The sequence below is a fragment of the Anabaena sp. UHCC 0187 genome (assembly GCF_009712035.1).
In the GTDB taxonomy this organism is placed as follows: domain Bacteria; phylum Cyanobacteriota; class Cyanobacteriia; order Cyanobacteriales; family Nostocaceae; genus Dolichospermum.
On sequence record NZ_VILB01000012.1, the window covers coordinates 1 to 46142 of the forward strand.

General features: G+C 38.3%; 38 protein-coding genes. 9 read left to right on the top strand and 29 right to left on the bottom strand.

Going from position 1 to position 46142, the window contains the following annotated elements:
* Positions 1–154: 154 nt before the first annotated feature.
* Positions 155–859 carry a bifunctional 2-polyprenyl-6-hydroxyphenol methylase/3-demethylubiquinol 3-O-methyltransferase UbiG gene (locus FJR11_RS12765; protein ID WP_168504229.1) on the top strand — a complete coding sequence of 235 codons (705 nt, stop codon included), beginning with the start codon at positions 155–157 and terminating at the stop codon, positions 857–859.
* Here the strand turns inward: FJR11_RS12765 and FJR11_RS12770 are convergent.
* The 8 genes from FJR11_RS12770 to FJR11_RS12805 all read right to left on the bottom strand — a co-directional run bounded on the left by FJR11_RS12770 (position 856) and on the right by FJR11_RS12805 (position 9392).
* On the bottom strand, positions 856–2175 hold the full coding sequence (locus FJR11_RS12770) for an ABC transporter substrate-binding protein (RefSeq protein ID WP_168504231.1): 1320 nt from the start codon (positions 2173–2175) through the stop codon (positions 856–858). The genes FJR11_RS12765 and FJR11_RS12770 overlap by 4 nt on opposite strands.
* Before the next feature lie 9 nt (positions 2176–2184).
* Complete coding sequence (locus FJR11_RS12775) at positions 2185–2847, bottom strand: glycosyltransferase family A protein (RefSeq protein WP_168504233.1); 663 nt, start codon at positions 2845–2847, stop codon at positions 2185–2187.
* Between the two features lie 46 nt (positions 2848–2893).
* A complete protein-coding gene (locus tag FJR11_RS12780; protein ID WP_168504235.1) occupies positions 2894–4000 on the bottom strand; it encodes a methyltransferase domain-containing protein in 1107 nt (368 codons plus the stop codon).
* Positions 4001–4038: 38 nt separating this feature from the next.
* On the bottom strand, positions 4039–5316 hold the full coding sequence (locus tag FJR11_RS12785; RefSeq protein WP_168504237.1) for a glycosyltransferase: 1278 nt from the start codon (positions 5314–5316) through the stop codon (positions 4039–4041).
* A 52-nt stretch (positions 5317–5368) separates the two neighbouring features.
* Entirely contained in the window at positions 5369–6169 is an 801-nt protein-coding gene (locus tag FJR11_RS12790; RefSeq protein WP_168504239.1) for an FkbM family methyltransferase, read from the bottom strand.
* 130 nt (positions 6170–6299) lie between these two features.
* A complete protein-coding gene (locus tag FJR11_RS12795) occupies positions 6300–7199 on the bottom strand; it encodes an LD-carboxypeptidase (protein ID WP_168504241.1) in 900 nt (299 codons plus the stop codon).
* 36 nt (positions 7200–7235) lie between these two features.
* Positions 7236–8318: a peptidoglycan-binding protein gene (locus FJR11_RS12800; RefSeq protein WP_168504243.1), complete on the bottom strand. Its 1083-nt coding sequence runs from the start codon at positions 8316–8318 to the stop codon at positions 7236–7238.
* 33 nt (positions 8319–8351) lie between these two features.
* The gene (locus tag FJR11_RS12805) at positions 8352–9392 is read right to left on the bottom strand and encodes a DMT family transporter (protein WP_168504245.1); all 1041 of its coding nucleotides are present in this window, start codon (positions 9390–9392) and stop codon (positions 8352–8354) included.
* Positions 9393–9582: 190 nt separating this feature from the next.
* Here FJR11_RS12805 and FJR11_RS12810 point away from each other — a divergent pair, with 190 nt between their 5' ends.
* A complete protein-coding gene (locus FJR11_RS12810) occupies positions 9583–10062 on the top strand; it encodes a molybdenum cofactor biosynthesis protein MoaE (protein WP_168504247.1) in 480 nt (159 codons plus the stop codon).
* Positions 10063–10156: 94 nt separating this feature from the next.
* Here the strand turns inward: FJR11_RS12810 and FJR11_RS12815 are convergent, their stop codons facing one another.
* From FJR11_RS12815 to FJR11_RS12860, 10 genes are all read right to left on the bottom strand, one after another.
* A complete protein-coding gene (locus FJR11_RS12815) occupies positions 10157–12952 on the bottom strand; it encodes a glucosidase (RefSeq protein WP_168504249.1) in 2796 nt (931 codons plus the stop codon).
* 63 nt (positions 12953–13015) lie between these two features.
* Positions 13016–14449, bottom strand: coding sequence for a Dyp-type peroxidase (locus FJR11_RS12820; protein ID WP_168504251.1), 1434 nt, complete (start codon positions 14447–14449; stop codon positions 13016–13018).
* Positions 14450–14477: 28 nt separating this feature from the next.
* Positions 14478–16424, bottom strand: coding sequence for a galactose oxidase early set domain-containing protein (locus FJR11_RS12825; RefSeq protein WP_168504252.1), 1947 nt, complete (start codon positions 16422–16424; stop codon positions 14478–14480).
* A gap of 59 nt (positions 16425–16483) precedes the next feature.
* The gene (locus FJR11_RS12830) at positions 16484–17509 is read right to left on the bottom strand and encodes a sugar phosphate isomerase/epimerase family protein (protein WP_168504254.1); all 1026 of its coding nucleotides are present in this window, start codon (positions 17507–17509) and stop codon (positions 16484–16486) included.
* Positions 17510–17583: 74 nt separating this feature from the next.
* Positions 17584–17976 (bottom strand): SgcJ/EcaC family oxidoreductase, encoded by a 393-nt coding sequence (locus tag FJR11_RS12835; protein WP_168504256.1) that lies wholly within the window; start codon positions 17974–17976, stop codon positions 17584–17586.
* Between the two features lie 123 nt (positions 17977–18099).
* On the bottom strand, positions 18100–19215 hold the full coding sequence (gene iolE / locus FJR11_RS12840) for a myo-inosose-2 dehydratase (protein ID WP_217358231.1): 1116 nt from the start codon (positions 19213–19215) through the stop codon (positions 18100–18102).
* Between the two features lie 266 nt (positions 19216–19481).
* Positions 19482–20162: a pentapeptide repeat-containing protein gene (locus FJR11_RS12845; protein WP_168504258.1), complete on the bottom strand. Its 681-nt coding sequence runs from the start codon at positions 20160–20162 to the stop codon at positions 19482–19484.
* A 44-nt stretch (positions 20163–20206) separates the two neighbouring features.
* Positions 20207–20695, bottom strand: coding sequence for a hypothetical protein (locus FJR11_RS12850; RefSeq protein WP_371417525.1), 489 nt, complete (start codon positions 20693–20695; stop codon positions 20207–20209).
* Positions 20696–20762: 67 nt separating this feature from the next.
* Entirely contained in the window at positions 20763–21875 is a 1113-nt protein-coding gene (locus FJR11_RS12855) for a ferritin-like protein (RefSeq protein WP_168504260.1), read from the bottom strand.
* A 66-nt stretch (positions 21876–21941) separates the two neighbouring features.
* The gene (locus FJR11_RS12860) at positions 21942–23798 is read right to left on the bottom strand and encodes a GMC family oxidoreductase (RefSeq protein ID WP_168504261.1); all 1857 of its coding nucleotides are present in this window, start codon (positions 23796–23798) and stop codon (positions 21942–21944) included.
* 342 nt (positions 23799–24140) lie between these two features.
* Here FJR11_RS12860 and FJR11_RS12865 point away from each other — a divergent pair, with 342 nt between their 5' ends.
* Positions 24141–24461: a hypothetical protein gene (locus FJR11_RS12865; RefSeq protein WP_168504263.1), complete on the top strand. Its 321-nt coding sequence runs from the start codon at positions 24141–24143 to the stop codon at positions 24459–24461.
* A 59-nt stretch (positions 24462–24520) separates the two neighbouring features.
* Here FJR11_RS12865 and FJR11_RS12870 read toward each other — a convergent pair whose 3' ends face one another.
* The 3 genes from FJR11_RS12870 to FJR11_RS12880 all read right to left on the bottom strand — a co-directional run bounded on the left by FJR11_RS12870 (position 24521) and on the right by FJR11_RS12880 (position 27378).
* On the bottom strand, positions 24521–24838 hold the full coding sequence (locus tag FJR11_RS12870; RefSeq protein ID WP_168504265.1) for a DUF2103 domain-containing protein: 318 nt from the start codon (positions 24836–24838) through the stop codon (positions 24521–24523).
* Positions 24839–24843: 5 nt separating this feature from the next.
* On the bottom strand, positions 24844–25167 hold the full coding sequence (gene clpS / locus FJR11_RS12875) for an ATP-dependent Clp protease adapter ClpS (RefSeq protein ID WP_168504267.1): 324 nt from the start codon (positions 25165–25167) through the stop codon (positions 24844–24846).
* A 186-nt stretch (positions 25168–25353) separates the two neighbouring features.
* Positions 25354–27378 (bottom strand): FAD-dependent oxidoreductase, encoded by a 2025-nt coding sequence (locus FJR11_RS12880; RefSeq protein WP_168504269.1) that lies wholly within the window; start codon positions 27376–27378, stop codon positions 25354–25356.
* Between the two features lie 134 nt (positions 27379–27512).
* On the opposite strand from FJR11_RS12880, the gene FJR11_RS12885 reads away from it, so the two are divergent.
* Complete coding sequence (locus FJR11_RS12885; RefSeq protein WP_168504271.1) at positions 27513–27737, top strand: helix-turn-helix domain-containing protein; 225 nt, start codon at positions 27513–27515, stop codon at positions 27735–27737.
* Positions 27730–28611, top strand: a complete 882-nt coding sequence (locus FJR11_RS12890; protein WP_168504272.1) for a hypothetical protein — start codon at positions 27730–27732, stop codon at positions 28609–28611. Before FJR11_RS12885 ends, FJR11_RS12890 begins: the two co-directional genes overlap by 8 nt.
* Here FJR11_RS12890 and FJR11_RS12895 read toward each other — a convergent pair whose 3' ends face one another.
* Positions 28612–29550, bottom strand: coding sequence for a site-specific DNA-methyltransferase (locus FJR11_RS12895; protein WP_168504274.1), 939 nt, complete (start codon positions 29548–29550; stop codon positions 28612–28614).
* Positions 29551–29622: 72 nt separating this feature from the next.
* Positions 29623–29772, bottom strand: a complete 150-nt coding sequence (locus FJR11_RS12900; RefSeq protein WP_174763037.1) for a hypothetical protein — start codon at positions 29770–29772, stop codon at positions 29623–29625.
* Between the two features lie 135 nt (positions 29773–29907).
* Between FJR11_RS12900 and FJR11_RS12905 the strand changes: the two genes are divergently transcribed.
* Positions 29908–32241, top strand: a complete 2334-nt coding sequence (locus FJR11_RS12905) for a tetratricopeptide repeat protein (protein ID WP_168504276.1) — start codon at positions 29908–29910, stop codon at positions 32239–32241.
* Positions 32242–32312: 71 nt separating this feature from the next.
* Here FJR11_RS12905 and FJR11_RS12910 read toward each other — a convergent pair whose 3' ends face one another.
* Positions 32313–32735, bottom strand: a complete 423-nt coding sequence (locus FJR11_RS12910; protein WP_168504278.1) for a KTSC domain-containing protein — start codon at positions 32733–32735, stop codon at positions 32313–32315.
* Between the two features lie 269 nt (positions 32736–33004).
* Here FJR11_RS12910 and FJR11_RS12915 point away from each other — a divergent pair, with 269 nt between their 5' ends.
* A complete protein-coding gene (locus tag FJR11_RS12915) occupies positions 33005–33199 on the top strand; it encodes a heavy-metal-associated domain-containing protein (RefSeq protein ID WP_168504280.1) in 195 nt (64 codons plus the stop codon).
* A 73-nt stretch (positions 33200–33272) separates the two neighbouring features.
* Here FJR11_RS12915 and FJR11_RS12920 read toward each other — a convergent pair whose 3' ends face one another.
* A complete protein-coding gene (locus tag FJR11_RS12920) occupies positions 33273–34070 on the bottom strand; it encodes an Rpn family recombination-promoting nuclease/putative transposase (RefSeq protein ID WP_168504282.1) in 798 nt (265 codons plus the stop codon).
* Between the two features lie 243 nt (positions 34071–34313).
* Here FJR11_RS12920 and gyrA point away from each other — a divergent pair, with 243 nt between their 5' ends.
* Both gyrA and lnt read left to right on the top strand, forming a co-directional pair.
* The gene (gene gyrA / locus FJR11_RS12925; protein WP_168504285.1) at positions 34314–36947 is read left to right on the top strand and encodes a DNA topoisomerase (ATP-hydrolyzing) subunit A; all 2634 of its coding nucleotides are present in this window, start codon (positions 34314–34316) and stop codon (positions 36945–36947) included.
* Positions 36948–37047: 100 nt separating this feature from the next.
* Complete coding sequence (lnt, locus tag FJR11_RS12930; RefSeq protein WP_168504287.1) at positions 37048–38631, top strand: apolipoprotein N-acyltransferase; 1584 nt, start codon at positions 37048–37050, stop codon at positions 38629–38631.
* Positions 38632–38650: 19 nt separating this feature from the next.
* Here the strand turns inward: lnt and FJR11_RS12935 are convergent, their stop codons facing one another.
* The 4 genes from FJR11_RS12935 to FJR11_RS12950 all read right to left on the bottom strand — a co-directional run.
* On the bottom strand, positions 38651–39454 hold the full coding sequence (locus tag FJR11_RS12935; protein WP_168504290.1) for a tryptophan-rich sensory protein: 804 nt from the start codon (positions 39452–39454) through the stop codon (positions 38651–38653).
* A gap of 6 nt (positions 39455–39460) precedes the next feature.
* On the bottom strand, positions 39461–39694 hold the full coding sequence (locus tag FJR11_RS12940; RefSeq protein ID WP_174763038.1) for a 2Fe-2S iron-sulfur cluster binding domain-containing protein: 234 nt from the start codon (positions 39692–39694) through the stop codon (positions 39461–39463).
* Between the two features lie 63 nt (positions 39695–39757).
* The gene (locus tag FJR11_RS12945; protein ID WP_168504292.1) at positions 39758–44836 is read right to left on the bottom strand and encodes a WD40 repeat domain-containing protein; all 5079 of its coding nucleotides are present in this window, start codon (positions 44834–44836) and stop codon (positions 39758–39760) included.
* The coding region (locus FJR11_RS12950; protein ID WP_168504294.1) for an ATP-binding protein at positions 44806–46142 on the bottom strand (1337 nt) is incomplete at its 5' end. The genes FJR11_RS12950 and FJR11_RS12945, both read right to left, overlap by 31 nt.

The following is a 46142-nucleotide window of genomic DNA, read 5'->3' on the forward strand; positions in this document are numbered from 1 at the left end:
TGGGGGTTTTGTTGTTTGGGGTTTTTATAAAAACTTTAGTGCAGCAGCAGAAATAACTAACCAGTCGGAGCCGTATTATTGAGTGCTACCAGACTTACTCTTAATATATCAATTTTTCGGTTATTGTATCAGTAGACAAGTAGGATAAAAACAAATGACTAATGACATGATTGCTTACACTTCAGATTATTTCCAGAGCATAATTTTTGATACAGATTACCAGGCTCTAGCTTTGCATATTGTGGAGATTTATCATCCGAAAACAGTAGTAGAATTTGGTTGTGGTCCTGGTCATCTTAGTAGAGAACTAGCAAAGTTAGGCGTACAAATGACATCTGTTGATGGTTATTCTCAACCAGATTTTACGGGACTATCAGTAGAATTTTATCCTCTCAATTTGAATGATGCTACAGCGATCGCTAACCTTTTTCAAGATAAACATTTTGATCTAGCTATATCCTTAGAAGTAGCCGAACACTTACAACCAGAAAGTTCACCGACTGTGATCAATTGGCTAACTAAAGTTGCCCCAGTGGTCGTATTTTCCGCAGCCGTTCCCAGCCAAGGTGGACACGGACATATTAATTTACACCCCCGTGATTATTGGCACAGATTATTTACTGAATGTAACTTTGTAATTAGCGATCGCATTCGTGAGAAATTACGCAATCATCCCACTGTTGCACCTTGGTATCGCTACAATGTTTTAGATTATGTTCATGCTAACCACCCCCAAGTTCCCCAACTAAACGAAGTGATTACTCGCCTAATTGCCTCAGAATCAGCAGCAGCTACCGGTTATTACGAAGAATCAACAAAGCTTTATCAGCTAGAACAAAAAACTGGAATTTGTAACTAATTACTTTTCCAAATCAATTCCAAACGCTCTTGAGCTGCTTTGAGAGCTTGTTGGGCAGAAGATTTACCTAATAATGTGGACTCAATTGCTCGACCAAGACTATCAGATAAACGATTATATCCGGCAATAATTGGTCGAGGATGAGACACAGGTATTTGCTCCACAAAAACTTTTAACCAAGGTTTAGAATTGAGTAATTTTTGATAAGCTGGACTTTGAGCAGACTTGAGATTAACAGGTAAAAAACCAGTATCTACAGCCCATTCTGTTTGAAATTCTTCACTTAAAACAAATTCTAAAAACTTCATTGCTGCCTTCTCTCTTTCTGGCTTAGTCTTCATTACATAAAGATTTCCATTACCAATGACCGTCGCCTTCTCAGCACCAGTAGGGATGGGAAATAACTTATAATCAACTTTAGATTTAGTAATATATGTCCAAGGTCCAGTTATTTGCATTGCTACACGGCCAGCAAGAAAATTATCTTCTTCATAACCCCGTTCTGGAGCAGAAAGAATAGCTGAACCATCTTTAATTAAATCTTCCCAGAATTTTAAAGCAGTAATAGCTCCAGCATTAGTTAAATTTGGATGTCCATTAGTTACTACTTCACCTCCAGCACTTAATAAAAAGGGAAACCAACTAAAAACAGTCCATTCTCCCTTTCCTAAAGGCAACATTATACCATGCTGTTCTGGTCGCCCGTCCCCGTTCTTATCTATAGTCAATTTCCTAGCAACTTGGCGCAATTCTTCCCAAGTTTTCGGCGGTTCTTTGATTCCCGCAGCTTCAAAAAGTGTAGGGCGATAAAAAATAGCCATATTACTCGTATATAGCGGGATTGACCACAAATGACCATCCAATCTTAATTCTTCCAAAGTGTTAGGAATAACTTCAGTTTTAAATGGTAATTGGTCAAACCATGATTCTAAGGGAACAATTGCACTCAGTTCTACAAACTGACCCGTGAGTTGAGGATAAAATGACAGAATATCTGGAGAAGAATTACCAACAACAGCCGTTAATATTTTTGGTAATCCTTCTGCGTAAACAGACTCTACTTGAATATCACTATGTTTGTGATTAAATTTTTCTACCAGTTTTTCAAAAACATCCCGGTTTACGGGAGGATTAATTGATTGCCATAGTGTCAGATGAATTACTCCATTGCCTTTATGTGTAGCTTCTTGACAACTAAACAAAAATATAATGCAAAAACTCAGGACAATGCCTAAAAGTGTCAGTCTCCAAGCAGAATCAAATAACTGACGCAAATAATTTTTGAAATGTAATAAAGACAACAGGATATTATTCATGTCAAAAAGTTAGCTAGATGAAGAAACATTATTAGTAAAATTCTTACTAACGCTAGTTTCTGCTCTTGTATAAACATAAGTTTCCGGCTCTTTTATTTTTTGAATTTTGAAGATTTTTTCTGCCCTTTCCCATAAATCTGTATCTTCTCCATAAGTCATGTGATTAAATCCCTGTAATTCAAAAAATACCTTTCTTTTGCCAAAAAATGTAGGACCCAAAACACATTTTTTTAAATTAATTAATTTACCTGGTTGATAATAATCTGCCACTAAAATTTCTTCTTCGCTGAAAAATCCTCCTTGAATCAAGTCAATTTCTGGATTAGCTTTCATATATTCTAATCGTGACTCTAAATGATTTGGTTTATATGAGTCGTCACTATCAAGCAATGTGATATATCTACCAAATGATGCCTGTATTCCTGCATTTTTGGCATAACATTGTTTTTTATTTTGATGCTTTAAATAACGGATATTATTGTATTTTCCAAGATAGGAATTGACAATTTCAAAAGTATGATCACTACTACCATCATCTACTATTAAAAGTTCCCAATTTGTAAAAGTTTGATTAAGGACACTATCAATGCCTTTATTTAAGTAATGAGCGCGGTTATATGTACAGACAATAATGCTAATTTCTGGACTGATATCAAAAGTGATAGGACTCATAAGACATTCCGCAATTGTAACTGATTTAAGTGATTATTTGAAGTGATTATTTTTGAGCAGCAATACAGGTAGCTACTGGATAATCTGGATGAAAAGCATCTAATTCTTCAGTAGTTAATTCTTCGGTAGCTATGCCATGATAACTAGCAATCACACTAATAGGATTACCATAGACATATAATTTTTTCTGGGAGAAATTTCTAAACATCCAAGCCAGAGCATCGGGTAAAGGCCGCCAATAGTCCATTGGTGTAGCATGGAGTCTGACGGCACTAGGAACCATTGCAAAACATTTTCCCCCTGGTTTTAACCAAGTGTAAATATTTTCTACTACTTGCCAAGGTGCATAACAATGTTCTAGGACATTAAAAGTAATAATAGAATCAAATGATTCTGGTTTAATCATAGATACATCGTGAGCATCACCGACTATATCTATTCCTAGACCTGGTTCTAGATTCATAATTTGATATGATGAACCAGGGTTAACTTGATAAAAATCTTTATCTTTTGGTATACCCCCAATTTCTAAGATATTACCAGTAATTTGCGGATAAATTTCTGCTATAAATTTATTTAAATAATATCTATCAATTGGTTTTCCCCTAGTTAAACCAAATGCTTGACAGATAGGAACAGTTTTTTTCAAATCTCCCCAATTTAGAGTATGGGTAGCAACTGATAATAAACCAATTTTTTCTAGATAGATAACTAATTGGCAAAAACTGTCAATACTGTTAATTTGTTCTAAGTCGTTTTTAAGGTTATTTTCTGCAAAAAATTGTGTCAATACTTGGTAATTATTTTGGCTTAGTGGTGCAAGTTCATATTCGTCTTCTTTTTCAATAAAGCTGCGAAAGCCTTTACCAAAAAGCGTGAGGCTTTTGTCTGATAAAAAGATGATGGCGTTATTGGTTAAATGTTGATATTTTTCTATTTCTGTAGTAACTTGCTCGTTAATTGCGGCAGATTTGACTTGCTGAAATATTTGATAAGCTGATTCAATGTCATGCTCATGAACAAATATTTCTAAAATGGTTAACCAAGATTGATAAGGGATAATTTCTGGTGAGCGTTGACTCCAAGCAAAGATAGCATTTACTTGGGAATTTTCAATTTTCAAGAAGGCGTTGGGTATATATTGTTTAGTCATTTTGTTTGTGATTAGTAGATATTAATTTTGATAACTTGTCAATTTTTGGATTTTAAATTATTTGAGATTACCTCCTCAATAATATCCACAGCACGAGGAACACCTCCTGCCTTTTGAATAGCCGTTTTTAGTCTGAGTGCATTTTCTTGATAAGATGGTTGCGTTAAGACTTCTTGAATAGCTTGACGTAATCTCCTAGTTGTTAACCGGGAAGTAGTAATAAATTGTCCTACACCACTCCAAGCAATACGAGAAGCAACTCCTGGGTGGTCATTAGTAATAGGAATAGTCACCATAGGTACACCATAAAAAAGAGATTCTAACACTGTATTTGTCCCAGCATGGCAAATAGTCAGACTAGCTTTTTGCAATAATTCTAATTGTGGTGCATATTTGACAACAATAGGATTTCCCGGTAAATTTGGCAATGCTTGAGTTTCTAATCCACCTCCCAAGGCAATTACTAATTGTGCATCTAAACCTACACAAGCTTCAGCAATTTTATAGAAAATATGGGTGAGACGATTTTGTAATGTCCCCATTGAAGCATAAATTAAGGGTTGTCCATTCAATTTTTCAAATGGAAAATCAATTGGTTTTCTAACTGTTGCATCAAAGTGGGGACCAGTAAAATGGAGTATCCCTTCTAAATTAGTTCTTGGGTACTCAAACTCTGCTGGTTGTTGACTAATAATTGCTAATTTAGAAACAGAATAGAAATCGTTAATATTCACACAAGGAGGCATATTACACTCCCGGCGATATGCTGAAATCACCTTGTAAATAGGTTGAGCAAAAGTACAAATTAGCCCATAACCAACACGATTACGTAATCTTGCCCACAAAACTGGTTTATATTGCCAAGTGGTGAAAGCTGGCGGAATAGTATCATTAAAACCGTTGACTAAAGCGGAAGAAGCCGTAACAAAGGGAATATTTAGTAAGTCGGCAACAGTGCTTCCTCCGAATATACATTCATCAATTATCAGTGCTTCTATTCCCGCATCTTTAATCACTTGTGGGGCATCACGCAAAAATAAATCTGTTGTTTTTTCAGATAAAGAAATTGTGTAACGCAATGCTGCCAAACCTGTTAGTTTGCCTAGTTGTTCATAAAATTTTGCTGTTGTGCCTAGGGGAAAATCAACTGGTGAAATAGGTTGAAATTCTAAGCCAGCAGCTTTGGCATTTGCTTCTGCATCAGACATACCTAATACTGTAACACGATGCCCTCGCCTTTGGAGTTCACGTCCTAAAGCAGTCATTGTGTTTAAATGTCCAGTAGCAGCTGGGCAGATAGTACCGAAGTGTGTCATACTTTTTCCATTGATTTAATTATTTAAAACTATTCTTTTACTTGTACTATCTTCACAGACTGGCATGGGTATCATACCACGGTTCTATCACATTGAGTGCTTCTAAGAGCTTTTTACCTAGAGGAATATCATAAATAAACCCATTCAATCTAAATATTTTATAGTACCAAAAAATGCGTTTATAGAGATTGATTGCTTCACTTTCCGAAAGCCAAGTTCCTGCTGTTTCTTCTCCAAAAAGTCCGCTAGAACCAAATTCAAATTGATGTTCAATGTATTGGCCTTCTCGTGCTGGAAAGGGACACATTTGTTGTGATATTTTCTCTTGGTTAATAACTTTAAATTTCTGATAACCAAGTTCTGCCAATAGCTTGAATTCTTCCAGTAAGCTACTCCAAGAAGTTTTATCTGATTCTATGGATATAAACTGTGGTTTACTGTCAAAGTGCCGTAATGCTTCTACGCACAACATATCTGCACCTTCTATATCTATTTTCAGATAGTAGGGAATACCAAATTCTTGCAAAATGGTTTCAAATTTAGAACCTTTTACAGTGATTCCTAGGGATTTTGTCCCAAATACCTCGTTTCTCTTCACCCAATCTTGAGAAATTGTCCCCCAAACACTTATGTCTAAATTAGTATAAAAGGTAATGTCGCCATCTTGTGGGGCTATGGCCAGATTAAGAAGTTGCAGTTGACCATCATTTATATAAGATTGTAGTCGCTTTTTTGTAGTTTCATAAAGCTGAGGATCAGCTTCTATACCCACTACTCGAAAACCTTTTTTTAAATAGTATTCAGTGTCTTCACCCAAATGAACACCAACATCAATTATTAAATTTTTATCCATAGATAATCATTTTTTACGAGCATAAACAAAAATTCCATCTGGAGTTATTATTGCATGATTTAGAAACCATTATGGCTGATGTTTTGTTATTTTTGATTTCTAACAGTCATGCCAATTTTTCTATATAAATTTATGTTTTGATCTCTAATATCCCTGCTTGTGCGTCTAAAGTTGCTATAATCCCTACAGGTAAAGCAGCATTAGGGCTATCATGACCAAAGGGGAGATCAGAAACTATGGGAATACCTAAATCTGATAAGCGATCGCGCAAAACTTCCTCTACAGTAAAACTTGGTACACTAGGTGGGGCTTCACACTTGGTAAACCCTCCCAAAGCAATGCCACAAACTTTAGATAAAGCCCCGCTAGAACGCCACTGAGTTAACATCCTATCTATCCGATAAGGTGTTTCTGTGACATCTTCCAATGCCAATATTACACCATCAAGGTCGGGTAAAATCGGTGTTCCTAACAGATGGGTTGCCACCGTCAGATTACCAGGAAGTAAAATTCCTGTAGTTGTACCACCACCCCAACCGCAACCCTTTAAAGGTGCAAGGGGACGACCTTCTACGATGTCAAATAGCCTCTCGATTGACCATTCTGGCTCACTGGAGAGGGTGGTGATCACGGGACCATGAACACCGGAAATACCGACGTTGTAGAGACTCCAAAGCAGGGCTGTGATGTCAGAAAAACCGATTAACCATTTTGGTGTAATTGTATTTTCTTGCCAACTCCAATCTTCTAAAATCCGGGTACTACCAAAACCACCTCTCGCGCAGAGAATACCCTGACATTCAGGATCTTGCCATGCTGTGGCTAATTGTTGACGACGGTGGGCATCTGTACCAGCCAGATAACCATGTCTATTATCTATATTATCGCTGATTTCGATGCGGTAGCCGTGCGATCGCCAAATTTCCACACCTTGATTAAACGCCTCAAATTCTCGTAATGCACCACTAGGGGCAATGACGCGGAGTAAATCACCAGGTTTGAGGGGTAGGGGTAAGAGAGGGAGTGACATCAGCAGAAAGTGTAAGTAATGGTCATCATTTTACGGTTAATTTTCCGTTAATCTCTGTTGGTCTGGAACAACCCGCAAGCGGTTGATTTGATTTAAAGCATACCTAGCGGTGGCTTGTACTTCCGGGTCTGTATCTTCTAAAGCATGGCGTAAAATTTGACTCATCTGTGCCATCATGTCATAAAGCCGGACTAAATCACGAATAGCATTTTGACGAACCTGGGGATTTTCACTTTGGATAGATATAGCCAAAGCCCGGTTCATCGGTTTGAGTGTGCGAATGCCGATTTCTGCCAAAGCTGACAAAATTAACCCATTTTGTTGAGAATCTGCATTCATCAACAATTCTACTAGGGGTTGAACTGCCCGCGAGTCACCTTTTTGACCTATATTCCAAATGGCTTTCCGTCGTTTTGTCGTATCATCACTCTGTAATTCTTCCATGAATTTATCAAAGAGAGTGATTGTAGGCAGGACAGAGTTTTGTTGATGTAATAATAATTCTGGAGAATTTAGGGACTGTAATGGGGGAAGTGTTTGTGCAGGGTTTAAAAAGAATTTTGGATTATTTTGACTAGATGCACTTAAAAGTGGTTTTTCCAAATTTTCAGATTCTAGAACTGGTTTTGTATCCCCTAACTTCTGGATAAAATAATAAAATAGACAGAGACTTCCTAAAATTCCTAAACTGATGAGTCTTAACCATAAGGTATACTCTGCTTGAGGTTGTGACTGGATGTTTTTTGTGTCACTAGTAGTAGGAGAACTGTTGCAGTTAATTTTCTCTATTAAAACATCTTTGAGATCCTGTCTCGTAGCCCAATCAGCAATGCCATCTACTCTTCTCAACCCTTTTTCTTGCTGAAACCGAGTTACAGCTTTTTGGGTGCTGCCGTTGTATTCTCCATCTATTAAACCATTGTAGTAACCTAATGCTTTCAGTTGCACTTGGATAACTTGAACTTCTGGATGTTTAATACCCGGAGTGAGAATGGTTGGTGGTATAGGTGCTGGGTTAGTTGTTGCCGCAATGGTGCGACTAGGGTATGAACTCAGACAAATACAAGATGTTAATATTAGGATGGAATGGGTAATGGGTAATTTGTAGTTATCCCTCATTTTCCTCATCTCTAGGTGACTTTTTTTTAGGCGTTATTTGTGAATTTCTGGTTTCTTGAAAGCGGCAGATACTTCTAAAACTAATGGTTGTTCTGTGGTATTTGTTTCAGTAATCGTAGTTGTCTGATTTGTGCCTCCAATGTGTTCCCGCTGGTTAATTAAATAAATACTGATTAAAGTCAGAAAAACTCCTAACCATTGGATAGTTGTGAGGACTTCTGAGAGAAAAATATAACCAAATATTAAGGCGAAAATGGGTGTAAGAAAAGTCAGAGAACTTAAACTGGTAAGATTTCCACTAGAAGCAAAGTAGAAAAATAATCCATAGGCGATCGCACTGCCAAAAACAGTAGCATAACTTAAGGCTATCCAATCTGATAGTACAAGATTTTGCCACTGTTGGGATTCTAATACTGAAGAAATTCCCCACAAAGGTAAGCCACCAATAATCATGTGCCATCCTGTAGCCATGACTGGATCTACGTATCGGCAGACAAACCGAATCATCACAGTCCCTACAGCCATTGATAAAGCTGCCAGTAACATTAACCACTCACCACTATTAAATAACTGTTGCCAATTATCTGTAGAGATTGTCATTCCTGATTCAAAAATATGGAAAATCCACTGTTGGGGTAAACCAATCAGACTAATCCCTGTGATTCCCAAACCTAACCCCAACCATCCCCATAATCCAATATGTTCTTGAAATAGCCAGAGGGAAAGTAAAGCTACTGCTAAAGGTTGGGAGTCTATCATTACCGAACCTAAGCCGGCATTGGTTCTGACTAAACCTTCTGCTAAAAACCCTTGAAATAACGTGCCATCAACTAAGGCAAATATCACAATCCACAACCATGCTAACCAACTTTTAGGTTGGGGTTTACCCATAAATGCAGCCACCATGAGAATTAACACCCCCGCAGGTATTAATCTGAATCCAGCCATAAATAGGGGTGTGGTGTGGGGAATTACACCTTTCATGGCTACCATTGCTGTACCCCAAAGGAAAAAAGGAGCAATTAATAGTAGATACGCGAGGGGATTTTTAGATCCACTGAGTTGCACTTGCATGGGATGATTGTGGTTTTTAGTGAATAGATGGAAAAGTTATTTTACCTGATTTTACAGTCCTGGTGAATGGAATTTACGGTTATACAAGATATTTGGAGTAATCAAACGCAGATGAACGCGGATAAACGCAGATAAAAATGGATGATTCTGCACGGATTCACATAAAATAGGTGTTAGGAGGATATAGTGAATGATTACAACTAAACCAAGAATTGAAGATAGTTTTGGGATTACATTAGCACCATTATCTGTGGAAGAAATCTACAGTAAAGCAGATAATCCTGCTAATGGTGCGGTGGTGGTAATGAGTGGTATGGTTCGTAATCAAACCGATGGTAAGCCTGTGGTAGCGTTAGAGTATCAAGCTTATGAACCGATGGCTTTACAGGTATTTTATCAAATTGCCCATGATATTCGACATCAATGGACTGATGTGAGTCGGGTAGTGATATATCACCGAGTTGGGAGATTGTCGGTTGGGGAAATTAGTGTGGTTGTGGCTGTAGGTTGTCCCCATCGTGGTGAGGCTTTTGCCGCTTGTGAGTATGCTATTGATACACTCAAACATAACGCACCTATTTGGAAAAAGGAACACTATAGCTTGCTAGGTGAAGATGGTTCTCAAATAGCAGAGTCTAGTTGGGTATCTATTAAAAACTGTAACCATTAAATAGGGGCAGAAGTTTGAGAACCTCCACCCCATTTTTTAGCAACCTCTATCTATGTGGTTTGAGTCAAAGCTGAAGCAGTTACGCTGTTCGTTCCTACTCAGGGCTTTTTCCTTGGGCAGTATAAGCTCCATGTTGTTGGATTAGTTTTGCTACTACTCCTGTCCAACCTGTTTGATGACTAGCTCCAATTCCCGCACCGTTATCCCCATGAAAATATTCATAGAAGAGAATGTAATTATTCCAGTTGGGGTCATCTTGAAACTTTTTAGTTCCTCCATAAACAGGTCGCTCACATTGACCTTCTGTTTTTGGCAAGAAAATATTAATCAATCTTTGAGAAAGTTCTGTAGACACTTCCCAGAGATTCATCATCTTTCCTGAACCAGTAGGATATTCTACTTTGAAATCATCTCCTAAATAACGATGAAATTTTTGGAGTGATTCAATAATCAAGAAATTCACAGGCATCCAAACCGGACCACGCCAATTGGAATTGCCACCAAATAGACCAAATCTCGATTCTCCTGGCTCGTATTCTACTAAAGGTTGCTCGAAACTACCATCTTCCATTCTGATTTTAAAAGGCAAGAGATAAGGATGGGGTGGCTCGTGGGATTTAGATAAAGCTCGAATGCCATAAGGTCCTAAAAATTCAGATTCATCGAGCATTCTTTTGAGAATTAATTTGAGTCTTTCAGGGTTGACTAGGGATAAAGCTAACCCTCCTCCCATCAAATTACTATCTGTTTTATCAAAGTAAATGTTCTCGTTTTTTGTCAAGTCCTGACGATGCTTTAAAAACCAATCAGCCCTTTTTCTGAAGTCAGAAGACAAATATTTGTCTAATGTTTCTTGATCGATTGCTTCCACTGCAAATAGAGGAATAAGTCCTACCATAGAACGGACTTTCATCGAGAAAGAAAAGGGATCATTTCCTCCGTCTATGACATTAGCAGGAAGTTTCAAAATGTCATAGAAAAAGCCATCTTTATCATCCCAAACATCAACTTCATTTCCTCCCAGTTTGTTCAGAGCTTCGGCAATCAACAAAAAATGCTGGAAGTATTTGGAGGCCATATCGTCATAAACTGTTGAATTTGTATGGCTTTTAGCTAACTCTGTTGCCATCTTCAACAAGTTAAGACAAAACATTCCCATCCAACTAGTACCATCTGATTGCTCAATACTAGCACCAGCAATTTTCAAATTACTGCGATCAAAAACCCCAATATTATCTAGACCCAGGAAACCGCCTCCAAACAGATTGTTTCCATCTACATCTTTACGATTTATCCACCAAGTAAAGTAGAGAGACAATTTCTGAAATAGTTGTTCGAGGAATCCTGCATCTGCATTGCCATACATTTTCTCTTCTATTTTATAAACCCGCCAAGCTGCCCAGGCATGAACTGGAGGATTTACGTCACTAAAGTTCCACTCATAGGCTGGTATTTGACCGTTAGGGTGCATAAACCATTCTCTGGTGAAGAGATATAATTGCTTTTTCGCAAATTCTGGGTCAATTAAGGCTAGAGGGATGGTGTGAAATGCCAAGTCCCAAGCAGCAAACCAAGGATATTCCCATTTGTCAGGCATGGAGATGATATCTTCGTTAAACAGGTGAGTCCACTCACTGTTTCTACCAGAGTTTTTGCGTTGCGCTGGTGGTGGTGCGCCTGGGTCTCCATTGATCCAATCTTGCACAACATAGTGGAAAAATTGCTTACTCCATAACATCCCTGCAAAGGCTTGTCGTTGGACGTTACGCATTTCAACTGGTAATTCTTCGCTGGGGGTGACTGCTTGATAGAATTGATCCGCCTCATTTTTGCGTTGTTCAAATACTGACCCAAATTCATTACCAAAGGGTGTTGCTAAATCGTCAATATCACTGAGGCGGAGTCGGACGATTTTGGTTTCCCCTGGGGCAAAATTTAAGCGATAATGGGGTGAAACTTTGGTTCCTTGTTGATGAGGATTTACTGCACCAGTTTGACCATTAACAATATAATCGTTAATGCCATCTTTGACGTAAGAGGTATTTTTTCCCCATCCAAACTTTTCTTTATTGGTTTCGTTTTCCGTATACAGCATGGCATTGGGGGTTTGGCAATAAAGCCATTTCTTGACCTCCGGTTGCGCTGATTTCAAGTCGGTAAATTCAGCTTTAACTACCTTAAAATCTCCACTAGAGTTAACGCTTTCCAGGGAGGGTTTACCTTCCTCTGTGGCTCCCCAAGACCAAGTGTTACGAAACCAAAGAGTCGGTGCTAGATGCAACTCTTTAGCTTCTGGACCATGATTAACAACCGTGATTTGAATCAAGATATCTTCGGGAGAATTTTTGGCATATTCGACGAAAACATCAAAATAGCGGTTATCGTCAAATATCCCTGTATCCATCAACTCAAATTCAAATGCGCGAGCATCTTGGGCTTTGCGGCGACCATTTTCTTTGATCAATTGTTCATAGGGAAAGGCATTATGGGGATATTTGTACAGCCCTTTCATGTAAGAGTGGGTGGGGGTACTATCCAAATAAAAGTAATACTCTTTGACATCTTCCCCGTGATTTCCCTCACTATTGGTTAATCCAAATAGCCTTTCTTTGAGGATGGCATCTTTTCCATTCCAGAGAGCGATCGCAAAACAAAGACGTTGGTGATTATCAGAAATCCCCATAATCCCATCCTCACCCCAGCGATAGGTACGGGAACGAGATTGATCATGGGAAAAATAGTCCCAAGCGTTACCATCAGCACTATAATCTTCTCGCACTGTTCCCCATTGGCGATCGCTTAAATAAGGACCCCACTGTTTCCAGTGTTTCTCCCGGTTGCTATCTTCAACCAGTCTTTTTCTTTCGGCTGTGTCTTGAATTTTGATCATGGCTTTTTACGATTTCATAAATGAACTGTTGGCAATCATGGTCTTAATTCGCTAGAGAAATCTCTAATCTAAACTCGTCAGAAAACTAATACTAGGAGCGAAGAAATATTCTCCACCTTTCATTTTCACCCATAGCTCAAAATGATACTCCTTAGTTTCCTTTTCACCCCATTTTGTTGGCCATTTTGATATGACGTTTCTTGGATCATCTTTTGGTCTTCCGGGCTGACCAATTACCGGATCAAGTCCTACTCCAACGTCAACAAAACGATCAGGATTTGCCCATCTCGATTGCATAAAATTGAATTGGTTTTCAATATCTGCTTGGAAACAAAGAAACAATAATCCTGAACCCTCTGTCGGTTTTGCAGTGGGATCATGTTCTCCATAACTAACTGCCCGTCGGGCAATTCGATGATTTCTCTCTATCCTTAAAGCTTCATCAAATTCAGGAGCAGATTCAACTCGTCCTGTATCACCACGTGGGTTTGTTTTGCGAATATGGGCATGAAATGGACATTTTGTAGCTGCTACATCCTCATCATAATTAAAGTTATTAGTTGGGGTGACAGCATAGGTAGGAATATCTGACTTAGTAACGGGAGTTCCATCCGCAAAACGACCCATAACTAAAGCCCCTGCCAAATCATTTTTGATGTTTAAAGTTTTAGCAAGTTGTTGTTGATCTTCATGAAATGCTTTAACATTTTGTTCGAGCTTTCGGTAAACTAAATAGCTACCATAACTATCCTCAGTTTTCCCATTATAATCTTTAACGAGAATGATATCTAAAGAAGCTCTGGGATCCCATTGACTGAAATTGCAATCGTTGGTTTGCGCTCCCACAATATCTCGTTTGATAAATAAAGGCTGACTTACCCCATCAACAAACCCAAAATGTTCAATTATTTGTCCGGCTTTATTTCTAAGAATAAAGCCATCTTCTCGATGAATAATTACAGCAACTTGACGCAGACTTTGAGAAACCTGATTGACGGTTTGCAATAAATTGATCAAGTTATCGTCAGCAATTAATAGTAAAGCATGGATCTCTTTTTGAAATCCGGCTTCCCAGTCTTTAACCTCCGGATCTTTTAAAAAATCTTGTCTGATTTGCTCATTTTTCATCCCCATGGTAAAGGGCTGATCTTTCGGAACTTGAAAAGGCTTAAATCCTAAAGCTTCATAACCATGACGAGTTAGTAAAAAGTTAGCAAAAACCTTCCCAGTAATGCCTTCTTGCCGGTAGCGTAAAGCCTCATCTGCTTGTTGTTTAGCTGATGTTACATAACAGTTAGCAAAGGTTTGTATCCAGTTCTTAGCTTCCGCAACTTTTTCCGATTTCCATTCTAAAAAGAGATGCACACTGTAATCTCGTCCATGTCCTTTTAAAATATTTCCTTGTAAGTCTTCCAGGAGTCCTTGATACTTGCCCGCATTTTCTGGATCAATTCCAGTTTCTGGAACATTTTTTAAGTCTTCTTCTGTTAATGCCACAAAATTCTACCTTTTTGATGACTGTTTTTTATCCAGCTTGAAGTTTGATAATTTTGGCTTTGGCAGGTTTGCCTACGTCATTAAGATAAAACATCATGTAGTATCCAGGAGGATAGAGATTTGCGTTATTAGGTGCTGTAAATTCCACTAATGAACTATCATCTGAAACTTCGATGGGCAACTCTACTAACCGTTGTCCATAATCAAAGGAATGGGTAACGGACCCCAGCTTGGCAAGTACCAGCGATGGGTTTTTAGTGCCATTTTCTACCCTAATTGTGCCTGGTTGTCCATATTCAAGAGTGTCAGGAGCTTGATTGATTTGAGGGCGATCGCCTGATTTAAAGAGATAGGGAGGACTGAAAATTTCTCCTTGCCAAATTTCCGCCGGCACAAAGGGTTCAGAATCTCCTTCGGCGTAATAATGTTGCGGATCTTTGTAAAAGGTGTCAATATCAAATTCTTCAGGTTTTCCTGATTGATTTTGCAGCTTGGCAAAGGTAAAAAATGTTTGCGGATCGCCAAGAACATCCACACGCACTGTACCGTCTTTTTTGAGTGCGGCTCGATTGGCATTTCCACCCACAACTAATACACGGGCATCCGGTAGTAAAACAGCCCCATTATGGTACAGTCTGGGGAATTTGCCACGGTTTAAGGACTTGGTTCTATAACCTGCTGTTGCTTTTTCATCTGGGGTCATGAGCAAGGGTTCGTAAACTGGCTGATATTCGGGATATCGTCCCCCATTAATCACTAAAATTTCTTTGGTGGGCAAAATGACGGCTTGGAGGTTAGCTCTGGGTTTATCCAGGAAATGGTCAAATATTTCCCATTTACCAATCTTGTTACCAATTTTTTCTGGTGGAATCCAATGTTGTAAACTGCTGGCTATCCTGACCTCTTTGGGAAATCCTGCTGTACTACCACCCCGGCCAAAACTGATACTGTTCGTACCAATAATACCACCTAATAAAATGACATCTTCGGAATTAGGGACTTGTAGAGCGGTTCCGTAGGCTTTGTTGGTTTCTAAGCGATCTGGTCCTACTTCAAAACTAATGGAAATATTGCCATTATCTACTTCCTGAATGCTCATTAAATAGCTTTTTTTACTGAAATGGGGAACTGAAACTCCGGCAATACCGGCTTCGTCTCCTGTAATCAGTAATCTGCCATCTTTTAAAGGAAAAACACGGGGATAAAGGTCAATGCTATCGTAAACGTCCTCACCTTCTACTTTGGTGTTGAAGGGACTGTTTTCGATTAGTCTGGGGTCAAAGTATTGAAGTTTCTCCGTTTTGGGATCATAAATTTCAATACTGGGGTTAATTTGGTTGGGTTTATCCCATTTTAAACCCGAAAAAATCACCACTTTCCCACTAGCTAGGGGAATTAAACTTGGATACCAACGTCCATCTTTTGTCTCTCCAATAGCCTTCCATTCTCCTGTTTGCCATTTATACAGGTTAATCTGCTTGCTGCCGGTAAAAGCTCCACCTGGGTAATAACGTCCTGTTCCCCCGATGAATAGGACATTACCATCGGCTAACTGGACATGACCCAGACAAAAGAGATCGTTTGTTGTCCCATTTTGTGAAGCTGGAGGTGAGGGAATACGTTCAAATTTTCCTGTTGCGGGGTCAAGTAAACCTGTATTATTGATGGCATTGTAGTTTTTCGGATCTACACCTTCTTTAAACTTATATTGTCCATCTTCTTCAATGAGGGTGCTACGAAAACTACTACCATTGACCATTAAAACTTTGCCATTCGGTAGCACAATGGTATGGACAGACTGCATCCGATCTTCTGTCGGTGGCATGGGTATGGTTGTCCATGCTCCCATGGTTTCTTGGGTCCCGGCCGCTATAGCTACATCCCAACCTAAAAATGTTAGGCATAAGGACAGGAAAAACACCAAAAAAACTGAGACAATCTTGATGCCTTTGGGTAATGGTTGAACTATCTTCATAATGAAGTATCTGCGTCAGAATTTATGGTCGTGGTCAATCGTTATTTCTCTAAGGAAATTTAGTAATCCTGAACAGTTTGTTGAATTTTTTGAATTTTTTGAATTTCCTGTTTAGTTACTTTGATAGCTTCATTTGCAATATCGTAGGCACTAGGATAGCAATTAGCTTCATCTTCCCCTGGTATCCAAAACTTGCGTCGAGTCAGACGCAGAGAGTTGACAAACGCAGGAATAGCATTGAAAATTTCCACAGCAATTGGTCCGGTGTATACTTCCAAAACTGGTTGGAGAAAGGGCTGCCAGGGTAGCCAACTGGTATGAAGTGCGCCACGATCAGGGGGTGAAACTTGAATGTAATGTAGCCGGTTTTCTTGGGCTAAATAGGTAACTTGTTCTTGGAACTTTTCTGGGCCATCTCCATCCAATATTTCGTGGGCGCTATCAATTACAACCCCCACTTGTTTACTTTCCACACCTTTGAGAAAGTCAATTAATTGAGATAACTTATTTGGTCCAGGAGTTTCCCAATGAGTAATAGGTTCAATTGCTAATTTGACGTTTTTTCCTTCAGCATATTTACCCAATTCATTGAGAATCGGTTGAGCATTTTGATAACGCACAGATAAATGATCCTGTATTTGATCGCTCCAAATCGGATCATTAAAGTCTGTGGTTGGAAAAACACCATAGGGAATGACAATAGGCCCCATCATAATCTCACCCCCTAAAGCCGCCGTAATATCAACTCTTGATTTCAGATATTCTAGGGCTTCTTGTCTTTGTTTTGGATAGGGAGAACTAGGATCAAAAGTTCTGGTTGCTCCAACATTGGTGGATATTTTAATATCTGCTAAACCCTCGCAATCAAGATAGTGGCGTAAATCTTGATAATTTGCCAAATCTTGGGAATAATTTGCAGGATTGGTTAAAGCAATGGGAAATTCAAAGCCAGTATAACCAAATTTCTTCAGTTCTTTTATATGTGCTACTACAGTTTTCCGATATTCTAAATTATCGGGTTTTAAATCTGTAGTAAACATGAAAAAGCTCAGGTAAATATTAGGCAAAGATGATGATTTGTTCATTTTATTATGTTCCAAAAAGAATCTCAGTAAATTTGAATTACGGTACGATATTTTCCCTAATATCTCTGGAGAGATTATAAGGGTTTTCTGTTCCAGATTTGACGGTCAATTTTCCAAATACCTGCATCTTTTTTCATTAGCCATAAAGCCCGAAATTTTACTTGTTTTGAAGGACTACCATCATGAGAATAAATAGTTGCCATAGAGATACCAATGACATAACCAAAATCACCCATCACTTCAATTTCATCTGCTGTAAAAATTGGATCAATATCTTGGGTTGCAATACTTTGGGCAAATCCTTCTACAATATCTGCCCTACCACAGCGATCATCTACATCCGGTGCCATCCAAAGTGCATCTTCGGTATACATATCACTATAACCATCAAGATTTCTAGTTCTCACATTCTCGGCATAGGTTTCTTCAAACACTTTTCTGATTTCATCTTTATCGCGAGAATACATATCTAAACTCCTAAGAATTGTTATTGCGTTGTGCAGAAATGGTCGTATTGGGCATGAAAATTTACTATTTAATATTTACCAAAAGTCTGTAGATAAAATCTCCGACTTTTAGTAAATAAAAAATTACAACCCAGTCACCTTACGGAGATAATCTCGTGCTAGAAGAGCATATTCTAAAGGCTCACGTAAAGGCTTAATTTTGGTATTGCTGGGATCTTGTTCTGCTTCTACCATTAACCAGCCTTGATACTTAACTTCGGCTAGTTTATTTAAAATGGTCTTAAAGTCAATGATGCCATTTTTATCCCCAGGAACTGTAAAAACTCCAGAGCGAATTGCACTTAAAAAGCTGAGTTGCTTTTGTTTTGCTTCGTCCAAGATATTTTGACGAATATTTTTGAGGTGAACGTGCTTAATCCGGCTACCATAGGTGCTAATCAGATCCAAAATTCCATCTTGGGTAACACCTGAATAGTAAAGATGTCCAGTATCAAGTAGTAGGTTCACATTGTGATCCTTTGTTCCTGTCATGAGACGATCAATATCTGCGGGGGTTTCTACTCCGGTGCCGACGTGGGGATGGTAAGACAAGATCATGCCATTGGCAAAGGCTTGATCTCCCAGAGAATTTAAGCCATCAATCAAGAGTTTCCATTGTTCATCAGTAAACTGGGGACGATTATTTAAAGGTTCAATGGGTTGTTGATGGACAGCCCCTCCGAGTTCGGCAACGACAATTGCTTTACTCTCAAAATTCTTCATGAACGCCATCTGATCCTCGAATATTTTTTGGCTATCTTCTTTCGCTCCGATGGTGAAGAAAGTCCCAACCCAGGGTTCAGAAATTGTTAAACCCCGAACTTCTAGGTCTTTTTTTAATGTAGCGATGTCTTTGGGAAATTTAGGAGCGCCTTGAAGACCTTTAAACCCTGCTAGGGAAATTTCACTGATAATCTGTTTGTAGGAGATGGGAGGATTGAGATCCATTGTGAGATCATCACTGTTGCTCCAACCTGTAGGGGTAATACCTAAACGGACTTCTTCAGGGTTGAAAATAGGGGTTTTAGCACCACTTCTGACTTCAGCATTGGCAGGAAGTGTGGTAGTGATTCCCATGAGAATCACAATCAATAGGGAAATCAATAAACGACTGATTTGTTGATTCAGGGATTTTATTCCGCTGGGAAAATTCGCAAGAATCTGTACTTGTTGTTTGATTTTTTCGGAGCTTGGTGTCATGAGAATCCTTGAGTTTTTTACTTTCAACAATTTGATTTGTTTTATTTAGGAGCGAACCACTTTTGTCTCATGTTGCAGTGGTTTATAGCAATCCTATTTGATTTGTAGACTTTGAATAGTGAACAAATAGGATCAGTAATTTACTCAGGTGAGCATACTCAAAATCTGAATTATTTACGCTCCATTTGTTAGCTCATCAAATAGGATTGCTATACCAGAGGGAGTTTTGTAACTATCTCTTTGCTGACGATATGTTAAATATGAGCCTATTGAATAGCCCCAAACTGACCGACACTTCCGTTATATATTGTGTCATTAGGCATTCTGGCACGAAACAAATCAGCATCAATGAATTTAGTCTGTGTCAGAGTAGCTTTTGATAATCTGACATTTCTCAGGACAGCATCAGAAAAATCTGCACCATCTAACGTAGAGGTAGATAAAAATGCGTTGGTGAAATTTGCTTCTTTGGCGATCGCATTGGACAAATCTGCACCAGAGGCGATCGCATATTCTAGATTAGCCTCTGTGAGATTAGCCCCCGACAAGTTTACCCCTGCCATCTCTGCATTAGCCAATTGGGCATTTGTGAGATTGGCGTTAGTTAAATTGGCTCTGTTTAACCTGATTCCTAAAAGGCTGGAACCCGATAGATTCGCTCCTGTGAGAATAGCGTCATCTAGCTTAGCTTCATTCAGTAAACTGTTCGACAAATTAGCCCCTGTGAGATTTGCTCCAATGAGTGCGCTACCATACAAATCTTTACCGGATAAATCCATTCCCGAAAGATTACAGCTATTACACTCGTTTGTCTCCAGTAAATGAGTAAGAGCAACACGGGGACTACTAGCAACGAAGGCATTAGCAGGTAAACTAAACAGCGTTACACTCAGAACAATTGTCAGGACAAAAGCAGAAAGTCCCCGAAACCAAAGTTTAATATTCATCTTGTATCTCCATTAAAATTGTTCACCAGATCATCAAATTGTCATTAACTCAAACTAACTGAAGGAGGCTCACTCCAAGTCCCATAACCAGGTGCTTTCGCGCCAGGAGGATTAACCCCAACAGCCCGCCAGACAAGTCCTTCGGGATAGGATTGAGGACTGGGAATAAAATGGCTATTTTCTTTACCTGCACCATACCAGGCCTCCCATGCGTCGGGAAGTTCATACCAATTAGCCGTGTACCATAGTTTAATGATGTTGCGAGCAACAGGTCCACGTTTTGAAGAGTCTAGAATTTGAGAGCGTAGTCCCTCGCTTAAAATTACGGGGTCATATTTCTTTTTTGCTCTCTTATCTAGATCATGAAAGATTGTTAGCAATTCCCCAAATATGTCTTCACCAACCATCTTCAGAACGGTGTCAAAGTAAAGTTCAGTTTGTCCAGTTCCTTCCAGATCAAACCGAGAAAATCCTGTAACCTCTGCCGAAAAATCCAGGAAATACCCCATGAATTCAGGTGTCTTAATACTCACTAGTTATTTACCTCCACAAAATTTCTAGGTTCTTATTTCTAGGTTTTTGAGTTTCAACTTTTGCTATTTACTCAAACTTATAAATTGGACCTGCATTAACTCCATTCAGTCCCGGAATAGGGTTACGAATCAGACTAGTAGCCAATTCCTTGAGTCGGAACATACTTCCCACCGCAGGAAGCAACTGCTCAGGATAACCATTAAAGGAATGCTCAATCTCTGCAAGGAATCTGCTGTAAGCTTGCTGGAACTCTAGTGCGTGAGCATATAATTCTGAATCTGCGTCACAATAACTTCTGAGTTTACTCAGCGTCAGATTATCCATCACGGGATAAACAGCGTCCCAATCTACAGTAAAGGTTTCACCTGTAGGCTGATTAGGATCATCTGAGTTCGTTGGATCTTCCTTGTCTATCACATAGTAGCGACCCTTCAGAAGTTGCTGGAAACGATAGTAATGAGAAAGTTCTTTTTCAGAATCATAGATCGTTGTACTTCCAGACCCTTCACCTTGGGTTTGAATTATATACAATGCTTTGATAGCAGAGTTAAGATCCGTCACCTTGACGATATCTCCCGCACCATCATAGTAATATTCAGGGGTAATTTGCTTTTTGGGATCACCAATAAAGAGATTCTTACCTTCATTCTTATACTTCCTATCAAGTGCCTTTAAGCCTCTAATCACCTCTGTATAGAATAATCCAATGGTGTCGTAGCTTAAGTTATCCTTTTTACCAGCAAGTTTTAAAAAACTGTGTCTTCTTGTTTGTTTAGTGCGAGACTCTACTAATGCTTTATTTTCACCTACATGATGAGAACGTTCAATCTTGCAAAATGTCTCTACTGTTTCTTTGGAAAACTTGCCGACATTAACTTCAAAGTCTTCTGCTCCTGTGGGTAAGTGAGTCGGGTATGTGGGAACAAAGTCAGGATTGGTCAAAACTCCTTGAATATTTCCTCCCACCGCATTAAACACATTGGCTACTAGAGTCAGATGAAGCATTTCCTCTACAGCGACGGTGCGAATAAAGTGGAAAGCTTCCAGATTTGAGCCTGGCTTCAGGGAATAAAGGGCAGTCAGATAAGGGGGAAGAGTCGCGTGTTCTATCATCAAGCCCTGGATGAGATAGTAATGCAGGTCTTCAACCGTTGTAATCAACTCTAAACTATCAATCATCAAATACCTCTGCTGATAATATTTTCAAAAAGTTGTATAATTCAGTGCGCTTTGTTGTTTCCAATCCTAAAGATTTGCCGGCTTAGACGCAATATCTAAATCCCGAAGCATCTCTTCAGCAGCCATGAAAGTTAGAGCGGCGATACTCAATGTAGTATTGGAACTACCAATGGAGGGCATACTTCCTGCACCAACCATATAGAGATTCTGATGATCCCAAGAACGCATATATTTATCCACAACTGAGTTGTATTTAGTCGTTCCCATGACGTGAGTTCCTGAAAAGTGATTTCCTCCTCGAAACCAGTAGCCTTCACCCTCATACTCAAAATAGGCAGGGTCTGTGTCATCGTAGTGGGTATGATCTTCCGCACCTAAATGATTGAAAATGGTCTTGGAGAGATTTCGGGCGTAAGCAAAGGTTTTTTTGCAATAATCGGGTAGGTCAAAATGAATGACGGGACGATAATTACCCAATTGATCTGTATATCGAGGATCAATGGTGACTCGGTTGTTGGAATCGGCGGGTAATTCGCACATGAAGGCTAATAGTAACTGCCGTGATATCTTGCTAATCAGTTCTTGACGTAGTTCAGAACCATACAGATTCCCCTTTTCTACAGCATCTCTTACCACGTCAGTAGCACCTGTTCCTGACCATCCCCAACCATCATTATGGATATCCATAGCAAATGTGCATTGGTTGTGACGAAACTTACCTTTACGGAAAGTCCCAATTCCTGATGTCACTAAGGGGCCTCGCATTGTGCCAGTTACTTCCGGCATCAAAGCCCAAGCTAAGAGAAAAGGATGATCCATGAGGTTGCGTCCCATCAAATCATTGCTACTCTTCAAATCGGAAGCAAGCATCAGTTTGGCATTTTCGACTGCATGGGCAGCTAGGACAAATAAAGTACCTTGAGCTATACCAACGGTATGATCAGGAGAGTTCTTATCTTGATAGTGCTTGTAGTGAATAGCGGTAACACGACCGTTATCGGGATTAACTTCTACCTTATAGGCTACAGCCTGGGCAAGTAGGTCTACTCGATCAGGAAAAGCTATGGTATTTAAGGTTTTGCGGGCATCATACTTTGCTTGCACTGGACAGATAGGAACACAGTTCGCGTTACCTTGGCAGCGTTCCCCATACTCCACAGGCTTAACACTAGCAACTCCATCAGGAACGAAGCGAATATCAGCTTTATGCCCATACTCGTTATAATCAGGATTAGGGATACTATTGCGACCCTGGGGAAATGTACTGAGTTCTAATTTAATAGTCTCGCCTTCAAGTTCGACGGTAGCTCCATTCAGTCCCTCGGTAACTTTTTTATCCAAGTAAGAAGGAGGAAGCTCAAGCATAGGGAAGACATAGCCATCTTTAAAGGGGACACCTAGACTTTTTTGTCCTTCTACGTCTCCAGAAACCCCCATTTCATACTCCGCTTGGCGGTAGTAAGGCATCAGTTCTTCATACTTAATCGGCCAGTCAAGACCTTTTCCATATTTAGTTTGTAACTCAAAATCTTCGGGTAACATTCGGATGGTTTTCCCTTCCCAGTGCATGGTAGTTCCACCCAATACCCTTGTATAAGAACCGCTAAGAGGTAATGGTCCTTTTTCTTCAAAATAATGATTAGCTCCATCAGTAGGGCTAAGGGCATTACGGTTTACGGGATAAGGGGAGTTGGCGTTTTTGTCTACTGCACCATAAAAGGTATCAACGTGACTTTGAAAGCCCTCAAGGGTTAAACCATGACCAGTTCCCGCTTCCAGAATTAGAACTCGCTTGCCCTGTTCACTGAGTTGTTTGGCAACAATGGCTCCAGCTACTCCCGCTCCGACTATGACTACATCGTATAAGGTTTGAGAAACAGTCTCACAATTGACGAATGTTACTTTAGTCCGACTTTGGCTCATAGATTACTCCTTAGCACGTATTTAATTTATCCAATGGTGTCAGGGACTTACGCGTAAGTAATTTATCAGTCACTGAATATATTAGTCAATACTTACTTAATATTTACTTACAATAAGTATATACTGTTCTATTAAGCGGAGATAGGTGGAGTGAAATCAAAACTTGAAGGGGCAACAAAAATATTTAAAGTATTAAGTAGGTTAACAGAAAAAACTAAAGGTATGTGAAGAAAGTTGTTGAGGAATTGCGCTTTGTAACTATTTTGGACAACTCTCTGGCATATTCCTTTAGACTAGGTTTCCATAGGAATATCAAAATATTGAAAATGGAGACAAGGACAAATGCCTACGGTAAATTTATGTTGCCATGAGTTTGTAGTTGCTATTTCCTCCGTCGCTTGTATAGTTGGTCTATGGTTACTGAAGGATCACAATCAAGCTATAGATGATTTTCAAGAAACAGAACAAAGTCTCTTAACAATGAGCTTTGCTTACTGGTTAGTGTATTGCCTTGCTTTTGGGATAGAAAAATTATTTTTATTGGATTGCGAAGCTGTGATTGTAACTTTGAGAATTACGACAGCTTTGTCATATTTCTTAACATTTTCTTGTATTCTCAGTTTACCGTTACATAAATTTGCAGTTCATAAAATTGAAGAATAATCAAAAGTCAAGGTTAGAACTGAATTCAGATCCAACCTTGCTATTTGTAAATTCATAATTTAGGCAATTCTCATAGCAATAGCGATAGCGAAGCGCTCCGTAGGAATCGCACCTTCGAGTTCATCCTGGAGTAAAGTTGTCAGGATAAAAACTTCTTGCACAGTCTTACCTTGACGGGCAATGATTTTATAACCACCGCGAATGGGTACAGACACACGCAACTGCATTTTTGGTGCATGACCTCTAGCTCTACCAATAACCGCAGGTGTCACCGTCCCAATACCATCCTCTCGACACAAACGTTCTAAAATAGGAATTAGACCGGGAATATGGGTAGAGTGATTCCAAACAAGTCTACCATCGGTGGGTTTAGACATAATGATTAGGCTGCTTCCAGAGGAGCCATTGTCAACCCAGCCCGACGGAGTTGTTGGTGGTATAATTCCGCTTGTTCTTGGGGTCCTGTCCAGACAATTGCTTGTCCTTCATGGTGGACTTGATTAGTAAGATCCCAAGCGAGATCCCCCGACATTCCCGGAATATACTTCATTAAACACTCAGCTACGTGCTGAAAAGTATTGAAATCATCATTCAATACAATCACCTTGTAATTAGGATAGGTTTTCCGAGTCACTTGATTAACTCGGTCAGGTGTCACAGTTGGTGCTGAGGCCATACTGTACACATCTGCAATTCTTGTTACCATAGAAAAATGAGCCAAAAACAACGTTGTACAAACTCACATTACAAATAACTAGTTTAATCCATTGCCGACTAGGTTAGTAGTCAAGGACAAGCCGATAATGTGTAAAAATATTAATTGACATTGATTATGCAGAAAATCTAACAAATTCAGATCCCCAACTTCTCTAAGAAGTCGGGGATATTTTACCTACCGCCAATCATCCCAATTTTCGTTAAAAATAGAAGTATCAGGAAAAGCCGTAGGATTCCCATTTGCTTCCAACAGCTTTCTTAAAATTTGTAATTGCGGTTCTTGTTTAGGCAAATTATCAACTAATTGATAGGGTGCAATTCCTTGTTTTAATGCAAAACTAGCCACAGTTCCCGCAGCAGCGCCAGAAGACCATTCAAAGGAATGAACCCGATAAGCAGCAGCAGCAATATGACTAGTAGCAATACTTTTTCCCCCTACCAATAAATTATCAATTTTTTGGGGAATCATTGCCCGTAGCGCAATTTGGAAAGGATAAGCTTGTCCTGCACCTCGTCTTTCTCCCGCACGTTCAGTATTACCAGGTGCTTCTACTGGACTTTTTGTCATGCAAGGATGAAAATCTATGGCATAATGACCAATACCCACAGCATCAGGGTAAATTGTCGAACGAGTTCTTCGCATAGCTTTTTCTGGGGGAATTTCCCCCTTAATTACAGATGTTGCTTCCAAACCTGATACAGTTGCTTTTAAACTGCGATACATATTTGCTGGTAGAGTTTTCCGATAATATTCATCATTATAATTACGACGAGAAATATCAACTTCCCAAATTCCAAAACCCTCCGGTTGTCCCCAGCTAGGACGGCCAATAATCCTTCTTCCTTCCCTCATGTAGGGGTATTTAGATAAACCATGAACTGTCCCCATGGGCGAATCTAAACCTGTTAAAAAACGGATATTTGTTTGCGGTTGTTTGACACCTTCTCCTAATTGAGAATCTGTAGTTCCCCCATACAACCAATAAAAAAATGAAAATGCTTTTTCTTCAGCTTTACGCAGGGATTCTGTGCGGAGTCCACCTTGCCAACCTCCTGGTTTTAACTGTCCAGAATTTTCTAATTGTTGACGAGTGTAAATGAGATTATCTGCGGCTGTTCCCGGACGGTAATCATTTCCCCAAGTCCAGTTTTGCATGGAAATATCCCCCGGTGTGGGTGCAGTAAATTTCACACCATTGAATGTAGTTGGTTGTCCTTTTTCTGGACTCCAAATTCGCCGATAGGTAAAGACTAAATCAAAGTTTGCTAATCGTTTTAATTCATAACTAAAATATGGTGAATATTGTAAATAAAATGGGGGCATTGTTTGGCTTTGCTGCTCTTTTGTTGCCTCCATTGCAAAGGTATAAGTGAAACCTTGGGTACAATAAGGATCATTTGTAGTGCTAGAAGATGAAGGTTCAAGATAGGAACGGGCATCAATTCCTAGACGATAAGGAACATCTGCTAAAGCGATAATTTCCCCGGTTTCACTTGCGTCTATAATGTACCATTTTCCTGGGTTATTTTGAGATTGTTTGGGGAGAAAACGAATGATAGTTTTACTCAATTGAGATGAATTTTTATAGCTATAAGCATCTTCAATGGTTTGAGATAAAGGATTAGTATTTAGAGGTGGTTGATTTTTTGCTGGTTGATGTTGAATAGCTATGGCGTTATTAATAATTTTGCCATCTTTGCTAATTTCTAAATCTTTAATTACCGTATTGGGAAACCATTGTAATTTTCCTCTACCTTTTTTTTCCGCATCATTGAGCATTTGTGTCATGATATTGTGAGCATCATGAGGAAGAAAACAGGAGTCACTTACCCAACAGTCACCAGGGTTAAGTTTGCCATATTTGCGTTGAATGCGGTTTCTTAATTCGGAATAACCGCGAGAATAAAATTGTTTATCTCTTTGGGTTGGTCTTTCGTCTAATGCAGATGTCCCTTGGGAGGAGATTTGTCCCCCCAACCAGTCGGTTATTTCTGTTAAACAAACTGTGCGTCCTGCAAGTAAGCTTTCGTAAGCTGTGGCTACTCCTGAGAGTCCACCACCGACAATGAGAAGCTCGCAATTGACGGTTTTATCTGGTGTACGTGGGGGAGTAGCGGTAACGGCATAGGGGATAATAAAGGTGGTAAATAGGCTGAGACTGATGAAGGTTTGCAAGCGGTTTTTGTATTTACGTTTCATGGTTTCTGCACTCTGTAAACTACTACGTCAAATTGTAGACGGTAGCATTGGGGAAAGGTTCATACCTGATTGTACATGATTATGGTACTTAAAGTCCGTGGACTTAAAAACATCAATGGCTTTTAATTGTCTTTATGACAACATCTAATAGTGAAAATATCCAAAAAGAATTTGGTAATCGTCTACGTCAAATTAGGCAAAATATGGGGCTGTCTCAAGAAGAATTAGCGCATTTATGTAACTTAGACCGGAGTTATGTGGGAGGTGTAGAACGTGGAGAAAGAAATATTAGTCTTGTGAATATTCATAAAATTGCAAATGCGTTAAATATTTCACCTAGAGAGTTTTTTAATGACTAATATTCCTGATAATATAAGATTGAAGGAGCTTGCAATTATTGCTAACTCAAATAAGCTTTTTTTTGATGATTTTATTAATTTTATAGAATCAGAAAATTATAGTAATCTACATGAATTTGTTATTGAAAAAAATTCACCCAAAGCACAACAAGTTTTACTAAAATATTTAAAGCGCAAAATGCCCAAAGACTTAAATTTATATGACGGAATTGCTCGTCCATATCCTCAAAGTAAAGCAAAATGGCTGTTTTTAGGTTGGATTTTTAGGGATGCTCCCATACAAAGATTACAAAACATACTCAAAAATATTGATGGGACAGCTAATGAGCGTAAAGCAATACTTTTAAATGATGTACGTGAATATGTATCTACTATTTTACCTGAACCAGAAAGATGGGAATGGTTTCCTATTTGTGAAGTTATGATGGAACGATTAGAAGGAAGTCGTCGAGCCATAAAAGGAAATTTATTTGAAGCAATTATTCGTACAAATTTGAAAGAAATATTCAAACATAACAATCTCAAACTAACAATTGGGGAAACTCAAATTAAACTTGGTGGTGAGACTTATGACGTAACAATTATGGGAGACAAAGGAACTATATTAATTCCAGTAAAAACAAGAGAAACAACAGGTGGTGGTCATGCTCTACTTTTTACCAGAGATATTAATCAAGCAATTGAAAAAGCGAGAAATGATGGACATAAATGTATTCCCATTATCATAGCGGAAACGTGGAAAATAGATTTTGATTTACTGAAATCCCAAGATTTTATTCACATTGATAAAAATCCCAATCAAATAATTGAAGTAGAACAATTACTCAATAATAAACTTAAAGAGATTTTACATATTTTTCAATCAATTGAATGATTATGTTGAAAAAATTCTCTTGATAGCAATTTTACAGTAATCTTCATTGAGTTCAATACCAATAAATTTACGTCCTTTCTTCATAGATACTAAACCTACTGTACCAGCACCAAAAAAGGGATCAAGAACTATTCCCCCTTCAGACGAACCTGCTAAAATACATGGTTCTATTAATTGTTCTGGAAAAACAGCAAAATGTGCATCTCTGAATTTAGATAAAGGAACTTCCCAAACTGTTCTTTTATTTCTACCTTTAGGATGAAAAGCTTGATCCCATCTTCCGTTATGTAAATTAGAATTACCTGAATTTTTGCCTTGTTCTGGAGTTCCTCCTTTTTTACCTAGATGATTCCGTCCTCCTCGCATTTTACTATTTTCGGAAAAAGTTACATGAGGTTCACGAATAGCATCTGTATCATAGTAATACTTGGAACTTTTGGCAAATAAAAACATATATTCGTGATCAGTTGTCGGACGATTTTTCACAGAAGATGGCATAGCATTGGGTTTATACCAGATAATATCTGATCTTAAAATCCATCCTCTTTCTTTAAGAGCTAATGCCAATTTCCAAGGTAATCCTGCTAAATTCCCATCTATATATTTATCACCTAAATTTATCCAAAGTGTGCCATCTTCTTTTAAAACTCTTTTGACTTCATCAAATATTTCTAAGAGTTTGTTTATATATTCATCTGGATTCTCTTCAATTCCAATTTGTTCTTCTGTACAATAGTCACGTTGACCATAATAAGGAGGACTGGTAATAACTGTTTGCACTAATGAATTTGGTAGTTTTTTTAGAGAATTTAAAGCTTCTCCATTAATGAGAAAATTTGCTTGCTCTAAATCAATTTCACCAATATCTTCTATTTTTACTATTAACTTTCGATCTAAATCCGCAAACAGTGGTAGATTTGCAGTGATATAATCCAACACAGAATTTACTTTAACTCTTAGATGGTATTTATAGTCATTTTAAACTATTTCAGCCTTAACAACAACCAGGCACTAAGATTTTTCCTTTTTCTTGTTCCTGAGACTGAAAGCTAATTTAATTTCTACTAACGCTGCTTCCTCTGGGGTTAGTTCCATAAATTCTGCAACTGTTCCCACTTTCCACCCTTTAGCTCCTAGATATTCTCTCTTTGATTGATCCATAATTCCATCCTCTCCCCAAATCTGTTAATATCAAAAAAACCCCTAAAAATCCAGTCACCCTACAACAATCATCTATCATAGATGGCATATAAACACACCGCTGCAAAAACTAACCACCGGATAGGGAAAATAGTTATGAAGAACAAAAACCCCATATTCTCAAATCTAGCTTTAAAAAGTGCCATTTTCTTGTCACCCTTACTGCTATCAACAGCTTTTATCAGTGGTTATCCTGTACCATCTGCTACTGCTCAGGTACTATCAAATCAGGAACGAGAAGAATTAGCGCGACTGCGACAAGAAACCAAAACTCAAAAACAAGTTCAATCGGATTTTGAACGTGCTTTTACTCGCACGAATACTTTGCTCAATATTTGGTTGACTATTTTAAGTTTATTTCCTGTAGCTTTAATTGCCATTTTATGGTTTTTTCGTCGAACGGTAATTCGGGAAATTGTCGAACGAGCAATGCAGCAAATTCAAGGTATTGAAAATTTGCAAACTCAATTAACTACAGTTCAAGCAGAAGCAAAACAACTGATTCAAGCATCTAAAAATACTACTCAAGAATTAGCACAGGAAGTTAATACTCTTAAACAAAAAATTCAAGGTGAAGAAGAAAATTTATCTATTCTTTTATCTGATTTACCCAAATCGAAACAAGAGTTTTTAACAGCTTTGGAAATTGAAGTTAAATCTGCTCAGGAGAATATCAGTAATTTAGAGTTTAGATTAAATACTCAATTAGAACAATTAAATTTATCGGCTCAACAGCAAAAAATTACAATTGACAATATCAAAAAGTTAGAATTTGAGTTATTTTCTCAATTTACTCAACTCAAATCAGAAGTAGAAAATCAAAAAGATATTGCTGTTAGTGATATTGAACGATCTCGCGCTGATTTAATATCTCAATTTCAAGGCTTAGAGTCGGAAACTCAACAACAGAAATATCATACTGTTGAGAATTTAGCAAAGTTACAATCAGAATTTACTAGTGAATTATCTCAATTTCAGTTAGATATTAAAAATCAAAAAGATATAGTTATAGAGAATATCGAAAATCTCAATAATCTATTTAAATCGGAAGTTACTGAGTTAAAAACTGACACGCAAGTCCAAAAATATCAATTACTTGAAGATTTAGCTATATTAAAAAGCGAATTTTCTCAACAACTGGGAGAATTACAAAATACGGCTATTCAACGACAACAGCAAATTATTGAGAATTTAGAAAAATCTGGGGGAGAATTTACATCTCAGTTTTCAGATTTACAACTTGATGTCCAAAATCAGCAAATTACCGTTCTCGAAAATCTGCAAAAGTTAGAAATTGAATTTTCTCAACAGTTGGGAGAATTACAAAATACTGCTATTCAACGACAACAGCAAATCATTGAGAATTTAGAGAAATCTGGAGAAGAATTTACATCTCAGTTTTCCGGGTTACAAACTGACGTGCAAAATCAGCAAATTACTGTTCTGGAAAATTTGCAAAAGTTAGAAATTGAATTTTCTCAACAATTGGGAGAATTACAAAATGCGGCTATTCAACGACAACAGCAAATTATTGAGAATTTAGAGAAATCTGGGGAAGAATTTACATCTCAGTTTTCCGGGTTACAAACTGACGTGCAAAATCAGCAAATTACTGTTCTGGAAAATTTGCAAAAGTTAGAAATTGATGCTCAAGAACGTAAAGAGATAATTCTCGAAGAATTAGCAAAAATTACACCTAATCCAGAAAAAGCACCAGAAGCATTACAACCACAAGTTTCTATTGATGATTATATCAAACAAGCAGAAATACTATTTTTAGGAAAACGCCATGAAGATGCTTTAGCTATTTATGAGCAACTGATTACAATTCAACCAGAAAATCCAGAAAATTGGCTAAAACGTGGCATACTTCTCAATAGATTAAAACGCTACAAAGATGCTATAGCTTCCTACAATCAAGCTATTAAAATTAATCCTGAATATCATCAAGCTTGGTGTGATATTGGTGTAGCTTGTGGAAATTTAGGAAAACATCAAGAAGCTTTTAACTGTTTTGATAAAGCTACTAAAATTAAGCCTGACGATGGAGTTGCTTGGATGAATTGTGGGTTATCTTTGGTAGAATTGGAACGTTATGAAGATGCAGTAATTTCTTTTGATAAAGCTTTAGAATTTCAACCCAATTCTCCTAAAGTGTGGGATAAACGGGGTTATACTTTAGTAATGTTGGGAGAAGATGATGAAGCAATTACCAGTTTTGATAAAGCATTAGAAATTAAACCCGATTATCCTAGTGCTTATTATCACAAAGCTGCCTGTTATGCACTCCAAAGAAAGGTTGAATTAGCTTTAGAAAATTTACAAAAAGCTATGGAACTTAATCCCAGTTATCGAGAAGATGCTGCAAATGATATTGATTTTGATGAGATTAAAAATGAGTCTGGTTTCCAAACATTAATTCAGGGTTGATATTAGGAAACCTACATTATTAAACTTTGTGTTGGGTAACATACGTCAACCCAACCTACATTTTTTGGAATTTAATAATCTTCATCATCATATATATTATCTATGTAATCGCATTCATAGTTGCCTTTGATTTCTTGATTAAAAAATTCACCAATGGAATCTGCTGAATGAAAATCTTCCCAAGTTTCTGCTTCTACATCAAAATATTGGTAAACTTCACCACTTTGAAATTCTACTTGCAAAATTTGTGAATCAGCATCATAACCAATTGCATAAGCTACAGAAGAATTAACCGGTAGCATGGGAATTTCTTCTTCTGCGGGTACAGTATCAGAAACTACCTCATTTAGTTGTTTTAAGCCTTCGTAAGCTTCTACTGGTGCGGAAATTTGCATTAATTCAAACTCGTTGCCTCTGTCGAGTAATAATTGCAAATATCCCTCAGAGTGAGAAATTGCCAATAAACTGCTTAAATCCATTTTAGATAGCTTCATTGCTTTACTCCCTAGAGGTAGATGACAGTGAGAACCAAATTTATATAGTACAAAATTACTATATTCGCGTTTGGCTGTCAACTACTACAGGGAAGAGGTTAAAATCAGCGTAGTGAGACTAGCTTTTTTAGTACAAACAATCAACAATTGTTCTCTTTTGACTAATTAATCTAGAAAATTTAAGATATACTGTTTTTTCAAGCATAATGCAGTTAGTTAAGACGCATATTTTTGTGACTTTTAATTGAGTTTTCACTCCTTTTTTACCTATGACAATTAAACTCACTGTTCCTGGAATGGCTTGTTCTGCTTGTGCTAATAATATTACCAATGCAGTTAAAGCTGTTGATGCTAATGCTATTGTGGAAGCTGATCCTCAAACCAAGTTTGTCAATGTAGAAACTCAAGCTTCGGAATCTGCTATTAAAGAAGCTTTGATTGCTGCTGGTTATCCTCCTGCTTAAAATCAAATCCCCGATTTCTTTGAGAAGTCGGGGATTTTGTTATTTCGGCTGAATATGATGGGAAATTTGGAAATTATTTCTCCTTTATATTTGTATTCTGTCTAATTTCTTCAACACTTAATTTTAAAACTTGTGCAATTTGTTCTATGGTTAAACCCAATCCTATCAAACCGGGAACGGCTTCTAATTTAGCTTTAAGTTCCCCTTCTTCTCTTCCTTCTTCTTTTGCTTCTTGATAAAATCGGGTTTGTTTTAACTCACTTAATCCAAACATGGCTTCTATTTCCTCCCTATTCATTCTAGGAAACTTGTAAATTAAAATCGTCTCGATGATTTGCAATACTTGCTGCTGTTGAAGTTGAGAATCTATCTCTTGTTTAGTTCTATTGATTAATTCTCTAGCTTGAGTAATTGCCTTATCGTCCTTAGCGATGATTAGTTTTATTGTAGCAATACCAATGGGTAAAGATGTTGTTTCTCCTAATTCATCGAGATAAATAACTCTAACCCGCTGACTGGTGAAGAATTCTTGATAATGCTGAATATCTCTTGTATCTATGGTGCGCGTTGGATAGATAACTACAGCATTCCAGCGACTTTTGGGTTTGTTTTGACGAATGTAAAGAAATATTTCGGCAAAGAGTCTATCGTAAAGATCCTCATCTGATTGAAATTGGACTTCTAAAAAGTAGATAGGGTTATCTATGCTTTGGTTAGGTAAGAAAACTCCGTCTATTCTGAAGGCTGTTTGTTTGACTTCAACTGATGAAAATTGATAACTTTCGGCTAATTGGGGAGAGTTACCAATGAGTTCAAAAAATATGCTGGGTATTTCTTGAAATAACCGATAAAATATGCTGTCTGTTTTCATTTTGAAAAGTTATTTTAGATGCAATTAATCAATCAGATTTGCCGATTGTTTTCAAGAATCTAGCCTTTTTATATAAGTTGTAAATTGACTATTTTTGGAGATTGGATAGTATTTGTGCAAATTGCGTCACAATATGTTAGAATTATAGCAAAATATGACAACTATTCAAAGTTAATTTGACATAATTTTGTCTTTTGTCAAGTTGAAGCCTAAAATCTACATTTTTTTGGAGTTTTCGAGTTTATGACAACCTCACAGGAGAGGATTATCCCGACGGATTTGCGAGGTGAAATGTCGCGGTCTTATCTAGAATACGCCATGAGCGTAATTGTAGGTCGGGCGTTACCAGATGCTAGGGATGGTCTCAAACCTGTGCATCGTCGCATCCTCTATGCCATGCACGAACTGGGTTTACTACATGATCGCCCTTTCAGGAAATGCGCCCGGGTGGTCGGGGAAGTCTTGGGTAAATATCACCCCCACGGTGACACGGCAGTGTATGATGCTTTGGTGCGAATGGCGCAGGATTTCTCCATGCGATCGCCTCTCATCAGTGGACATGGTAACTTTGGTTCAGTAGATAATGATCCGCCGGCGGCAATGCGGTACACTGAGTGTCGTTTGCACGCCCTCACCAGTGTGGCCCTCCTCCAGGATATTGAAGCTGAAACCGTAGACTTTGCCGATAACTTCGACGGTTCTCAACAAGAACCCACAGTTTTACCCTCCCGCATTCCCCAACTTCTGTTAAATGGTTCTTCGGGAATTGCCGTGGGAATGGCGACAAATATTCCTCCGCACAACTTGGGAGAATTGATTGATGGATTAGTAGCCCTAATTCACAATCCAGAAATAACTGATATGCAGTTAATGCAGTATATTCACGGTCCCGACTTCCCGACTGGGGCGCAGATTTTGGGAGTTAGTGGCATTAAAGAAGCTTACACCACTGGGCGCGGTTCAATTACCATGCGGGGTGTGGCCAATATTGAAACCATTACCCAACGCAACCGTCCAGAACGGGAAGCAATTATCATTACCGAATTGCCTTATCAAACCAATAAAGCGGCATTAATCGAAAAAATTGCCGAGTTGGTGAATGATAAACGCATTGACGGCATTTCCGATATCCGGGACGAGAGCGATCGTGATGGGATGAGAATCGTCATAGAATTAAAACGAGATGCCTATCCCCGCGTTGTTTTAAACAACCTTTATAAACAAACCCCTTTACAGTCTAATTTTGGGGCAAATATGTTGGCATTGGTCAACAGCGAACCCCAAACCCTGAACCTCAAACGTTTCCTCAGCGTCTTCCTAGATTTCCGCATTCTCTCCATTGAACGCCGGACTCGCTATGAACTACGGAAAGCCCAGGAACGAGATCACCTATTACAAGGATTATTAATTGCCCTATCACGATTAGATGCAATTATTGTTTTAATTCGTCATGCACCAGACGCACCCACAGCCAAAGGTGAGTTAATTACAACTTACGGACTGTCGGAAGTGCAAGCAGACGCAATTTTGCAAATGCAGTTGCGACGATTAACAGCCCTAGAAGCTGACAAAATTCGCCTCGAACACGACGATTTACAAGTTAAAATTACCGACTTACTGGATATTTTAGCTAAACGGGAACGGGTGTTAGAAATCATTGAAACGGAAATTAGTCAAATTAAAACTAGTTTTGCCACACCCCGGAGAACAGTAATTACTCATGGGGAAGGAGACATAGATGATATTGACTTAATTGCCAATGAAAAGGCGATTATTCTGGTGACAGAACAAGGTTACATCAAACGGATGCCCGTCAACACCTTTGAATCCCAAAGCCGTGCCACCAGAGGCAAAGCGGGCGCGAAAGTCAAAGATGATGATACCATTGAGCATTTCTTGACCTGCTGCGACCATGATAGTATCTTATTTTTTAGCGATCGCGGAGTCGTCTACTGCCTAAGAGCATATCAAATTCCCGTCAGTTCTCGCACCAGTCGGGGGACACCGATTGTGCAAATGTTGCCCATTCCCAAAGAAGAAAAAATTACCTCCATTGTCCCCGTAGACGAATTTAGCAGCGAAGAATATCTCGTCATGCTCACCAAAGGCGGTAACATCAAAAAAACCGTCCTCGAAGCATTTAGCCACATTCGCGCCAACGGATTAATTGCCATATCCTTAGAAGAAGGCGACCAACTACGCTGGGTGAGAAGGGCGAGAGTAGAAGACAGCATTATTATCGGTTCGCGTCAAGGTATGGCCATTCATTTCCGCTGTACCCATGATCAACTGCGTCCCTTGGGTAGGGCAACTCGTGGCGTAAAATCCATGAAACTCAAGAATAAAGACGAACTCATTGGCATGGATATCCTGCCAGCAGCTATTCTCGACACCTTAGCTACTGTCATAGAAGGGGAAAGCGAAGAAATCGAAGAAACCGCAGAAATTGAAGAAATTGTAGAAACCGCAGAAATTGCCGAAATCGAAAATAGCGAAGAAATCGTAGAAGTCAGCAACGCCAACAGTACCGGACCTTGGGTATTAGTCATTACCATGGGCGGTTATGGCAAGCGCGTTCCCGTTTCCCAATTCCGACTGCAAAACCGTGCCGGACAAGGTTTAATGGCCACCAAATTCAAAAACCGCAAAACCAAAGACAAATTAGCCACCTTGCGAATTGTCAACAGCGACGAAGAAATCATGATGGCCACCAATCGCGGTATTATTATCCGTCAAGCGGTGAATGCCATTTCTATCCAATCAAGATCAGCCACTGGTGTTAGAGTGCAACGTCTAGACGAAGATGATGCCATCACCGGAGTAGCAATTGTTCCCCCCGACACAGGTGATAATGGCGAACTAGAAGAAGCAGAATAGACTTTTTGCATCGCCTTTGACTTACATCAAATTCCCCCTCCTCGCCTGCGGGGAGGGGGGTTAGGGGGTGGGGTCTTAGGGTCGTTGAAAACATAAACTGATGATCAAACTCGGACACCAAAAGATATCCAACTCCATTAAATATTATACCTTATCCTTTATCAGTGGCATATTCATGGGAGCAACCGTCGCCCCCATTGGTGCGTGGTTCTTAGCCTGGGTTGCCCTTGTCCCCCTGTGGATACTAATTATTAAATATACATCCAAAACAGATCCCTCTGCCCCTCGCCCCCTGCCCCTTGCCCTAATTTGGGGTATCGGTTATCACGGAGTTGCCTTGTCATGGATTACAGGGATTCATCCAATGGATTGGTTAGGTGTCCCCTGGTTGCCAAGTCTCACTATTACCCTCCTTTGTTGGGCATTTATTAGCCTCTGGGGGGGAATCTTAGTCTCTGTTTGGGCGGCTTTAATGGTGCGCCTAGATAGGGGAAATCCTTGGTTGCGTGTTCTATTTGGGACAGCCCTTTGGTGTGGCTTAGAAAGCCTCTGGAGTGCTGGGCCTCTATGGTGGAGTTCTCTTGCTTACACTCAATCACCGCAAAATCTGGTAATTTTACATTTAGGACAACTCTCTGGGCCGAATACTGTCACGGCGGTAATTGTGGCGTTTAATGGGTTAATTGCTGAATATGGATATGAGTATCTCACGCAAAGGCGCAAAGGCGCAAAGGAAGACAGGAGTTTAGGGAAAGGTTTTGTTAATGGTTATTTAATTTTGGCTGTTTCGCTATTAATTATTTCTCATTTTATCGGTTTTATTCTCTACACTGTACCCCTAAATTCAACCCCAAGTACGGCTTTGAAAATTGGAATTATTCAAGGTAATATTCCTAATAAAATTAAGGTTCTTCCTGAAGGTTTGCGGCGGGCGATTACAGGTTACACTGAAGGATATTTAAATTTAACTAATCAAGATGTGCAAGCTGTTCTTATCCCAGAAGCTGCTATACCTATTTTTTCCCGTAGTTTAACCCAAACTCCTTTATTAGCTGCTATTCGAGAAAAGGGTGTAATAGCTTGGATAGGTGCATTTGGTGAACAAGGAACTAGTTATACAAATAGTTTATTTACGGTTCTTGGTAATGGGGAAATTACTAGCCGTTACGATAAATCTAAACTTGTGCCATTGGGAGAATATATTCCTTTTGAAAATATTTTAGGGGGAATTATTCAACGTTTATCACCACTAGAAGCACACCAAGTTCCGGGTAAAGCCAAACAAATTTTTGATACTCCTTTCGGAAGAGTAATTATTGGTATTTGTTATGAATCAGCTTTTGCGGAAAATTTCCGTTATCAAGCTTCTATGGGGGGAAAATTTATCCTCAGTTCTTCCAATGATGCCCACTATACTGCTGCTATGGCAAATCAACATCATGCCCAGGATATCATGCGGGCAATTGAAACTGATAGATGGGCTGTGAGGGCAACAAATACGGGCTATTCAGGATTTATTAATCCCCATGGACAAACTCTCTGGAAATCGGCTTATAACACCTACGAAACTCACGCAGAAACTATTTATCCTCGTCAAAATCAGACTTTATATGTGCGGTGGGGAGATTGGTTGACCCCTTTATTATTGACTTTATCTGCTATGGCGTGGTTTATGGTAAAATAATCCTCAACCACTCAAACTCTTACTCTCTGTGTCTCTGCGTCTGGGCGAGAGATAAATTCTTGCTTTTAATTATTGCTAGAAATATCAGAATAACAGCCAAAAATATCGCTAAATTCCGCAATACATCAATATTACTATGTTTAACAGCGATCGCTATTAATGCCCAAACCGTAACACCAGTATAGGCAATATCTTTGTACCTAATTGCAATCACAGCCGCAATCGTTGTTGCTATCACCAACATGATCATAGTCCAGACCTGACTATTAATACCCCAACCATTCCAACCATAAAAATATAGTGCAGAAGCCACATTGACCACAGTTGCCACAGAAATCCAACCCAAATAAATACTAATAGGATTATGCAAGCATAACTTTTTCGTTTGAGATACCCGCTTTTTGCCAATGTCTAAAAGATGATAAATTATCATTAGCGGGATTAAAATACCAAACATAGCAAGAACGGAAAAAGCAAACAGTCTAGATAGAAATAAATACACCCAAATACTTTGAAAAACAGAAGCAATCACTAACAAATATCCTGTTTTACGTAAATCTTCATCCTGTTTTTGGTTAGGTAGAAATTGATAAACTGCTAAAGCAAATAATCCTAAATAAATCACGCCCCAGACCACAAAAGCATAGTTAGCAGGAATAATCAACACATCTTTAAATAAAGTGTTAGAAATTGCCCCTATACTCAGTCCATTTAAGGGAAAAATATTTGATGCTACATTCACCACAAAAGCACCAACAACAGCAACTAAAGTTATTAGTTGTCGGATAAAATCTTGATTATTATGAGAATTAGATTGCTGCATAGATCATTACCAAGTTGGATCACTAAAAAGATGTATTGTTAATTTCTCTTTTCCCGGTGGAACTGCGGTAATACAAGCCCGGACAATTTCCCCATCGTCTAATTCTACAGTACAAGCGTGACAAGTCCCCATGAGACAACCGGTAGGAATTGATACTCCAGCCCGTTCTGCGACATCTAACAACGGTTCTCCTACTTCGGCATTAACGGTGATATCATCTGGTAAAAAATTAATTTGCATAGTTATAAGGCAGTTTTTATTTGCTCAAGAATACCTAAAAGATAGTAATTACGAATTATTCTCCTAATCACTTTGACACAAAGTGCGATAACTTTGCTCTCTATAGGCATCGCTTCTGGTCATATTTCGATTATATAGTAGATAATCTTTTAATATATTGCAATTACTTTTCAGTAAACTTTCTAATTTAATATCTGACAACTTCCGTAAAATTACATGACCTTGACCACTACCAGCAGCCAATATTTTACCATCTGGACTAAAAGTGACACTGGTTAACTCTTCGGCATCACCTTTTAAAACCATGAGTAAAACACCTTCTTGATTCCACAGCCTGAGTTTATTATCACTGCTTACGGCCAGAGTTTTACCATCGGGACTAAACTTAACACTAATAAAACCATCACCATAGCCCATGAGGGTTTTTTGTAATTGACCGTTCTCACTCCAAATTTTTACGGTACTATCAAGACTGACTGAAGCTAATAATTTACTATTAGGCGACCATTCTACACCATTTACTCTGCGAGTATGACCACTTAAATTTTTGATCATTTTGCCATCACTTGTCCATAATTTTACCAGTTTGTCATCACTAGCTGAAGCTAATAATTTGCCATTAGGGCTAAAACTAATCCAATTAACTGCGTCCTTATGACCAGATAATGTTTTTAGTAATTTACCATTTTGATTCCACAATTTTATGGTTTTATCCTTACTAGCAGAAGCGAGAATTTTACCATCAGGCGACCAAGCTACAGCTAAAACTGTATCATGATGACCAGATAATGTTTTTAATAATTTACCATTTTGATTCCATAATTTTATGGTTTTATCCTTACTAGCAGAAGCGAGAATTTTACCATCAGGCGACCAGGCTACACCCCAAACTTGATCATGATGACCTGTGAGAATTTTTAATAGTTGACCTTCCCGATTCCAGATTTTTATTGTTTGATCTCGACTAGCACCGGCAATAATGCTACTATCAGGACTAAAACTAATACTTGTTACCCAATCATCATTGATTTGGCGATTACGTAAAATCAGACTATCCCAACGCCATAAAATAATAGTTTTATCCCTACCTCCAGAAGCTAAAGTTAGTCCGTCAGGACTGAAATTCACACTATTTACCCAACTATTGTGTCCTCGCAGAGTTCCTAGTAAATTACCATCCAGACTCCAAAGTTTAACTGTTTCGTCCATACTAGCAGATGCTAAAGTATGACTATCACGGCTAAAATTGACGCTGATAACACCGCTGCTGTGTCCAGAGAGAATCTTGAGTAATTTACCTTCTCGACTCCATAATTTAATTTTTTTATCTAAACTTGCAGAAGCCAGAATTTTACTATCAACAGACCAAGCTATCGCTACAACAGCATCTTCATGGGCTGCTAAAGTTTTTAGTAACTTACCTTCTCGATTCCATAGTTTAATTGTTTTATCAGCACTGCTAGAAGCAAGAATTTCACCATCACTAGACCAAGCCACAGCTAAAACAGCATCTTTATGACCTAGTAAAGTTTTTAGTAGCTTACCTTCTTTACTCCACAATTTTATAGTCTGATCGGTACTTGCAGAGGCGATAATTTGACCATTAGGATGAAAACTAACGCTATTTACTACAGATGTATGTCCAAATAAAGTTTTTAGTAGTTTACCATCCCGATGCCATAATTTGATTGTGTTGTCTTGACTAGCGGAAACTAGCATTTGACTATCAGGACTGAAACTAATACTATTTACTATATCTTCATGGCCTGATAAGGTCTTCACTAAAACACCATTAGGACTCCAAAGATTAATTGTTGTATCTGCACTAGCTGAAGCTATTAAAGATTTATCTGCACTAAATGTCACCATTTTTACCCCAGATAAATGACCTTCTAAACGGTTACGTTCTTTAACTCCATAAACAGCTTGATATAGTGAAGTTAGCACCTTTTCTTGAGTAGAAGTATCTATCCATAGAGTTTTTTTTAATTTTTTCCCGGCTTTTAAACTTTCTTTAAGAGCATCAATACCTTTTTGAGAAGCAAATAAAGCTTCACTAGATGCACTTAAGGTTTGCATTTCACTATCTGTGGCTGTAATCACAGAAGTAGTTAAGCCAAAAATAGCAATAATACAAGCTGTTAAAGCTATTTTTAAGGTGATATTTAATCTTATCGCACTTAACCGTTGTTTTTCTTGACTATCAGCTAGTTTAGAAGTTAATTCTTTTTCTTTGAGTTCTGTTCGCAGATGTTCAATTTCTATTTGGCTTTCTTCTTCTCGCTTGCGTAATTCTCTGAGTTCTGTAAGTAAATTATCTCCCTCTTGATGGTGAGTATGTACTAAAGTAACGTCGTTCTGGGTTTTTCTTAATTCACTTTTGAGGCGTTCAATTTGTTGATAGCTATTTCTGACTTTATCCCGTAATTTATTAATTTGTGTTTGTAACCCAGATTCTTGTTGTTGTAGGTAACGAATTAAGTCTACTAAATAATCATGAATTAATTGATAGCGTTCGGGAATATTGGGAAATACAACAACTAAACCGGAGCGCACTAAAATATCTAAAATTAGCTCTAGTTTACTGGCATCTTCTAATTCTGATAATTCTGATTTTAATTCAGCACGGGTTTTAAAAGGTCTTTTATTATGATCATCTGTTAATAAGTATAAAACTAGGAGAGCAGCCCGTTCATTTTCTCGTCCACATTCTTTAATTAATTCTTTAATATAGGTTTGAATTAACTTATTTGGGCGATAGGGCTGATATTGTGCCAGAGTAGTAATATATTTATCTTGTAATTGTGCGCCCGCTAATTGTAATTCTATGGGGCGAACTTCGCCAAGTTCTGAAGACAAATCAGCAACTAGGGCATCAATTAAATCTGGTTCTAATTTTAGTTGTGATTCTTGATGTGAACGTTCGGTTAATTTTTGAATAATTTTCCGAGCGTTTTCAGGGGAAAAATTATTTAATTGATAACGAATATTTTTGTCAAGAATATTATTATTAATTGCTTCTATTGATGAAAGACATTGAAAATCTAGTAGACGATGTAAATAATCTTCCCGCAAAGTTAAAATAACTTTGACAAAGGATATCCCTAAACAATCACTAATAAATTGATCAAATATTTGTTTTTTATGAATATCTGTACAACCAAAGAAAAATTCCTCAAATTGGTCAAAAATCAAAACTGTGATTAAATGATTATCTGCGTTTTCCCGGAGTTGTTGCAAAATAAAATTAATAGTCGTGGGTACAGAAACACCAGATAGAGATTCTATTTCCATAGCTGATGTTTTTCCCAGTCCTAACATAGCTTTTTTAAAAGATTTCCCTAATTCTCCTAACCAATTTGTATATATTTGTAGTACAACTGGTACGGCAATTTGATCACCAATAGCACGGTTTTGTAATGCGGGAACTAAACCAGCGGTGACAGTAGAACTTTTACCAACACCAGACTGGCCATGAATAACGATCAATTTTTGGTCAGCACGGCTAATTCTACCAATTAAATTATTAACATCAGATTCTCTACCAGAAGCAGCAATTTCTAAAGCTATGCTACTATTGCCAACTGTAGAGATTAAAGCGGGATTGGTAACTTGTCTTTGAGGTTGTAAACGTCCCGCACCAATAAATGGCACAAAACCATATTGTTGTTCTACAGAATGGAGTTTTTGGCGAATAATATAGGCTTGCAAATATTGACCGGCTTGAAAGTATAATGATCTGAGAATCTGCAATAAGCGAATATAACGATGGGCATCATATTGATGTTCACTAGTTTCTAAAGCTAATGACAATTGTTGAGATGCTGTATCTATATATTCTGCTGCTACAGTTTCTTGTCCTAAATTATTGAGGGCTTTAGCTAAGGTTAATAAATAAATTTGTTCTAATAGTAAAGGAAATAAATAATGATATGACTGATTCTGGTTTTTTGCTTCTGCTAATTGTAGTAATGATATATGTGCGAGAATACTCGCCTGCATCCACCGTGAATTATGCACAGCTACCTGTGCTAAAAAACCATAATCACAAGCTAATTGAATTTGACTGCCATGTAATTGATGTATTTCTAGCGATTTTTGAGCAACAAGTTGCAATTCTGCCCATGCTTTTAAACTATACAAAACTTCTGCTAATTGCCCAATAAGTTCAGAAACTAATTCTGTATATCCAGTAATTTCTAATGTTTCTAGGCATTGCTGAAAATATCTTTTAGCTGATTGCCAATATCTCTCACTTGTTCTTTTATTTTGTTCAGCAAGACGACAACAGCATAGTCCAATGTAGAGGAGTAAAATTGCCTTTTTTAACCGATAAGTATAGTAATGATTTTCTTCTGTATTAATTGGATATTCTATGCCGCCTAATCTTTCTTGCAAATGCCAAAAATGCAAACTTTTCTGGAAATTAGTCAAAGCAGAATTAATGCGATCATTGACATAATCATCTATGCCAAAAATAAACTCTAAACTGGCATTTAATTCTGCTTCTATTTTCATCCCCCGGTTTTGCAATTCTTTAATTGCATAGTGGAGTTGGTCGCTACTAACCCATATTTGTTCTATGGTGACATAATTACCTTGAGTGTAGTTGCTTTGTAAAACTCTAGTAAATAAATCGTCAGTTTCTTGTTGGAGAAATTCTAGCAACCCCAGAGAAGTCATTTCAAATCTAATTGGTGTAGCGGCCCAACTGGCAAAATCTGGAGCTAACCGCACGATTTTTTGTAAGACTTCATCATTTACCCAAAAAATCATGGGGATTTGATAACATTTGCGAAATTCATCGCGGACTTGATTAATGGAACGGAGGAGATCATCTATTTCATAGACTGACTCAAACCCCATAATCATTAATCCGGTGGGTTGGTTAATGGTGAGTTGTGATTGAATTGTTGTATATAAACTTGTCGTATTTTTAGCTACAGCAATATTTTGGATACGCTCATTTCCCCAACCCATAATTGCTAATTTTTGCAGTATTAACTCCCGCAGAAATTCATAGTTACAGCAGAGCAAGATGACTGAAAACTGATTTTTAGAAAAGGTAATTGCCCTGTCTAAACTACGCAAAGACTTTTCATTAGCAGCGATTATATTCTCTGCTTGCTGTCTTTTAACCATAATTTAAATTTTTCGGTTTCTGCTAAAACTGGGTTAATTGCAAACCAAACTCCTTGGTGATCACGATATTCAAATACGAATAAACTCCGTAATAAAATATCGTACTCTACATTGCCCTTAACTCGCTGGTCTTGGATCACCTGAAAGATTAATTCACTTTCATCCATATCAATGGCATTAGCCCGATAATCTCGTTGTCTTTGAATTACTAATTCTACACACTTGCGGTCAAAAGGTGGATCTTGTTCTCGTAAACAATCAAATAGTAGTCCTAATAAATCCCGGACATGACCACCACTAATCAGACACAAGCGATCTAGGGTGTCTAAGTTATCGAATAATTGGGTCGTTAAATTTAAACGATCTGCTGGTGATATGTCAGGAAAGGCTCTTGCTAATACCATTTGTCGCATTAATCCTAGTCCTTCTGTATTAATTTCTCCAGAACGTTGCCGGACGGGAATCATTGGTAATACTTTTGGTGCGACTCCACCCCCTAAACGATGTTGTAGTTCAGCGCTATCGTTGGAAAATGTGAGAGCTAAGGGAATTGTGTAAACTATGTGGCAATTAAGTTTTCGTAGTTGTTCCCCTCGATCAATGAATAAGTATTCTGGTAGTGATCGCCCAGAAGGTAAAGGCCGGATAGCAACTCGATCCAAGTTATCGACAATGACTACTAATCCTTTTTTACCTCTAGCTTTTAGTTCTACATTGGCACGGTCTAATAGTTCTTTATTAATTGATTGTAAAATATTTTCTGTCCGTGGTTCGAGATAGTCTCTTAACCGTCTGCGTAACTGTGGGCTTTCTTTTGTTTTGGCAGTAATTTTGGCAATACCTACTGATAATTCGGCTTCTAATCCCAATTCTATCGGCGTTTGTAAAAAATCTACCACTTCGTTAAACAATTTGGTAAAGTAACTCGGTTGCACACGAAGTTTCATCACTTCCAAGTTTTCACTGACCAAACCAGCGATCGCTAAGAGAATATCTGTAATATCTATATCCACCATTTCTAAAACATGGGTGGATTCAAAATAGATAACATGAAAATTTTGTGCTTCTAACTCAGCTTTGAGTCTTAACAGTTCCGTAGATTTTCCACAACCCAAATGTCCTGTAAACAATTGACACGTTGGCGTATTTGGAGAAATTCTGGTAATAGTACGCAGCAAAGCCTCAATTATTTTACCCCCACGAACCGAAGCAAAATCAATATAATACATCCGGTCATCTACATTCTCAATCATCAACGGACGGGAAGGATTACAGGCTTGATAAAATCTTTCTAAGTTAAGAAGCA

What these genes read in the sequence shown, in the direction of transcription:
- FJR11_RS12765 (WP_168504229.1), top strand. Translation starts at nt 155, where the DNA reads ATGACTAATGACATGATTGCTTACACTTCAGATTATTTCCAGAGCATA.
- FJR11_RS12770 (WP_168504231.1), bottom strand. Translation starts at nt 2,175, where the DNA reads ATGAATAATATCCTGTTGTCTTTATTACATTTCAAAAATTATTTGCGT.
- FJR11_RS12775 (WP_168504233.1), bottom strand. Translation starts at nt 2,847, where the DNA reads ATGAGTCCTATCACTTTTGATATCAGTCCAGAAATTAGCATTATTGTC.
- FJR11_RS12780 (WP_168504235.1), bottom strand. Translation starts at nt 4,000, where the DNA reads ATGACTAAACAATATATACCCAACGCCTTCTTGAAAATTGAAAATTCC.
- FJR11_RS12785 (WP_168504237.1), bottom strand. Translation starts at nt 5,316, where the DNA reads ATGACACACTTCGGTACTATCTGCCCAGCTGCTACTGGACATTTAAAC.
- FJR11_RS12790 (WP_168504239.1), bottom strand. Translation starts at nt 6,169, where the DNA reads ATGGATAAAAATTTAATAATTGATGTTGGTGTTCATTTGGGTGAAGAC.
- FJR11_RS12795 (WP_168504241.1), bottom strand. Translation starts at nt 7,199, where the DNA reads ATGTCACTCCCTCTCTTACCCCTACCCCTCAAACCTGGTGATTTACTC.
- FJR11_RS12800 (WP_168504243.1), bottom strand. Translation starts at nt 8,318, where the DNA reads ATGAGGGATAACTACAAATTACCCATTACCCATTCCATCCTAATATTA.
- FJR11_RS12805 (WP_168504245.1), bottom strand. Translation starts at nt 9,392, where the DNA reads ATGCAAGTGCAACTCAGTGGATCTAAAAATCCCCTCGCGTATCTACTA.
- FJR11_RS12810 (WP_168504247.1), top strand. Translation starts at nt 9,583, where the DNA reads ATGATTACAACTAAACCAAGAATTGAAGATAGTTTTGGGATTACATTA.
- FJR11_RS12815 (WP_168504249.1), bottom strand. Translation starts at nt 12,952, where the DNA reads ATGATCAAAATTCAAGACACAGCCGAAAGAAAAAGACTGGTTGAAGAT.
- FJR11_RS12825 (WP_168504252.1), bottom strand. Translation starts at nt 16,424, where the DNA reads ATGAAGATAGTTCAACCATTACCCAAAGGCATCAAGATTGTCTCAGTT.
- FJR11_RS12830 (WP_168504254.1), bottom strand. Translation starts at nt 17,509, where the DNA reads ATGAACAAATCATCATCTTTGCCTAATATTTACCTGAGCTTTTTCATG.
- FJR11_RS12835 (WP_168504256.1), bottom strand. Translation starts at nt 17,976, where the DNA reads ATGTATTCTCGCGATAAAGATGAAATCAGAAAAGTGTTTGAAGAAACC.
- iolE (WP_217358231.1), bottom strand. Translation starts at nt 19,215, where the DNA reads ATGACACCAAGCTCCGAAAAAATCAAACAACAAGTACAGATTCTTGCG.
- FJR11_RS12845 (WP_168504258.1), bottom strand. Translation starts at nt 20,162, where the DNA reads ATGAATATTAAACTTTGGTTTCGGGGACTTTCTGCTTTTGTCCTGACA.
- FJR11_RS12855 (WP_168504260.1), bottom strand. Translation starts at nt 21,875, where the DNA reads ATGATTGATAGTTTAGAGTTGATTACAACGGTTGAAGACCTGCATTAC.
- FJR11_RS12860 (WP_168504261.1), bottom strand. Translation starts at nt 23,798, where the DNA reads ATGAGCCAAAGTCGGACTAAAGTAACATTCGTCAATTGTGAGACTGTT.
- FJR11_RS12865 (WP_168504263.1), top strand. Translation starts at nt 24,141, where the DNA reads ATGCCTACGGTAAATTTATGTTGCCATGAGTTTGTAGTTGCTATTTCC.
- FJR11_RS12870 (WP_168504265.1), bottom strand. Translation starts at nt 24,838, where the DNA reads ATGTCTAAACCCACCGATGGTAGACTTGTTTGGAATCACTCTACCCAT.
- clpS (WP_168504267.1), bottom strand. Translation starts at nt 25,167, where the DNA reads ATGGTAACAAGAATTGCAGATGTGTACAGTATGGCCTCAGCACCAACT.
- FJR11_RS12880 (WP_168504269.1), bottom strand. Translation starts at nt 27,378, where the DNA reads ATGAAACGTAAATACAAAAACCGCTTGCAAACCTTCATCAGTCTCAGC.
- FJR11_RS12885 (WP_168504271.1), top strand. Translation starts at nt 27,513, where the DNA reads ATGACAACATCTAATAGTGAAAATATCCAAAAAGAATTTGGTAATCGT.
- FJR11_RS12890 (WP_168504272.1), top strand. Translation starts at nt 27,730, where the DNA reads ATGACTAATATTCCTGATAATATAAGATTGAAGGAGCTTGCAATTATT.
- FJR11_RS12900 (WP_174763037.1), bottom strand. Translation starts at nt 29,772, where the DNA reads ATGGATCAATCAAAGAGAGAATATCTAGGAGCTAAAGGGTGGAAAGTG.
- FJR11_RS12905 (WP_168504276.1), top strand. Translation starts at nt 29,908, where the DNA reads ATGAAGAACAAAAACCCCATATTCTCAAATCTAGCTTTAAAAAGTGCC.
- FJR11_RS12910 (WP_168504278.1), bottom strand. Translation starts at nt 32,735, where the DNA reads ATGAAGCTATCTAAAATGGATTTAAGCAGTTTATTGGCAATTTCTCAC.
- FJR11_RS12915 (WP_168504280.1), top strand. Translation starts at nt 33,005, where the DNA reads ATGACAATTAAACTCACTGTTCCTGGAATGGCTTGTTCTGCTTGTGCT.
- FJR11_RS12920 (WP_168504282.1), bottom strand. Translation starts at nt 34,070, where the DNA reads ATGAAAACAGACAGCATATTTTATCGGTTATTTCAAGAAATACCCAGC.
- gyrA (WP_168504285.1), top strand. Translation starts at nt 34,314, where the DNA reads ATGACAACCTCACAGGAGAGGATTATCCCGACGGATTTGCGAGGTGAA.
- lnt (WP_168504287.1), top strand. Translation starts at nt 37,048, where the DNA reads ATGATCAAACTCGGACACCAAAAGATATCCAACTCCATTAAATATTAT.
- FJR11_RS12935 (WP_168504290.1), bottom strand. Translation starts at nt 39,454, where the DNA reads ATGCAGCAATCTAATTCTCATAATAATCAAGATTTTATCCGACAACTA.
- FJR11_RS12940 (WP_174763038.1), bottom strand. Translation starts at nt 39,694, where the DNA reads ATGCAAATTAATTTTTTACCAGATGATATCACCGTTAATGCCGAAGTA.
- FJR11_RS12945 (WP_168504292.1), bottom strand. Translation starts at nt 44,836, where the DNA reads ATGGTTAAAAGACAGCAAGCAGAGAATATAATCGCTGCTAATGAAAAG.